This is a genomic window from Cryptosporangium sp. NPDC051539 (assembly GCF_044454545.1).
GTDB lineage: Bacteria > Actinomycetota > Actinomycetes > Mycobacteriales > Cryptosporangiaceae > Cryptosporangium.
In genome coordinates, this window is record NZ_JBITDV010000002.1 from 34,458 (window position 1) to 92,128 (window position 57,671).

A 57,671-nucleotide genomic window follows, 5' to 3' on the forward strand; every position below is an offset into this window, starting at 1 on the left:
CGTAGGCCGCCCATGACCCGCCCCTGGATCGGCCCCGGTGGACCGCCGCTGTCCGCTGCCGATCCGCGACCGTTGGTGGCCCGCCGTAGGCCGCCCATGACCCGCCCCTGGATCGGCCCCGGTGGACCGCCGCTGTCCGCTGCCGATCCGCGACCGTTGGTGGCCCGCCGTAGGCCGCCCGCGACCCGGCCCTGGATCGGCGCTCGTGGACCGTGGGTTGCCCGCCGCCCGATGGGTGACCGTGGACCGCCTCCGTAGGTCGCCCGGCGGTCAGCGATCGGCGGGGATCTCGCGCCGAAGGTCGGCCACCGAGCGGCGGAGTTCAGCCGCCCAACCGCCCGGCCGCCCGGCCGCCCGGCGGCCCGGCGGCCCGGCCGCCCGGCCGCCCGGCGGCCCGGCCGCCCGGCGGCCCAGCCGCCCGGCCGCCCGGCGGCCCAGCCGCCCGGCCGCCCGGCCGCCCGGCCGCCCGGTCGGTCAGGTGAAGGCCCGGCGCGCCGCGGCGGAGCCCTTTGCGGAGAGGGCGCGGTAGCCGTAGGTGCCCGCGTCGCGGAGCTCGGTCGCGGCGTCGACGAGTGCGCCGAGCGCCGCGAACGCGAAGCTGCCGCCGACCGAGATCCGGGCGACGCCGAGTTCGGCGAGCTCCGCGACCGGCGGTGTGCCCTGCAGGGCCAGGACGTTGACCGGACGGTCGACCGAGGTCACGACCGCGCGGATGTCGGCCGCGCTGGTGAGGCCGGGGGCGAAGAGCACGTCGGCGCCGGCCTCCTGGAAGGCCTGCAGGCGCGCGATCGTGTCGGCGAGATCAGCCCGGTCGTACAGATAGTTCTCCGCCCGCGCGGTGAGAACGAGACGCCCCTGGGCGGCTTCGGCGGCGGCCGCGATCCGTTCGGTCGCCGGACCGAGTTCGTACAGGGGATCGTCGTCGCGCCCGGTGGCGTCCTCGATGGAACAACCGGAGAGACCGCCGTCGATCGCGGCCCTGACCAGGCTCGCCACTGAGCCGGGGGCGTCGGCGAAGCCGTTTTCGAAGTCGGCGGAGACCGGGACGTCGGTCGCGGCGGCGACGGCGGACGCGTGGGCGAGGGCCTCCTCGCGGCTGACCTGGCCGTCGAGCCGGCCCAGCGTCGCGGCGAAACCGCTGCTCGTGGTGGCGAGCGCGGCGAAGCCGAGCGAGGCGAGAAGGACGGCCGAACCGGCGTCCCACGGGTTCGGCATCAGGAGCGGCCGATCGCCGGAGTGGAGTGCGAGGAATCGTTGTGCCTTGGCAGCAGAAGAGTCACTCATGGCTCGACCTTAACTATGGCACGGCTCATTCCAACGAGTGTAGTGTGTCGTTCGGTTCCGGTCGTTCGGCAGAGGAGATCCGTGGCCCGTACCGAGTACTTGAACGACCCCGCCGCACCCGCCCCCAACTCGATCCGGGTGGCGGCCACCGCGTTCGTCGTGCGCGATGGCCAGGTGCTGATGATCCAGCGGGCCGACACGCGGCGCTGGGCGCTTCCCGGCGGTGAGCTCGACCTCGGCGAACGCGTGGCCGAGACGGCGGTTCGCGAGACCAGGGAAGAGACCGGCGTCGAAGTGTTCGTCACCGGCCTGGTCGGCGTCTACAGCAACCCGCGGCACCTCCTGAGGTACTCCGACGGGGAGGTCAGGCAGCAGTTCTCGGTGTGCGTCCGGGCCCACCCGCTGCGGGGGGAACCGACCACCGGGCCGGAGTCGCTCGCCGTGCAGTGGGTCGACCGGAAGGAGTTGCTCGACCTGGAGATCCATCCCGAGATGTTGCTGCGTATCGGGCACGGCTTCGCCGACCGGCCGCTGCCCTACCTCGGGTGAGCAGGGCCTACGCTTTCCTGCGGAACACGGACGTCGAAGAGGGGTAGGCACGGGTGGCGGAGCAGATCCGGGCAGCGCGGCCGGGTGGCGAAGACTGGATCGACTCCGCCGAGCACCGGGCGTGGCTCGACACCGAGCGGGAGCGCTTGTTCGAGTTCGCGTCGCGCTCGGCGCATCCGGCCGGGTTCGGCTGGCTCAACGACGACGGGACTCTGGACGCCTCACGTCCGTTCGAACTGTGGATCACGTGCCGGATGACGCACGTGTTCGCGCTGGCGGCGCTGCTCGGCCGTCCGGGAGCGGCGGAGTTGGTCGACCACGGGCTGGCGGCGCTGGCCGGCGGCTTCCGCGACCGGGAGAACGACGGGTGGTTCTCGTCGATCTCGGCCGACGGCTCGGTGGCCGACGACGGGAAGGCCGCGTACCCGCACTCGTTCGTGGTCCTGGCGGCGTCGTCGGCGGTGGCGGCCGGGCGTCCGGGTGCGGAGGCGCTGCTCACCGATGCGCTGGCCGTGAACGAGCAGTGGTTCTGGCGCGAGGCCGACGGCATGGTCGTCGACGGGTGGGACCGGCAGTGGTCGGCGCTCGACCCGTACCGGGGCGTCAACGCGAACATGCACACGGTCGAGGCGTACCTGGCCGCGGCCGACGCGACCGGTGACCTGGTGTGGCAGGCGCGCGCCGAACGGATCACCCGGCGGGTGCTGGAGTGGGCGGGCGGGAACTCCTGGCGGATTCCCGAGCACTTCTCGCCGGCCTGGGAACCGCTGCTGGAGTACCACCGCGACCAGCCCCGGCACCAGTTCCAGCCGTACGGGGCGACGATCGGGCACGGGCTCGAGTGGGCGAGGCTGGTGCTGCACGTGGCGGCCTCGTCAGTGGCCGCCTCGTCCGGTGCGGCCGATCTGCAGGACGGCGCGGTGGCACTGTTCGACCGGGCGGTGGCCGACGGGTGGGCCGCGGACGGCGCGGACGGATTCGTCTACACGACGGACTGGTCGGGGCAGCCGGTGGTGCGCGATCGCCTGCACTGGGTCGTGAACGAGGCGACCAACGCGGCGGCCGCACTGTGGATCGCGACCGGGGATTCGCGGTACCAGGCGCCGTACCGGCAGTGGTGGGACTACGCCGACCGGTATCTGATCGACCGGGTCGACGGGTCCTGGCGGCACGAGCTCGACCCGGAGAACCGGCCGTCGGCGTCGGTGTGGAGCGGTAAGCCGGACGCGTACCACGCCGTGCAGGCGACGCTGATTCCGCAGTTGCCGCTGGCCCCGTCGCTGGCGGCCGCGTTGGCGAGGGGCTGAGGCGAGGCGTCAGGCCGGAGCAGACCAGGCCGCCCGGGTGAGGGCCTGGGCCGCGGCCTGCTCGTAGACCGCGGCGGCCAGCCAGGCGAGGACGAAGCGCTCGCCGTCGTCGTCGACCAGCCGGCCGAACGCGTTGCGTTCACCGGGGCGGGCGGCGGCGGTCAGGCTCGCCAGCAGGGCGGTGCCGGTGTCGGGCAGGTCGCCTCGGCGGCGGTCGGCGGCGAAGGCCTGGATCGCGCGTCCACCGTCGACGGTGCGGTCCAGGTGGCGACGGAGGAGACCGAGGGCCGGATCGGGCCGGGGCAGTTCGTAGGCGGTGGGTCCGGCCTGCGGCGCGGTGATCATGCTCCGGTGGAGCCGGTCGTAGCCGAGGTCGGCGTGTCCGGCCCAGGCCGGAGGAAGCCGAACGCCTTCGGCGTTCACGGCCAGAGCCTGGATCAGGCGGGGGCGAGCGGGGTCGGGCCGGCCGATCACCCGTATGCGGACGCCTGTGGCGGCGCCGAGCACGCGTAGGTTGTCGCGGTAGGGCAGCTCTTCGTGGTCGATCGCTACCGCCAAGGTGACCAGTCGGCCGTCGTCGGTGACGGCGGAGACGCCGTGGGTGCTCGGGCCGAGGATCTCGGCGTTCAGGAACAGCAGGTCGGAACCCGCGCCCCGGTCGGGGACGGGTACGGCCAGCGCCGCGAACGCGCGGTCGAGCTGGGCGTCGAGCGGTTCGTCCCAGAGCGCGGCGAGCGGCGGCTCGTCCCAGGTGACGCCGGAGGCGCGGACCGCGCGGACGTCCTGCCCGGCGCCGAGCTGACGCGATTCGGACGCGGTGGCACCCGTGACGGTCAGGCCCGCGCGGGCGAGATCGCGGTGGGAGAGCGTGCCGGCACCGATCGGGATGCCGGTGCCGGCGGTGGTGAGCGCGCGGTGGACGTCACCGGGGCGCAGGTCGGCGATGAGCCAGAGCGTGCCGTCGCGGTCGGCGGCGTAGGTGGTGGTGCCCGCGGAGCCCGCCCGGGTGAGCACCGGGATCGTGCACAGGCCGTAGAGGCGCAGGCTGCCGCGGGGCTGGTAGGCGCGGCGGGCGGTGCCGAGGAGGAACGCGGACGGCCGCGTCCGGAGCCGGTGGGCCAGTAGCAGCAGCTCGCGGAGGTCGTCGGTGAGCGTCGCCAGGCGGTAGTGCGGCGCGCTCGTGCGGGCGTCGTGCAGGTGTGCGGCGACCTGCCTCGCCGCGGCGGCCGGGGCGTGCGCACCGTGGGCCCGGGCGTCGTGTGCGGCCCGGAGCAGCGCGGCGCGGGTCGCGGCGCCGCTTCCGGCGACGCCCGCGCAGAGCACGGCGCCGGCCGCGAGCCAGAGGCCCTCGACGGCCCCGCGCTGCGCCGAGGTCAGGCCACCGTCCGGACCCTCGACGCCACCGCCGCGTGCGGTGGGGTCGGCCCCCGGAGCACCGGTCTCCGTGCGGTCGGCCCCCGGGAGGGCCGCCTCCGTGGGGCCGGACTCCGTGGGGCCGGCCTGGGGGGAAGACGACGCGGGAGCTGCCCCGGCGGTGGGGGCCGCGGCCAGGGCCGCGGTGCGGTGCAGGCAGTGCGGCGCCAGCAGGCAGGTGCAGCGCGCCGCCTCCGCCGACCGGACCGCACCGTCGGCGGCCGTCAGCGTGACCAGCGTGTCGTCGTCGACCCGGAGGGTCCACACCGCACCGTCCACGGTGACGGCCCAGGCCGCGACCTTCTCGACCGCGGCGTCCAGGCGTTTGCGCAGACGACCGGGGAGCGCGTCGACGGCGTCCGCGAGCACGATCGCCTCGACCGGAGGAAGCGAACTCATCGCACGTGCTCCCCGACCCATCGCGCCAACTCCATCGGACTCAACGCCGCCACCGGCATCCCCGCCGCCACCACCTGCTGGGCGATCGGCACCGAATACCGGGGAGCCCCCGCGTCGTCGAGGCTCGCGCAGCCCAGCAGCGTGCACCCCGACTGCGCCAGCGTCCGCACCTCGGACAGCAATCCGCCCACCCCGAACCCCTCCTCGAAGTCGCTGACCACGACGACCAGCGTCCGGCTCGGCACCGTCATCAGCGAACGGGCGTGCCGCAACCCGGCGGCGATGTGCGTACCGCCGCCGACCCGCACCTCGAGCAGCAGCCCGAGTGGATCCCCGACCCGCTCCGACAGGTCGATGATCTCGGTCGAGAACGCGACGAAGTGCGTGGTCAGCGCCGGGACGCCGGCCAGCACCGACGCGGTCAGCGCCGACCAGATCACCGACGCCTCCATCGACCCGGACACGTCGACGACCAGGATCAGCCGCCAGTCGACGCTGCGCCGCGCCCGGGTACGGAACACCGGCCGCTCGGGGACGACGACCACGTGGCCGTCGTCGGCGCGATGGCTGGTGGCGAGGTTGGCGCGCAGCGTCCGGGCCAGGTCGAGCGGGCCGCCGGGACGGTACGTCGGCCGCGGCGACGTCAGCCCGGTGAGCGCCGGGCGCAGGCGGGTCGCGAGCTGTGCGGTCAGCTCGGCCACCAGACGGGCCACCAGCGGGCGCAGCCGCGCCAGCGTGGCCTCGGACACCGCGCCGGCCAGCGAGAGCACGGTCTGGAGCAGCTCGACCGACGGGCGGACCGAGGCCGCGTCGAGCTCGAGCGCGGCGTCGGCCCGCCCGGCCTCGGCCGCTCGTCCGAGCACTTCCTCCCGGAGGCCGGGCCCGAACAGCGCGGCGAGTTCCTCCGACCACTCGCGCGCGGTCGGGAAGGACGCCCCGCGTCCGGCCCGGGCGTCGGCGTCTTCGCGGGCGCCTTCGCCGCGGCCGCCGCCGTACAGCTCGTCGAGGGCCGTCGCGAACCGCCGGGCTCCGGCGCCTTCGACGCCGGGCCGCCCGAGCACGAGCCGCCAGCGGTCCAGCGGCGTGATCTCCCCGCGCGCAGCCGAGGCCCGGGCCCGGGGAGCGGAACCGCCCTCGACCGGAGCCGTGGGCAGGGGCAGTCCGAAGCCCGCCACGGCTTCGCGCCCGGCCTTGTCGGCCACCAGACGGTGCAGCAGCCCGGCGGGGTCGGCCACCTCGCCGACGTCGTCGCCCAGGCGTTCGGAGACCGTGGTCAGGAGTCGGTCACGGCCGGCCGGGCTGACCGCGGAGAAGCCGCCGCGCAGGGCGGGCAGCCGGACCAGGAACGCCTCGTCGGTGAGCGTCTCGACCCGATCGAACAGGCCGTCGAGCACCGGGCCGCCGGCCTCCAGCAGAGGTCCGGACGCGGCCAGCAGCCCGGTCAGCCGCCCCTGCAGGGCCCGGCGACGATCGGCGTCGGTCGCGCCGTCCACCCAGGACGCCACCCGCTCGCCGAGCCAGGCCGGTTCGCGGACCCCGAGCACGACCGCGGTCGCGCTCGCGGCGCCCGAGATCAGCGGGCTACCGTCTTCGATCAGCCGGTTCAACGCGTCGGTGAGCCGCAGGCCGACGAGGCTCCGCCGGGCCAGCGCGGCCAGCGCCCGGGCATCGGCGACGTCGGCGGAACCGGCCAGCCCGTCGAGCTGACGCACGGCGGCAGCCTCGATCCCGGCCGCGACCCGGGGCACGTCGCCCAGCTCGGCCGTGACCGGGACTCCGGGGACGTGCCCCAGCCGGACGCGGTCGAGCGTCGCCAGCGCGTCGAGCAGTTCCGGCAGCGTGCCGGTCGCTGGAGCCACGACGGCCAGCGACGCCAGCCGCTCGGCCGCCGTCCGCACCAGCCCGCACTCGGCGGCGGCCGTGAACCCGGCGACGACGTCGCTCGCGGTCGGGCCACCGCTCTCGGTCTGGCGGCGCAGCCGCAGGCGCAGCGCACCCTCGGCCGCCTGTGCCAGCGTGACGCCCTGGATCCCGGCGACGTCGAGCGCGGCCTCGGTCGACGGGGTCCAGGCGAGGCGCCAGCGGGTGGTCAGCCCGTCGTGGCCGCCGACGCCGACCACGTCGGTCTCGGACGCGTACTGGACCCGGCACACGCCGAGCCGCCGGAGCGTCACCTCGCGGCGACGGTCGAGATCGGACCTCAGCGGGTCGAGGCGGAACTCCTTCGACGCGTCGCCGGGGCCGGGCAGGCGCAGCGTGGTGAGGTCGTGCCCGACCGCGGTGCGGAGGCCGGAGCGCGGGGCCGCACGCGCGACCCGGCCGCGGCGCTCGCCGACCAGGACGTGTTCCATCGCGGTCGCGACGACCCGGCCCCGGCCGAGGACCTCGCCCTGGGCCAGCACGGTCTGGACGGCCTCGACGAGTTCGCCACGGCTCGGGGCGGGCAGGCCGCGCAGGGCGGCCAGCCCGGTCGCGAGGCGAACCGCTTCCCGGGCCTCGCCCGGACCCGACGGGTGACCGGCGGCGCGTACCTGGGCGGAGATGCCGACCAGCGCGGCGACGGCCGCGTCCCGTACGGCGTCGGCGTCGCCGCCCGCGGTGAGGACCTGCTGCTGCCACTGCGGGTCACGGATGCCGGCCGGGTATCCCGAGCGTTCGTCGAGCAGCGCGAACGTGTACGGCACGAGCGAGGTGACGATGCCCGTGGCCTCCGGCCCGCGCACCGCCGCGGTGGTCGCCCGCGAGGCGGTCGGTGCGTGCGAGGCGGCTGGTGCGTGCGAGGCGGCTGGTGCGTGCGAGGCGGCGTCGGCGTGCAGCGCCGGAGCGTGGAAGGCGCCGACGACCGCGGCGATCCGCCGGGCGCCCCCGGCGAGCTCCTCGGCGAGGCAGCGGCGCATCCAGGCTTCGCGGTGCAGGTCGACCGGGTCGATCAGGCCGTCGCGCTCGGCGTCCGCGCGGAACGCCCAGCCCACCGCGAGAGCCGCCCGGCGCACCGCGTCCGGCGAGGACCCCGGAGCCCGCGCCTCCACCGCCCGATCCCAGAGATCGTCCCCGTCCCGCCCACTGTTCCCGTCCCGCAGCGCCTGCGCCCACCCCGGCCCGCCCGACCCGCCGCCTGAAGCTGACGACCCTCGAGCGGCCCACGCCCGATCGGCGAGCGGGAGATCGCACGGCACGACCCGGACGCCGTTCAGCGCGGCCCAGCGCACCGCGGCCAGCTCCGGCGAGAAGTCCGCGAACGGGTAGAACGCCGGCGTCCCGTCCCGCCCGTCCGTGCCCGCGAGCGCCACCGGCGCCACCGTGTCGGGATGCGCCAGCCACGGCAGCCACTCCCCGAACTCGCCCGGCAGCTCCACCAGCACCAGGTCCGGCCGCACCGCGTCGAGCAGCCGGGGCACCACCGCCGCCAGCGCCGGCGAATGGTGCCGCACCCCGATCAGATACGGCACCTCCTGCGACGCCAGCCCGGCGACCGCCTCCGCGGGATCACCCGACGGCATTCCGCTGCTCCCACAGCTGACGCCAGAGCCGCGAACCGTCCTCGGCCCGCCGGCGCACCGCGCCGTCCCAGTACCCGAGCAGCGCCACCGCATCGGCCGGGTCGTCCTTCGCCACCACCCCGCGCAGATGCCCCGGCAGCAGCGACAACACGTCCCGGTCTCCCGGGAAGTACGCCGCTGCCAGCGCCAGCGACGTCGCCACCCCGACCGCCTCGGCCGTGCTCATCACGGTCGACGGACGCTCGACCTGCCACCCCTCCACCGAATCGCCCGTCCGCAGATCACGGAACGCCGTGACCAGCGCCTCCAGCACCGCGTCGTCCACCGCGAACGCGGCCCCGGTGCGGGTCACCGCCGCCGTCGCCTGCCGCTTCACCAGCGCGATCTCGTCGCCGAGCGTCGGGATCGGACCGACGGTCTCCACGTTGAACCGCCGCTTGAGCGCCGCCGACATCTCCGAGACGCCCCGGTCGCGGATGTTGGCGGTGGCGATCACCGTGAAGCCGGGTGCCGCCGCGACCGTGGCGTGCGGCGTCCCGGTCAGTTCCGGCACCGAGATCCGCCGGTCGGACAGGATCGACACCAGCGCGTCCTGCACCTCGGGCAGGCAGCGCGTCAGCTCCTCGATGCGCACGACGGAACCGTCCCGCATCGCGCTCACCACCGGAGACGGCACCAGCGCTTCCGGCGAGGGCCCCGCCGCCAGCAGCAGCGCGTAGTTCCACCCGTACCGGAAATGGTCTTCGGTGGTGCCCGCCGTGCCCTGGACCGTGAGCTCGCTGGTGCCGCTCACCGCGGCCGCGAGCAACTCCGACAGCATCGACTTCGCGGTACCCGGCTCGCCGACGAGCAGCAGCCCCCGCTCACCGGCGAGCGTCACCACGCACCGCTCCACCAGCGCCCGGTCCCCGACGAATTTCGGGCTGATCGTCCGGCGCTCGGAACCGGCTCGCAACGGTTCGCTGCCGAGGATGAACGTCACCACCGCCCGTGGCGTCAGGCGCCACCCGGGCGGCCGGGGCCCGTCGTCGTAGCGGACCAGGAACTCCAGCTCCTCGGCGTGGACGACCTCGGCCGACTCCACCTGCCGACCCGACGACACCACCACGCTCATCGACGCCTTCCCGTCTGCAGTTCGTCGAAGCGCGGCGCGTCCCCGCCCCGCACCCGCTCCCACGCCCGCACGAACAGTGCGGGCACCGGCTCGAGCGGCACCACCGGCTGCCGCTCGTCGCCGCCGTCGCGCAGGCCGTAGAACGGCCCTTTCCAGGCCTCGATCGGCGGGCGCGGCGACTTGAACGCCAGCCAGCCGCCCGGCAGGAACAGGGCCCGTCCGGCCCGGGCCCGTTTCGCTTCGGTGACCAGCGGCGTCGCGGAGAGTTCGGCCCTGGCCTTCTTCAGCCGCGGTGCCCGCCAGCCCGTCCACCGGGCGACGTTCTTGTCGGTCGGGTCGGGCAGAGCCAGCAACTGGAGGTACAGCGTGGCCGCGTCGGCGCCCAGACCCAGCGTCGAGGCGACCTCGGCCACCAGCGACGGCACCGAACGGCTCGGGTCTTGCGGCGCACCGGCGGCCGGATCCGCGGCGGCCGCGGCGTCCAGCAGGCGAGGCAACCAGTCGGACAGCAGCACCCGGATCGCGTCGACCGAATCGGGGTCTTCGCCGACCGCCTCGAACGCGCGCAGCGCGGGGTCGTCCGGTCCGGACAGCAGCGCCGGCCGGACCCGGACCCGTCGCCCGTCGGCCAGATCCGGCGTGGCGAACGGGCCCAGCTCCACCCGGTCGTGCCCGGGAGTGCTGCGGTCGACCGGCCGGGCACCGAGCCCGTCGGCGAGCGCGGCCCACTCGTCCTCGTCGAAGTACTCCAGCGGGATCTCGTAGTCGGGTTCGGCCATCGCGGCCCGGTACTGCCGCAACGCGGCCGGCAACGCGGGCCGGAAGTCGTCGCCGAGCGGCAGGTGGTAGGCCAGGAACGGCAGCGTCCGGGCGACCGCGGTCGCGACGTCGTCGGCCTCCGGGTCGCGGATGTCGAGACGCTGGAGATCGATCTCGCCCGAGGGCGTGCGCGGTAACGGTGACAGCCAGCGGCACTCCTCCGGCGACCGGAGCGCGTTCAGCAGGTCGAGCGCGCGCGGACGCCAGCTCAGCCGCGCCTGGGACACCCGCACGAGTACCTCGTCGGCGACCGGCACGCGCCGGCCCTCGGCGTGGTAGGACTCGGCGACGCGGTCGAACGCCGGGCCGTCGTCGAAGATCCGGCGCGGGTCGGCCGGCAGCAGAGAGCCCACCAGCGCGGCCCGCTTCCCTTGGCTGCCGTACTCCCAGGCGTCGTCGACGATGTCGAGCGCGGCTACCGTCACGCCGGCCTCGGTAGCGGCGTCCCGGACCGGGGCGCCGGGTTTGACCAGGCCGTACAGCAACAGCAAGGCCTCAGCGGCGCCGATTCCGGCCGCCCGCGACAGCTCACCGACCCGCTCCGGACGCCACTCGACCGGCCCGCGTTCGCGCGCCAGGGCGACGTAGGCCCGCACGACGTCCTCGTCGAACCCGGCCAGCAGGGGCACGTCCTGGCCGATGCTGACGCCGGGCAGCGGACCGAACTCGCCGTCGGGCTGGAACTCCAGCAGCACGACGTTCCAGTACGGCCGCCCGTCGGTGGACCGCTCGCTGTCGGACAGCCGCAGGATCCGGCCGCCCCGGCCGTTGGCGACCAGCCGCTCGGCCGACGGTGCGGACTCCGTCGAGCCGTCGATCCGGCGCAGCCGCGAGCCCGGCGCGAGCAGGCCGAGATCGGCGATCAACTCGGCCAGTTCGAGCAGCGCGTCCCGCTCGGCGCGCACGACCGAGAGGTCGAGCGAGCGGTAGAGCGGCGACACCGCCCGGTAGAGCGCGGCCGGGAACACCTGGAGCACCTGGAACCAGTCGTGGTCGCCCTCGAGGTCGCCCTCGCGTGGGGCCACCCCGTCGACCAGCGCACGACCGGTGACGGTCAGCAGCCGGCTCGCGGCGTGGCCGTGGTCGTAGCAGCGCGGGATCAGCTGGACGAGGGAGTCCATGAGCGGCCCGTCGGCCGGCCCGGAAACCTCGGCCGCTCCGGCCGGGTCGTCCGCCGCCCGGACGCTCAGCCCCGCGCTCAGCTCGGCCAGCAACGCCGCTCGTTCCGCGGCCTGGGCCACCACGCCGACGAGACCGCTGATCAGCTCCGGGTGGGTCACGCCCGGCAGCAGCGACGCCACCGCGGCCCGAACCGCCGAGTCGTCGGCCGCTTCCGCGGCCCGGTCGGCCGCACCGGCGGCCAGCAGTTCCGCCGCCTGCGCATCGGTCAGCGCCCGCAGGGCCGCCGAGCCCGCGAGGTCACGCGGCCGCAGGTGGTACCAGCCCACGAGGCGTGGCATCAGCGCCGTGCCCGCGGCGAACGTGCCCCGCCGCTCGCCCACGCCGACCCGGGACACCGCGAACCCGTCCGCGGACACGACCGTCAGCGAGTGCTCCTGCCACTGCCGCCGATCGACCACCCCGAACACGGCGTCGGAGCCCGGGAACCGGATCGCGGCGGACAGGTTCCCGTCTTCGTCGCCGAGCCGCACCCGGATCGTCCGCCCGTCGATGCCGGTGCCGACCGACACGTTGTCCGCCGCCGCGCGCAGGCGCCACCCGACCAGACCTCCGGCCTGCCCCAGCGGGCCCTCGCCGCCGGACGGTGCCGGCCGCAACACCGACCACGACGGGTCGAGCTTCTCGCCGTCGACGGCCCCGGCCTCGAAGAACGCCGGTACGGACGCTCGACCGCGCTCGCCCGTCGCCGGGTCGTACTCGACCAGCGTGTCGTTCTCGTCCGTCACCCAGTACGACACACCGTCGGTGAACACCGTGCCGGAAAGGCCCTGCGACCGGTCGCCGACCTGCACCGGACGCCCGCCACCGGTGCGTCCGCCGCCGGGCAACGGCAGCGACCCGTCCAGCGGATTCCAGGATTCGAGCGGGAGACCGGTGAGCACGTCGTCGGGCGTGCCGCTCCAGTACGCCGAGCGGGTCGGCCCGGTGTCCCACGCCACCAGCAGCTGACCGTCGACGTAACGCAGGGACGTGAGCCAGAGGTAACTGCGCTGGTCGGCCGGAATCCGCAGGTGATGGCGCAGCGCGACGCCCTCGCTACCGATCACCGCCACCTCCAGGCCGTTCCGCACCACCAGGTGCGGCCACTGGACGGACTGGTTGACCCGGTCGTCCTCGTCGTCGGACCGGGGCGTCGGTATCGACGAGGCCACGTACTCCTCGAGCGCGGGCCAGCCGTACTCGTCGATCACACCCGAGCGCAGCGTCCGCCCGAGCACCGGCGCCAGGTCGTGCGCCCGGATCCGCCCGGCCGCGGCCGGGTTGAGCGCGAGCAGCCGCGCGTCCACGACCTTGTCGAGCCGCTGCAATTGGACTTCGAGCGTCGGCAGGCCCTGCCGCACGATCTGGTCGGCCACGTCGTCCAGGAAGTGGGTCAGCGCGACGCAGAGACCGGGGGAGGCGAGCACGACCTCGACCACCGACGGCGAGGGCCGCCGGGGCAGGCCGCTCTCCGCGGCGGTGACCAGCGCCGGCAGGAACCGCGGGTCGGCGGCGAACGCGGCCAGGTCGCGACGGCCGGGAGCGTCGTCGCTGAGCCACTGATCGACGTTGACCTGGAACTCGTCGCTCGGGTCGGCGACCGGGAGGCCGATCGCCAGCGCGGTGTCGTAGAGGTCGAGATCGGACTGCCAGGTGAGCTCCAGCCGTAGCGGGACCCCCTCGGCCCGTATCCGGTCGGCGGCTCGCTCGAGCAGCGAGTACAGCGCGTCGGACCGCCTCGTCGCGCGCCAGTAGTGCGAATCCCGGAGCAGGGCGAACCGGCTGAACCAGCCGGCCACCCCGTCGCTCGGCTCGGCCGCCGGATCGACCGGACGCACCAGCGCCTCGCTGGCCCCGGTGGCGTCGAGCAGCTCGATCCAGGCCGAGGTCGACAGGTGCTCGGGGAAGAACGTGAGCAGCCGCCCGCGGATCGCCGGGTCGGCGGCCGCGAGCCGGATCAGCGCCGGACGATACGCGGTCCAGAACCCCTCCGGCGCCTTCGGCAACGTCGGTGCGGCGATCAGCTCGCGCAGCACCTCGTCGTCGGCGTCCGCCTGATCGAGGCCGGCGGCCTTGGCCAGCCGGCGCAGGTCGGTCACCATCGCGGCGTACGGCGCCAGACCACCGAGCGTGCGCTCGACGCAGAGCCGGCGGAAGCGCGCGTAGGCTTCGGACGGCGCACTGCGCGACGCGAGCACCCGCGCGTGCGCGGTGAGCGCCTTGACCGTGAGCGCGCCGGCCAGCGCGAACTCGAGGAACACCGCGTGCTCGCGCTCTTCGTCCACGGCCAGCGCGTAGGACTGCTCGGCCTCCCGGGCCTTGCCGAACATCATCGCGGCGTACGAGGGGCTCTCGGCCCCGAGGAACGCGCGGCCGGCCTCCTCGTAGTACGTCGGAAGGAAGTGCGGTACGGCCGCGGCCAACCGGCGGCCGAGTTCGTCGAAGCCCTCTTTCGCGGGCCCGACCCGGGACTTCGCCACCCGGGCGAACCGCTCGATCTCCTTGACCAGCGCCAGCGCGTGGTGGCCGTTGGCCGGGTCGTTGACCAGCGCCCAGGCCGGGAAGCCCAGCGCCTGACGCGCGACCGTGCCCACCTCGACCGAACGCTCGGCCGCACCGAAGCCGAGGAACTCCATGGACAGGTCTTCTGCGGCCGACAACGTCTCGGGCACCAGCCGGACGACCGTGCGGCCCTCGAGCACCGGGTGCCGGTAGGACCGGGCCAGCTGTACGTCGACGCTCACGCCGCCTCCTCCTCGTCCTTCGCGACGACGCGACCGGCGTACAGGGACGCCGCCATCCGGTTGCCCTCGGACCACGCGACCGGCCCGACCTCGCCGAGCGGCAGCGCGGTGCCGTCGGGGTCGGTGAAGATCAGGTCGCCGGTCTCGGTCTCGTAGTAGGGGTCCTCCGAGCCGACCCAGGAGCGGGCCTCGATCACCCGGCCGTTCTCGTGCACCCGGCACACCGCGTACCCGCCGCGGACGCGGAAGCCCGCGGTGGCGGCGCGGGCGGTGAGGTGCCGCAACTCCTGGTAGCGGCCGCCGGCGTAGGCCGAGACCCGGGACGCCGACGCGTCGAGATCGGCCGGGCGGGCCCAGGTCTCGCGGAACAGCTGGTCGATCGACTGCCCGAACTCGAGCTCGGCGGCGAACTCGCGCAGGTCGTCGACGTCGTCGAGTAGCACCGGATGGGGGAAGAACAGCTGGTCGGCGTCGAGCCGCACGGTTTCGCCGTCGAGATCGACGAGGCCGATGCCCTTCTCGCTCGCGTCCCGGAGGAAGCCGGACCGGCCGCCGTCCGGGGTGGTCACGACCAGGTTGCGGGCGGCGTCGGCCCAGGCGGCGTCGGCCCAGACCTCGGCCAGCAGCGCGGCGGAGACCGGGATCGAGCGGACCATCCAGCGCTCCACTTCGGCCCGGCACTGGGTCTGGTGCCGGGTGAGCCATTCGGTCAGTTGCCGCAGACCGGCGACGGCCGGATCGTCACGGACCGCCTTGGGCACCGAGCGCAGCGTTTTGCCCGCCGCGTTCCGGCACACGAGGTTCTCGCCCTCCAGCGTCACCTCGTATCCGCCCGCTACTGCTAACCAGCCCATCCAGCCACTCCGTCCACACCGGTCACGCCGCTCACTCCAGGAACGGCTGGAGGCTAGCGATCCGGTCCGACAGTTCCGAAGGTTGGGATGCGCACGTCCCACTACGGTGAGCCCATGTCGGTTCCTGACGCGGATCGGGCCCTCGGCGGCACCGACCAGCCGAACGCGGCCCGGATGTACGACTACTTCCTCGGGGGCTCGCACAACTTCGCCGCCGACCGGTCGGCGGCCGACGGATTGCTGCGAGTGGCCCCGGACGCCCGGGCCAACGCCAGGGAGAACCGTGCCTTCCTCCGCCGCGTCGTCGGCTACCTGCTCGGGGCCGGCGTCCGGCAGTTCCTCGACCTCGGATCCGGCATCCCGACCGCGGGCAACGTGCACGAGATCACCCACGCGACCGATCCGGAGGCCCGGGTCACCTACGTCGACGTCGAGCCGATCGCGGTGGAGACCAGCCGGGTCCTGCTCGCCGGCGTTCCGAACGCCGAGATCGTCCACGCCGACCTGCGCGAACCCTCCACCGTGCTGAAACGGGCGACGCTGCTGGACCGGACGCAGCCGATCGCCGTCCTCGCCGTCTCGGTGCTCCACTTCGTTCCCGAGTCCGACGATCCGACCGGAGTCCTCGGCGCCTATCTGGACGCGCTCGTCGACGGCAGCTACCTCGCGCTCTCGCACGTCGTCGTCGACGAGGCCCCGCCACCGGAGTCGGAGGACGGGCTCGCGGTCTACCGTCGCACCGCCACCCCGGTCACGCTGCGTAACTCCGGTCAGGTGACCGCGTTCTTCCACGGGCACCCTCTCGCCGAGCCCGGCCTGGTGCCGGTCTCGGACTGGCGGGCCGACGGCCCGGCCGAACCGTCCGCGATTCACGGCGCAGTTGCCCGAGTCACACTCTAGTTCCCTATGGGAGCGGTATGATTTGGCGCATGACGTACCTCGGGGGCATCGAGCGCCGCCACGTGGACCTTCTCCGCGTGGCGAGTTCGCTCTGTCCGGCCAACGGGTAGTTCCGAGGTGGGCCGGTTCGTCCGGTCTGCCAGACCCCCTGCTGGCCGCAAGAGGAGCACACATGACTCCGGCAACTGCTCGACCCGCTGGACGCTTCACGACCGACGTCCTCGTCATCGGCGGCGGCGCCGCGGCCACCTGGGCCGCGCTGACCGCGGCGCGCTCCGGACGTTCGGTGATCCTCGTCGACAAGGGTCACGTCGGCACCAGCGGCACCGCCGCGGCCGGCCGCGGCGACGTCTGGGACGCGGCGCGGGCGACCCGCGACCGGCGGGTGGAAGCCGCCGCCCACCGCGCCGAGCTCGGCGCGGGCCTGGCCGACCGGCTCCGCCTGGAGCAGGTTCTGGACGAGACCGCCGACCGGCTCGACGAGTGGGAACGGGTCTCCGGTGAGCGCACGCTGCCGGGCGCGACGCATCTGCGCTGGCAGCGGTCGCGTCTGCAGCGCCTGGCCGTCCGCATTTTCGACCACAGCCCGGTCCTCGAGCTGGTCGTCGACGCCGACGGCGCGGTGGCCGGTGCCCGCGGCCTGCAGCGGGGGACCGCCTACGAGATCCGCGCTGCCGCGACGGTTCTCGCCACCGGGTCCTGCGGATTCGGTGCGCGGGCGATCGGCTGCGACGTGAACTTCGGCGACGGTGCGCTGCTGGCGGCCGAGGTCGGCGCCGACCTGTCCGGAATGGAGTTCACCGAGGTCACCCCGGTTACGCCGGAGCCCAACCCGGTGCTGAGCACCGCGTTCTCGTCCTGGGCCCGGTTCTACCGTGCCGACGGATCGCCGCTGACCGGCGCGAACGGCGTCCGGGGGCGGGCCGTCGTGGCGAAGGCGGCGCTGAGCGAGCCGATCTACTGCCGGCTCGACCGCGCCGACCCGCCGGTGCGCTCGGCGCTGCGGCTCGCGCAGCCCGCGTTCTTCGCCTCGTTCGACGCCGACGGCATCAACCCGTTCGCCGAGAAGTTCCCGGTGTCCGTGCTGTTCGAGGGTGCGGTGCGCAGCAGCGGGGGCGTGCTGATCCGCGGTGACGACGGCGCGACCGGCGTCCCCGGGCTGTACGTGGCGGGTGACGCGGCCGGGCGTGACCACGTTTTCGGGGCGATTCCCGGCACCCCGGCCGAGAACACCGCCTGGGCCATCGCGTCCGGCGCCTGGGCCGGTAGCGGTGCCGCCGGATTCGCGGCCCGCCTCGGCGGGGGCCACTGCAGCCGTCCGGCGCGTCCGGCCGGTCGAGCCGGACTGCGCCCGATCGGTCCGGCCGGCACCGACTACCGCACGGTGCTCCGGACCGCTCAGGCCGAGATCCTGCCCTACGACCGCGGTTCGCTGCGGCACGGCGACCGGCTCAGGTCGTCACTACCGGTGCTGGACGCCATGTGGGCGCGCGTCCGCACGTCGCTGCACGCGGGCCAGGGGGACGCCGTGCGGGCGCGCCAGGCGGCCGCGGTGCTGGCCGTGGCCCGCTGGACCTACGCGGCCGCGCTGGCCCGCACCGAGAGCCGCGGGGTCCACCGCCGGGCCGACCACCGGGCTCCCGACCCGGCCCAGGCGCACCGCGTCCTCGTCGGTGGCCTCGACACCGTGTGGAGCCGTCCGGAGGCGGTCCCGAACGGCCGCGAGCTTCAGCGGGTGTAGTCGTAGAACCCGCGGCCCGACTTCTTGCCCAGCAGGCCGGCGTCGACCATCCGTAGCAGCAGCGGCGGCGGGGAGTACAGCGGCTCCTTGAATTCCTCGTACATCGACTCGGCCACGGCCTTGGTGGTGTCGAGGCCGATCAGGTCGGTCAGCCGGAGCGGCCCCATCGGGTGGTTGGCGCCCAGCACCATGCCGTTGTCGATGTCGTCCGCGGACGCGAAGCCGGACTCGAACATCCGGATCGCCGAGAGCAGATACGGGATCAGCAGCGCGTTCACCACGAAACCGGCCCGGTCCTGCGAGCGGACGACGGTCTTGCCCAGCCGCTCGGTGGCCAGTTCCTCGACCCGGGTGCGGGTCTCGTCCGAAGACAGCAGCGACGGGATGATCTCGACCAGCTTCAGCACCGGCGCCGGGTTGAAGAAGTGGACGCCGATCACCTGGGCCGGGCGGCTGGTGGCCATCGCCAGCTTCATGATCGGGATCGACGACGTGTTCGACGCGAAGATCGCGTCCGCGCGGGTCACGACCTTGTCGAGCCGGGAGAAGATCTCGAGCTTGAGCGGCTCGATCTCGGCCACCGCCTCGACGACCATGTCCCGGTCGGAGAAGTCGTCGATCGACGTCGTGTAGGTGATGCGCCCGGCGGTGGCGTCCCGGTCTTCCTGGGTGAGCTTGCCCGCCTTGACGCCCCGGCTCAGGGAGTGCGCGATGCGCTGCTGCCCGGCCTCGAGTGCTCCGGCGTCCACCTCGGAAACCAGGACGTCGAGCCCGGACCGTGCGCAGACCTCGGCGATCCCGGACCCCATCAGACCGGCACCGACTACGCCGACCCGCTCGATCGTGCTCATTCGCGACTCCTTCCGTCGAACTAGACCTATCACGGCTCCGGTCGAGCTCAGTTAGCGGAGTAAGCATTCGAATGCACCGGCCACAGCACCTCGGCCCTTGTACTCTCGTAACAGGTCGCTACTGGCGCCGCAGCGGTGCGGAGTCAACGCCATGGCGAAGAAGGCGTTGCGAAGTTCAGCGTCCAGTGGATGGGGTCGTGAGCGTTCCGGAAGTGTCCGGCGGCCGTTCGCCGGCAGCGATACGCGCTCCCTCGGGCGCTCCCACGCTGCCTGGTTTGGTGTTGCTCGGCGAGCTCGGCCGTGGCAACGACACGGTCGTCTACCGTGCTCGCCGCACGTCCCGGAACGGTACTTCTCCCGGAGGCATCGGCGCCGCCCGCCGTCCCGACTACGCGGTCAAAGTTCTCGGCATCGCGGCGACCGTCGGCGACGACGCCCGCCACCGGTTCCGCCGCGAGGCCGCGGTTCTCGCCTGCGTCGACCACCCCGGCGTCGTCCAGGTGCATGCGGTGGGAGAGCAGGACGGCCGGCCGTACCTGGTGATGGACCTGGTCGAAGGCCAGGCGCTGGCCGACCGGCTCGTCGTCGGCCGTCTCGAGGAACAGGCGGCCGCCGTGCTCGGCGCCGCGCTCGCCGACGCGCTGGCCGCGGCCCACCGGGTGGGCCTGGTCCACCGGGACGTGAAGCCGCGCAACATCATGGTCCGGCCGGACGGGCGGCCGGTGCTGATCGACTTCGGCCTGATCGACGTGCGGGTCGCGGAGCTGGGCCTGCCCGCGCGCGGCGGGGCCGACGCCGGTGACACCGATCCGCTGGACGGGTTCGGCCTCGGGCTGCGCTCACCCGGCGCGGTGGCCGGGACGCTCGCGTACTGCTCGCCGGAGCAGTCCGGGCTGCTGCACCGGCCGGTCGACGGCCGGTCCGACCTGTACTCGCTCGGCGCCGTGCTCTACGAGTGCGTCACCGGACGGGCCCCGTTCACCAGCACCGACGCCGGCGAGCTGCTGCACCTGCACGCGACCGCGCGGCCGCCCGACCCGCAGGCGCTCCGGCCCGACCTGTCGGACCGGTTCGCGGCGGTACTGGCCCGCCTGCTCGCGAAAGACCCGGACGACCGCTATCCGAACGCGGGTGCGCTCGCCGACGACCTCCGCCGGATGCTGCCCAACGGCGTGCCGAGCGGTGGCGATCCGGCGCTGGTCGGCATCGACATGCGGGCGCCGCTGGCGCTGGTCGGCCGCCGCACCGAGCTGGCCCGGCTGCTCGGGGCCTGGCGGCGCGCGGTGACCGGCACCGCGACGATCGTGGTGATCGACGGTCCGGCCGGCAGCGGCAAGTCCCGGCTGGCCGAGGAGCTCTCGGTGACGGTCGGGCCGCGCGACGACAAGCGGCCGGGCCCGGTGGTGCTCACCGCCCGCGCGGTCGACGGCGCGGCGCCGCTGGCTCCGTTACGCACGGCGGTCGAGAACCACGTCCGCGTCGTCGAACGCATGACCGAGCCGACCCGGACGGTCGCGATCCAGTGGCTCGAGGAAGCGGCCGCGCCGGTCGCGTCGTACCTGCGTCCGCTCTCACCGGCGCTCGCCGCGCTGGTCCACCTGCCCGACCCGGTTGATGACCCCGGGCGGCACCACTTCCCGGCCGCGGTGGCGACGTTCCTGCTCGAGCTGTCGCGCCGGGCCGGTGGGCTGCTGGTGCGCGTGGAAGACGCGCACGCGCTGGACGACGGCAGCGTGCGGGTGCTGGCCCAGCTGGTCGCCGAGCGCTCCCGCACACCGGTGCTGGTGCTCGCGACGTCCCGCGGCGGGCAGACGCTCTCCGACCTCATCTCCTCCAGCGACATGCAGGGGCTGATCGACGAGCGGATCAACCTCGCTCCGCTGGGCGCGGACGAGGTCGCGGAGCTGGTCGAGCGGCTGTCCGGCCGGATGGACCTCGGGCCCGAGTTCGCCGACCGGATCGCCAGGGCCAGCGCCGGGAACCCGCTGGCGGTCCTGCAGTACTTCCGGGCCGCGCTGGAGGCCGGGCTGATCCGGCCGGCCTGGGGCCGCTGGATGGTCGACCTGGAAGGCCTGACCCGGGTTCGCCTCCCCACCGACGTCGTCGCGTTGCTGAACCGGCGGATCGAGCAGGTCAGCGCACCGATGCGGGCGATTCTGGTGGCGGCGGCCGCGCTCGGTGTCCGGTTCGATCCGGGCACGCTCACCGCGGTCAGCGGCGCACCGCGCGAAGACGTCCGGGCGACGCTGGACGAAGCCGGGCGCCTGCACGTCGTCGAGCGCCGGGGCGGTGGCGACTACGGGTTCGTGCACGCCGGGATCCGGCGGGCGCTGCTGGACGACGCCGACCCGCAGATGCTGCGCGGGGTGCACCAGCGCGCCGCCGAACTCATGGAGCGGCCCCGCGCGATCGGCCGGCCCGACCCGACCGGCCCCGACGACGCGCCCGCACCGCCCGACCCGGCCCAGGTCTACCGGCTCGCCTGGCACCGGATGGCCGGTGAGGTCGAGCGCAACCCGGGCGCGGCTGCCCGCGCCTGCGTGGACGCCGCCCGGCAGGCGCTGGCCGACTCGTCGCCGCCCGACGCGGTCACGTACTGCGACCGCGCCGAGCGGATCAGCCGCGGCTACCGCATCCCGCTGCCCACACACTTCGCCGAGACGTTCGGCACCGCCCTGCACCAGAGCGGACGCTACGGCGAGGCGCTCGACCGGCTCGCGCAGGCGGTCGAACAGGCGACCGACCCGCTCGACCAGGGTCGGCTGCTCGTCTACATCGGCCAGGTCCACCTGAGCCGCTGGGAAGCCGACGCCGCGGACGTCGCGTTCGAGCGCGCGCTCGACGTCCTCGGGATGCCGTTGCCGCAGGGGGAGGCCCGGCTGGCGGTGTCCACGACCAAGGACGCGGTCGTGGCCGCCACCCGGCTGCGCACCGGGGTGGGCAACGGCACCGCCACCGGCCTGGAGCGCGAACGGCTGCGGCTGGTCGCCCGCGCCCTCGTCGGCCTGGCCAACAGCAGCGTGTACGGCCTGCGTCCGGAGCAGATGCAGGCGTACGCGTTCCGCGCTCTGCCACCGGCGACCCGGGTGGGTGCGAGCGCGGAGTACGTCGCGGTCTGCGGGCTGATCGGTGCCGTGGCGGCCCGGTCGGGACGGCACAGCCTGGCCCAGCGGTCGTTCGCCAGGGCCCGGGCCGCCGCCGACGAGCTCGGCGACCCGCACCTGGACGTGCAGACGTCGCTGATCGAGGCCCAGGCCTGGGACACCGTCCGCGACGAGACCGACACCGACCGGGCGGCCGCGCTGCTGGGGCAGCGCGGCCACTGGCTGGACGTGTTCCATTTCCTCAACGGCATCGGGACGTTCTGCTGGCAGCGCCTGGTACGCGGCGACGTGGTGACCGCGCTCGCGGCCTACCGCAACGGTGCCGCGCGGTTGCCACTCGGCGACGACGACGCGTCGTTCCTCATGGTCGGTGCGGCGGCGACCGCGGCCTGCGGGCGGCTCACCGACGCCTACGAGCAGCTCGCCGACGTGCGGAAGACGTTCGAGGCCCGCACCGACGCCGCTCCCGGCCTGGTGGTCAGCCTGGCGTTGACCGAGGCGCAGATCTCGGTCGAGGCCGGCGACCTCGGCGAGCGGTTCGACGCCGCGCTGGCCCGGTTCACCGCCCTCGGTGCCGCGCCGGACGCACTGCTGCCCTCGCAGCGCGCGATCTACGTCTACCAGGCGTACGGGCGGCTGGAGCAGTGCCGCCGGGCCCGGCAGCGGCACGGAGCGGCCGGCCAGGCTCTGGAGGCGGCCCGGCACGCGGTGGCCGAACTCGACCGAGCCGCGAACAGCGCGCGGCTGCGGGTCCACGCGCTGATCGTCCGGGCCGAGCTGATCCGGCTGGAGGGTGACCCGGTCGGTGGCCTGAACGCCGCCCTCGGCGCCGCGGTGGCGGTCCGGGCGGCGTCCTCGCTGCTGGCCGAGTACGAGTCGGCGCGGGTACGGGCCCGGGCGCTGATCGACCTCGCCGACCGGGGTGCGGGCCGCCGGGCGGCTCACGAGGCGCTGGACCTCGCGAACGAGCACGGCTGGCCGCACCGGGCCGACTGGGTCCGGGCCGAGTTCGAGCTGGCCGGCGAGTCCCCGATCGGCACGCACGACCCGAACTGGGACATCTCCCGCTCGACCGTCGACCGGCAGCGGCTGGCCGCGCTCGAGCAGGTCAGCTCGGCCGCGGCCCGGGTGCTCGACCCCAAGCAGCTGGCCCGCGTCGGCCTCGACGAGTCGGTGCGCATCCTGCGGGCCGAGCGCGGCCTGTTCTTCCTGCCCGACGAGCACACCGGCCGGATGGTGCTCTGGCTGGGCCGCACCGCGCACGAGGAAGACCTGACCGGTCCGGCCGCGTACGCGGCCTCGCTGGTCGACCGGGTTCAGCAGTCCCGTCGCGAGCTGGTGGTCACCGGCACCGAAGACGGCGCGGCGCTGGGTTCGGAGAGCATGCTCACTCACGGCATCCGCAGCGTCGTCGTCGCGCCGCTGGAGCTCGACAGCCGCCTGCTCGGCGTCGTCTACCTCGACAGCCGGCTCGCCAGCGGGGTGTTCCGGCCGGGAGACGCCGGCATTCTGACGGCGATCTGCCGTCACGTGGCGGCGGCGCTGGAGACCGCGCGGGCGGCGCAGCTGGCGACCGAGGTGGCCGCCGTGCAGCAGGAGCGGGACGTGGCGAACCTGCTGCAGGCGGCGATGATCGCGGTCTCGAACACGCTGGATCCGGCCGAGGTGCTCAGCCGTCTGCACACCGCGGTGACCCAGTTGCTGCCCGGTGAGGTCTCCTGGCTGGTCGAGCGCGAGGAAGACGGCACGCTGCTGGTCTCCGGAGCGGCCGGGTTCGAGAAGGTGAGCCCGGCGACGCTGGAACGGCTCCTCGCCGTCGACATGCCGACGATCGTGCCGATCGGGGGTCCGGCCAGCCTGCTGGTGATCCCGCTGACGTTCGGCGAACCCGACGGCTCGGTCCGCCGGGTCGGAGTCCTGCTGATCGCCGCCGGTGATCCGGACGCGTTCCGCGAGAGCCATCGCGGGCTGGCGGCCGCGATGACCGCGGCCGGGATGGTCCAGTACCAGAACGCGCTGCTGTTCCGCCGGGTCGCGGAGCTGGCGACCATCGACGGGCTGACCGGGGCGGCGAACCGGCGGTACTTCTACGAGACCGGCGCGGAGATGCTCGAGGCCGGTGGCCCGATCGCCGCGATCATGGTCGACATCGACCACTTCAAGCAGGTCAACGACCGGTACGGGCACGGCGCCGGCGACACGGTGATCGCCGAGGTCGCGGCCAGGCTCAAGAGCGTCCTGGGGCCGGACGACCTGCTCGGCCGGTACGGCGGCGAGGAGTTCGCGGTGCTGCTGGACGGCGCCGACGAGGAGCGGGCCGAACGGGTCGCCCGCCGGCTGCACGCGGCGGTCGGCGACGCTCCGGTGGAGACCGACAGCGGGCCGCTACCGGTCACCGTGAGTGTCGGTGTCCGGTGCGGCCCGGCGGACGATCTCGGGGTTCTGCTCGGTGCGGCCGACGAAGCGCTCTACTCCGCGAAGCGGGCCGGGCGCGACCGGGTGGTGGTCGGGAGGCCCGCACTCACCGAAGAGCGGCGGTGAGCGCAGGCCCTCAGAGCACCGGCCTGCCGACGCCGTGGGGGTCGGATTCGGCGCTGCCCGCGGCACCGGCCCGCAGGTCGGCGTGCGAGTCATCGGCCTCGGCGGCGTCCTCGACGAGCGGGGCCGGGCGGCCGAACTCCTCGGCGAGTTTGTCGCCGACCTCGTGTTCGGTCACGGCCGGGAGCATCGTCTCGACCCTCGCCTCGGCCGACAACTCGTCGTAGGTTTCGCGGACGGTGGTCTCGATCGTGTCCCGGTCGACGGACCCTTCGTAACGCTCGTCGAACTTGTCGGTGATGCGGTCGAGGACCTCGTCGGTGTCTTCGAACGGGTTCTGGGTGGTCACGGCGGTCTCCTTTCGAGCTTCTCCTCCCGCCGGTACCCCCGGGCCGCGCCGCGCCAACCGGTTACGAAGTGAACATCAGGGGCCGAACGTGACCCCGGTGGCGTAACCGGTGGTGACGTACGTCAACTGGCTCGGACGCGTGACGAGCGTCGTCCCGCCGTTGAATCGGAGGCCGTGGAAGTGGACGCCGGTGAGTAGCCCGGCGGGGTTGCCGGTGACGACGAACGGGAGCGTCCGGGGCGCTCCGGCGTACGTGACGTCGGTCGCGGTGACGTCGGAGAGTGACCCCGGCCCGGTGACCTCGAACCCGAGGTAGCGCTCCTGGCACTCCTCGATCCGGATGTCGGTGTAGTTGACGTCGCTGACGTCACCGCCGTCCCGGACGAAGATCGAGATCGCGTCGCGCGCGTACGGGTCGCTGCGGGCGAGCTTGTGGATGATGTCGATGTCCTGGTAGGCGACGTCGGTGATCGGCGCGCCGGTCTCCCGGCCGATCTCCAGGCCGTTGCCCGCGCGGCCGTTGAAGACCACCGAGTCGTGGACGAAGATCCGCGCGCTCGGGCCGGTCCAGGTGTCGTCGGACATGCTGCTCTTGACCGCGATCCCGTCGTCGTAGCTCCGGACGAAGACGTGGTCGACCTCGACGTCGCTCGACGCGACCAGGTCGATGCCGTCGGGCGTTCCGGTGCCGTCGCTGTCGAGCCAGTTGATCACCTTGATGTTGCGCAGAGTGACCATGCGCGACTTCCGGCTGGCGACGCCCCAGTGTTTCTGCCCGAGGAAGATCGGCCCGTCGATCGTCACGCCGGTGGAGTTGTTGATCCGCAGTGGACGGCCGTGGTCGACGACCGCGGTGGAGTCGACGATGCCCCGGCCGGTGACCGCGGTGCCGTCCGCGCCGGCACCACCCTCGGTGTCGGAACCGATCCGGATCTTGCCGCGCAGGATCGCGCCGCCGGCGAGGTAGAGCCGGGTGCCCGCCGCCACCGAGTACGTCCCGCCGGTGCCCGCGGCGCCCGGGACGATCTGACCGGTCGGATCGACGGTCCAGACTCCGGGACCGACGTACCTGGTCGTAGCGCTGTTGCCGGTCGGTGGGTTGACCTCGAGCGGGTTCGCGAACAGGAACAGCGGTGGGTTCGCGTCGGTGTCGGGGCCGAGTTCGAAGCTGTACTGGCCGGCGACCGGGATCGTGAAGCGGAACGTCCGGGGTGCCGTCCGGGTCACGCGGATCGCCGCGTCCCGGGGGCGGAGCACCGGTGACGTCGAGTCGACGCTGGTCGTGACCGTGACGACCACCGGGCCGCCGCCGAACGAGAAGTTCGTGAACGCGCCGAGCCCGCTGGTGTTGACGAACGAGGAGCGTCCGTCGACCGAGACGCCGTAGCGGCCGGTGGTGGGGGCACCGGCCGGGGCCGGGTAGGTGACGACCGTAGCGGCCCGCGCGGGCGCGGGGATCGCGGTGAAAGCGGCCGCCATCAGAAGGGCGGCCAGCAGGTGACGTAAGAGCCTCATGCCTCCGGTCAACGAGGGGCTCGCGTCCACAGTGATGCGTCGTGGCCGTTCGGTCACCGAGGTCGGGCCGGGACGTCGGTCACCGCCGTGAGTATCCGTCGTCGTGGGTCCGGGCGCTCACGAGGGGGAGGTGATCCACCGAAGGGTGTACCTACCCGTCGCCTGTCCAGTTTGAGTCGGGATACGTCCACTGCGCGCTACGGCGGCCAGGTGCCAAGAATGTCGTAGCGGGGGTGAACCATCCTCCGCGTATTTCCGTGGTGACGATGCGCTATGTGTCACGCGGCGCGTTTACGTGCTTACAGATGAGGGGCGTTCCGGGGTGAAAGCGTTGGCTGCACTGGTCGCCGTCGTGGTGTTCTCCGCGCTCGGCGGGGTGGCCGCGGCCGAGCCGCCTCCGTCCGGGGGCGCGACGTGCCCGCCGGGCGAAGACTGCGAGGTCAGGGCCGAGCGTCCGGGGACGCAACCACGCCCGGCGCCCGAGCCGGGCAACCCGGCACCCGGCCCCACCGAGCCACCTCTGCGTCAATGCAACATCGCCGCGCTCTGCCCGGTCGACGAGGCGCCTCCCCCGCAGGCGGAGACCGCGCAGCAGGTGGCGATCCGGGAGTTCACGAAGATCCCGATCAAGGGTCCGCAGATCGGCATCGTGCCCGGTCCCGAAGCCGGTAAGGCCGGGCTGGTCGGGTTGCCGGTCTGGCTCTGGACCGCGGTCACGCCGCAGACCTGGGGGCCGTTCACCGCGACCGCCACCGTGCCCGGGCTCACCGTCACGGCGACCGCCACCGCGGCCAGGATCACCTGGAACATGGGCGACGGCCACCAGGTGGTCTGCACCAACCCCGGCACGCCCTATCAGGCGTCGTACGGCAACGCGGCCTCGCCGAACTGCGGTTACCGCTACACGAGATCCAGCCACTCCCGGCCCGGCGGCCGGTACACGGTCACCGGCACGACCAACTGGGTCGTCAACTGGGCCGGTGGCGGCCAGACCGGAACGATCCCGCAGACCCGGCAGACCACGACCACGATCCAGATCGACGAACTCCAGGTGGTGACGCAGTGAGCCACACCGCGACGACTACGCCGGTGACTACCTCCGGGCCGGTATCGGCGCCGCGGGTCGTCGGCCAGCGCCGGATCCGCGGCGGCCACCTCGGGCTCGCGGTCGCGCTGGTCGCGATCGGTGGGCTGCTCGCCGCCTTCGCGTTCTACGCCGCGACCCGGACGGGCGACTTCCTGGCCGTCGCCCGTCCGGTCGCGGCGGGGGCGACGATCACCGCGGCCGACCTGGCCACCGTGCAGGTCAACAGCACGGCCGGGCTGTCTCCGCTGGCCGCCTCGGAACGCGGGTCGGTCATCGGGAAACGCGCGAAGGTCTCACTGGTGCCCGGCACGCTGCTCACCGAAGACCAGCTCACCGACGAAGAACTCGTCGGCCCCGGTCAGCAGCAGGTCGGCATCGGGCTGAAGCCTGAGCGGATGCCGGCCAAGCGGCTGAGCCCCGGAGACAAGGTGCAGCTGGTCGCGACCGCGGCGCCGAACTCCACGTCGGAAGGCACCTCGTCGACCGAGACGTTCGCCGCGACGGTCGTCGACAGCTCGCCGCGCACCGACCAGGACGCCACGACCGTGCTCTACGTCGCGGTGTCGCAGAACGACGCGCCTCGGGTGGTGGAGCTCGCCGCGGCGGAGCGGATCGGCGTCGTCCTCACCGGGACGCGCTGATGGCGCTCGTCGCGCTGGCGTCGGCCAAGGGATCACCCGGCGTCACCACGGCCGGGCTGGCGTTCACGTTCTCGTGGGCGACCAGGATGGTGCTGTCCGAATGCGATCCGTCGGGCGGGTCGATCCTGGCCGGCTACCTGCAGGGCCAGATCGACGCCGGTCGTGGCCTGATGCCGCTCGCCGTCGCCGACCTGCGGCACTCGGGTGCGAACGACCGGCTGGAGAGTGAGTTCTGGGCCCAGCTCGTCGATCTGGCCCCGCCCGCGCGGCAGCGTCTGCTGCTGCCCGGGCTGACCGATCCGGCCCAGTCCGGCACGTTGGCTCCGTTGTGGAACCGGTTCGCCGGCTTCTTCTCGCAGCTGGAGTTCGGCGACCCGTCGTTCGACGTGATCGCCGACTGCGGGCGGCTCGCCGCCCCGGCTACGCCGTGGCCCTTGCTCTGGGCCGCGGACGCCGTGCTGCTGGTCGTCCGCCCGACGCTGCCGTCGATCGCCTCGGCCGTGCCGACGCTGGGCGCGATCCGGGCGCAGCTGTCCGAGCGCGTCGCGAGCCTGTCCTCGCTGGGGCTGGTGCTGGTCGGGTCGGGCCCATACTCGGCGTCGGAGGTGTCGGGGCAGCTCGGCGCGCCGGTCGTCGCGACGCTGCCGGACGACCCGAAGACCGCCGGGGTGCTGTCGACCGGGGGAGACGTGCGGCTCTCGCGGCCACTCCTGCGGGCGGCGGCGGGCGCCGAGGCGGGCGTGCGGGTGTTGATCGACGAGCACCGGCAGCAGGTGCCCCGGCGTGCGGTTCGGCGGGAGGTGGCGGTCGGGAATGGGCACACGTTCTGAGGGAGCGCCTCCGGAGGGTCTCGGTGCCCTCGATCCGCTGACCGAGTTCGACACGCCGCCGGCGGCGACCGGGTATCCGGTGCCGGAGGCGCACCGGGCACACCTGGCCGACCTGCCGGTCTCCGGTGCGGGCATGCGCGTGTCGCCGGGCACGACGGTGTTTCCGCCGGACTACCCGGCGTTCGGCGAGCGCACGCCGCCTCCGCTGGAGTGGCCGGCACCGGCGGAGTTCCCGTCCGGGGCGGGTTCGGCCGGAGCGCGTCCGTCCGGCGCCCGTCCGTCCGAGGTGGGCCCGTCGGCGGTGGGCCCGTCCACGGTAGGCCTGTCGGCGGCGGGCCCCTCGGCGGCGGGGATGCCGTCTGCGGCTCTGCACTCGGCGTTGCCGCCCTCGACGTTGCCGGCCCGGCCGACGTTGCCGCCTCCGCCGCGCCGGCCGGAAGACCGGCACGGGCACTCGGCCCTGCCGCCCGCGCCCCGGCGTCCGGAAGAGCGCTCCGCGCCGCACTGGCGTCCGGAAGAGCGTTCCGAGGTTCCGCCCCGGCGTCCGGAAGAGCGCTCCGAGGTTCCGCCCCGGCGTCCGGAAGAGCGTTCCGAGGTTCCGCACTGGCGTCCGGAAGAGCGTTCCGAGGCCCCGCACTGGCTCCCGGAGGGGCCGGGCCGCCTGGAAGGCTTCGGCCGGCCCGACGGCCTGGGCCTCCCGGAGGCCCGCGGTGTCTCCGAGGGCCCGGCTCAGCCGGAGCGGCCGGTTCACCCGGAGGGGGCGGGCCGCTCCGGTGGAGGCGGGCCGGACCCGGTCATGTTCCTGCCGCCGTCGGTTCTCGATCCGTCCCCGCGACCGGCCGGTTCCGGTTCTCCGGGGCCGGGTGCTCCGGGTGCTCCGGGTGCTCCGCGGTTGGGGGGCGCCCCTCCGCCGCGGCCGGTGCCGGGGCGGCACGCCGCTCCGATCAAGCAGGTCGACTACGGCGCGGTCCGTGCCCTGGGCCGTCAGATCAGCGAGCGGCTCTCGCTGTGGCTGCGCAACCATGCCGACGCGTCGGAGGACGACCGCAGGCGGGAACGTGACCGTGCCGCGGGCCAGCTCGTGGCCGAGTGGGTCGACGCCCAGCGCCGGGCCGGTGTGCCGCTGGCCTCCGGTGACGAGCGGGCGCTGCTGGAAGCGGTGATCGCCGATCTCGTCGGTCTGGGGCGTCTGCAGGCGTTGCTGGCCGATCCGTCGATCGAGGAGGTCCACATCCTCGGCTGCGACCGGGTGCGGATCACCCGCCGTTCGGGTGCGGTCGAGGTCGGTTCGCCGATCGCGGATTCCGACGACGAGATGGTCGAGATCCTGCAGACGGCGGCCCGTCGTGCCGGTTCCACCGAGCGGTCGCTCTCGACGTCGCGTCCGGTTCTGGACCTGCAACTGCCCGACGGGTCCCGCCTGGCGGCGGTCTACCAGGTCTCGCACCGCCCGTACGCGGTGATCCGCCGTCACTCCACGCTGGACGTCACGCTGCCGGATCTGGCCGGTGGGCGTCCGGATCTGGCGGAGATGATCGACCCGCTGATCGGGGAGTTCCTGTCCGCGGCGATGCGGGCCGGGCTGAACATCATGGTCGCCGGTCTGGCCGGCGCCGGGAAGACCACGTTGCTGCGGGCGCTGGCCGCGGAGATTCCGAGGCAGGAAGCGTTCGTGCTGCTCGAGGAGTCCCGCGAGCTGGGTCTGCACTCCTCGCCGCGGCATCCGTGGGCGATGAGTTTCGAGGCCCGCGAAGGCCACGGCGAACGCGATTTCTCCGGGCGTCCGGCCGGTGAGGTGACGATCGCGGACCTGATCCCGCTGTCGCTGCGGATGGGTGTGCTGCGGGTGATCGTTGGTGAGGTCCGGTCGAGGGAGATCGTGCCGATGCTGCAGGCGATGACGACGTCGCGGGGTTCGATGTGCACGATCCACGCCCGTACGCCGCAGGCGGTCACCGAGCGGATCATCGAGCTGTCGTTGTCGCACGGCAAGGACATGACCGTCGAGCTGGCCCGGCGGATGGCCGGTAACGCGCTGGATCTGGTCGTCTACGTCACCGTGCAGGACGAGACGCCGATCGGCGGGCGCAAGCACCGCTTCGTGTCGCACATCGAGGAGGTCGACGGAGTCACCGGCGACCGGATCGCGACCACGACGGTGTTCGGCCCGGGCGCGGACGGACGGGGTGTGCCCAAGCACCTGCCGGGCCGGGTCCGGGACGCACTCCTGCGGGTCGGCTACGACGCCCGGGCGCTGGCCGGCTGGATCGAGGCCGGGCACGGTGCCTGGCGGTCTCCGCTGCAGAGCCTGCTGAACCGCACGCCGACCACGACGGCGGGGGTGATGGTGTGAACCTGCGGTTGATCGCCGGGATCGGTGGCGCGTTCGTCGTCGCCGGGGTGGTGCTCGGGGTGTTCGCGCTGATGGGCACCGCGTCGACGGCGCGCCCGGCGTCGTCCACGTCGTTGTGGTGGCGGAGGCTGTGGAACGGCGAGGGGCTCAGCGCGCCGGAGCGCCGCACCCGGCGGGCGTTGCTGATCGGGGCGCTGGCGGCGGGCGTCTTCGCCTGGCTGTTCACCCGGATGCCGATCGCCGGGCTGCTGGCCGCACTCGCGGTGCCGGGCGTCCCGTGGCTGTTCACGGTCGGCAACCGGGAGAAGCGCGCGATCCAGCGGATCGAGTCGGTGGGGGAGTGGGCCCGCCGGCTGAAGGACATCACCGCGACCGGCGTCGGCCTGCAGCAGGCGATCGTCTCGTCGACGGCGACCGCGCCGGTCGCGATCTCGGTCGAGATCAAGACGCTGGCGGCCCGGCTCCAGGCCGGGTGGAACGGCCGGATCGCGCTGCTGCGGTTCGCCGACGACATCGCCGACCCGGTGTGCGACCAGGTCGTCGCCGCGCTGATCCTGCACCTGTCCGACCGCGGTGAGCACCTCGGCGACGTGCTGAACTCGATCGCGTCCGCGGCGGCGGCCGAGGTCGCGACCCGCCGCGAGGTCGAAGCGAAACGGACGCAGCCCCGGTTCGCGGTCCGCTTCCTCACCGGTCTGACGCTGCTGGTGCTGGTCTACGGGGCGAGCCGCCCCGACTACATGGCGCCGTACGGCACGGCGACCGGGCAGTTGGTGATGGCCGGTCTCGGCGGCGTGTTCATCGCGCTGCTGATCTGGGTGCGGGCGATGAGCCTGCCGCCGCGGGCGCCGCGGTTCCTGTCGGTGCCGGGTGGTGAGGCCGAGTGATCGCCTCGTGGCAGTTGCCGGCCGCCGTGCTGGGCGGCGCCGCGGTCGGGTGCGGTGGCTTTCTGCTGATCCGCGAGGCGCTGCCGGCCGTACCGGCGCTCGGCCCGGCGCTCCGGCGGCTGCACGAACCGGTTGCCGTCGCGACGCCGGTCGGCGGGCCGCTGTCGGGTCTGGCCCGGCGGATCCGCGTCCCCCAGCGCGACCTGACGCTGCTCGGCCGGACACGGGAGCAGTACCTGCTGTCGTTGCTGCTCTCCGCCCTGATCGGGCTGGCCACTCCGCCGGTGGCCGGGTTCATCTTCGCGGCGGCGGGCATCACGCTGCCGGTGGCGATTCCGGTCGCGGCGTCGCTGGTCTGCGCGGTGCTGTTCATGTTCGTCGCGCACCGCGACGTCCTCGACAAGGCCGCCGCCGCGCGGGCCGAGTTCGTCCGGGCCGTCTGTACCTATCTGGACCTGGTCGCGCTCCAGCTGGCGGCGGCGCACGGCCCGGTACAGGCGCTCGAGCAAGCGGCCACGGTGTGTGACGGCTGGGTGTTCCAGCGCATCCGCGAGGCGCTGCTCCGCGCCCAGCTCCAGATGCGGTTCCCCTGGGCCGAGCTGCGGCTGATGAGTGAGGAGATCGGTGTCGCCGAGCTGGGTGACGTCGGCGCGATCATGCAGTCCTCCGGCGCGGAGGGCGCGCAGGTGCAGCAGACCCTGCGCGAGCAGGCCGACTCGCTGCGCGACCAGATCCGCACCAACGACCTGGCGAAGGCCGAGTCGATCACGTCCCGGCTGGACATCCCGGGCGCTGCCCTGGTGTTCGTGCTCGTCCTGTTCGTGCTCTACCCGTTCATGACTCGGATTTGAGGGAGTCGCATGACCAAGCTGTATCTGGCGGTGTGGTTACGCATGCAAGACCTGACCCGCGAGCGCGACCGCGGCGACGGCCCGGTGCCCACCTCGATCATCATCGCGGGGCTCGCGGTGCTGGCAGCGGCGGTGGTGGCCTGGGCCACGACGAAGGCCAACAACGCGATGAACTCGGCCCCGTAGATGAACTGGCCGCGGCTGCGGGGTGAGCGGGGGTCGTCGCCGGTCGAGCTGGCGATCCTCGCTCCCGCCGTGCTGCTCGCGCTGTTCGCGTCGATCCAGGTCGCGGCCGTGTTCATGGCCCGGTCGACGGCGCTCTCGGCAGCGCAGGAAGCAACGACGGCGGAGCGGGCGTTCGACGCCCCCGCGGGCGCGGGTGAAGACCGTGGGCGTGCCTTCCTGGCGCGCGCAGGCGACTGGCTGTCCGGCGGCCGGGTGACGGTCGTCCGCAACGGCGACCAGGTCACGACGACCGTCACCGGCTCGGCGATCTCGCTGATCCCGGGCTTCACGTTCACGGTCTCCGAGACCGCGCACGGCGAGGTCGAACGCTTCACCACCGACAACGAGGACGCCGGGCCATGAGGGATCGTGACGACGGATCCATCGCGGTCGAGTTCGCGATCCTGCTGCCCGCGTTCGTGCTGCTGATCGCGGTGGCGGCGGTGATCGGGCGGCAGACCGTCGCCCAGACCGCGATCGAAGGCGCCGCTCACGACGCGGCCAGGGCGGCGTCGATCTCCCGGACGGCCGCGACCGCCCAGGCCCGCGGCACCGCCGCCGCGAACGACGTCCTCGACGCGCAGGGCCTGCACTGCGACCCGGTCACGGTCACCGTCGACACCCGGCAGTTCGCCCGCCCGGTCGGGCAGCCGGCGTCGGTCACCGCGGTCGTCTCGTGCTCGGTCGCGTTCTCCGACATCGCGGTGCCGGGCCTGCCGGGCAACCGCACGTTGTCGGCCACGTTCACGAGCCCGCTCGACCTCTACCGGGGCCGATCGTGACGGCCTCCGACGACCGCGGCCGGGTCAGCGTGTTCCTGGCGATCGCGCTGGCCGGCGTCCTGATCCTGATCGGCATGGTCGCGGACGGCGGCGCTCGGCTGCGCGCGATGCAGCGCGCGGACAACATCGCCGCCGAGGCCGCGCGGGCGGCCGGGCAGGGAATCGACGGCGCGACCGCGATCCCCGGCGGCAAGAAGCAGCTCGACCCGGACCTCGCCGTCCGGGCCGCCCAGGACTACCTCGCGTCGGCCGACGTCACCGGCACCGCGACCGTCAACGACGACCTCGACGAGGTCGTCGTGGAAGTACGGATCACCCGGCCGACCGCGATGCTCGGCCTGATCGGGATCAACACGATCCAGGTCACCGGCCACGCCACGGCCGTGCTTCGCACCGAATGAGCTCGGCCGGAGGAGGCGCTCGATGAGCTCCATGTCTACGACGACGCGGGGACGGCAGGTCCTGCGCGGCCTCGTTGCGCTCTTCGTTCTCCTGGGGACGCTCGGCGGCGTGCCGATTCTGCTGGTCGTACTCGGCGGGAACCCGCTACCCGACCACGTGCCGGCGCTGGCCGAGGCGGGGCACGCGCTGATGTCGCCGGACGACGGCACGTTGTTCCTGCGCGTGCTCACCGTGGCCGGGTGGATCGGGTGGGCGACGTTCGCGTTGTCGGTGCTCGTCGAGGTGCCGTCGTCGTTGCTGCGGCGCCCGACGCCCCGGTTGCCGGGGTTGCGCACCCAGCAGCGCGCCGCCGCGGCGCTGATCGCCGCGATAGCGCTGCTGGTCGGAACGTCGACGGCGGCGAGCGCCGCGGTGGCGCACGCGCCGGCGACGGTTGCCGCCGATGTCGCGACGACGGGCGCGCAGACCGCGGCCCCGGCCATGCAGCACGGCACAGCACCGTGGTCGTCGGCTGTTGGCCGGGACGAGTTGCCCGCGCCGGCGTCCGGTGCCGCGCCGTGGTCGGCGGCCGTGGCGCGAGACCAACTGCCGCCACCCGCGTCCGGGTCGGCGCCGATGGGGCAGCCGGCGGCGGGGCGGGACGTGGGTGCGGGGCGGGATGGGGGGCCGGGGCCGGCCGGTGGGGCGGTGAAGCCGGTCGGTCGGCCTCCGCTGCCGGTGCGGGCGGTTTCGGCGCCCCCGGCGGCCGGAGGCGGGGCGCCGGGCTACACGGTCCGGCCGATGGCTTCGAGCGGCGGGACGTACGTGGTCGCGCCGGGGGATCGGCTGGCCGACATCTCGGCGCGTTTCCTCGGAGACCCGGACCGCTACCCGGAACTGGCCGCCGCGAGCGGAGTGTCCGATCCGGACGAAATCCGGGCCGGACAGCGGATCGTGCTCCCGCCGGGGGCCCGCGACCGGGGCGCGTCGCCGTACGCGGCCGGCCCCGTGCAGGGTTCTTCGACGAGCACCTATGTGATCGCCTCGGGCGACCGGCTCTCCGACGTCTCGGAACGCTTCCTCGGTGACCCCGACCGCTACCCGGAACTCGCGACCGGAAGCGGCCTCCAGGACCCCGACGAGATCCGGCCCGGCCAGCACATCGTCCTCCCGCCCGACGCCCGCGACCGAGGCGCCGACGACCACGCGGCCGGCCAGGTGCAGACGCCGGAATCCGCCCCCGAAGCCCCGCCCCCGAGCAGCCCTAGTCCGGGGCCGAGTAGTCCGGAGCCGAGTAGTCCGGAGCCGAGTAGTCCGGGGCCGAGCGCGCCGGAGTCGAGTGGATCGGCGCCGGGCACGCTGACGCCGGGAACCCCGGCCCCGAGTGCGCCTGCTCCCAGCGCCGCCCCCGGATCGGCCGCGCCCGGCATCCCCGCGCCCGCGCCGAGTCCGGGAGCGCCCGGTTCGGCCGCGCCGAGTTCGGCCGCGCCGAGTTCGGGGGCGCCGAGTTCGGGGGCGCCGAGCGCGCCTGCGGGCTCGCAGACCCCTCGGCACAGCGACCGCGTGCCTCAACCCGCGCCGGGGGGCGTCCCCCAGCAGAAGGAGTCACCCGACCGCACGCCGGAAGCCGCACCGACCGGTGCCAGCGGAGGCGCCCAACCGGCACCGGACACCACCGAAACGCGTCCGGCCTCGCACGAGACCTCACTGATCCTGCCGATCGGCGTCCCCCTCGCGGGCGCCGGCCTGCTCGCGGCACTCCTCCTCGCCCGCGGTCGTCGCCAGGAAGCGTTCGTCGGACGTCACCGGCGCCACCGTGGCCACGGCAAGGCCAACGACCCCAAGCCGCCCCGCGACGGCTTCGTCGCCGCACCTCCACGCCAGCGCTCCGAGCCTCCGCCCCTCCCCAAACGACGCTCCACCCTGGCGGGTCCCGCGATGACCTCCGGCTTCCCGACCGATCCCGCCTTCCGCACCGATCCCGGTCCCGACGGCGGCACCCGCCCGGCCCAAGGCTCCACCGCAACCCCTGGCTCCACCGCGGGCCCCGGCTCCGACCGCCGCCCCCTCGTCGCCCTCGACGTCGACGCCCCGGCCAGCCCCACCCCGACCGCGGACGTCGGCCGCCGGCCGGACGGTGCCGGGCTCGCCGGAAGCCCTCACCCGACCTCGGACAGCGGCTCCGCCTCGGGCGGGCCCGCGGTTTCCGCTCCGGCCGGCAACGTCCGGCTGGACGCGGCGCTCCGCGCGCTGGCGGTCTCACTGGCCGACCGAGCCGCGGACGAGATGCCGGACGTCCTCGGTGCCTGGCTCGAGCCCGACGGCATCAAACTCATCCTCAGCCGCCCGTGCCCGAACCCGCCGTCCCCCTGGAGCGGCACCGAACTCAACTGGATCCTCGCCGCCGACGCCGAACTCCCGGAACCCGCGCCGATGCCCGCGCCACTGCCGATGCTCGTCACGGTCGGCACCCGCGACTCCGCGCCGCTCCTGCTCGACCTCGAACGCCTCGGAGTCCTCACCCTCACCGGCGACGAGTTCCGCGCCGAGGACCTCCTGCGCTACCTCGGCGCCGAACTGGCCGGCAGCCCGTGGAGCGACGACGTCGAGATCCTCGTCGCGGGCTTCGACTCCGAACAGACCAACCACTTCGCGATGATCGGCGACGGCCGCATCGAGCCGGTCCCGACCGTCGCCGACGGCATCGTGCGCATGCGCCGCCGCGTCTCCCAAGCGCTGGGCGTCGAAAAGGCCTCCGCCGGACGCCACGCCGCCACCGAAGACGACGAGGAAGAAGAGGACGAGTGGGCGCCGACCATCCTGCTGGCGGCCGACCCCGATCTCGAGGAGACCATCGCGCTCGGTGAGCTCGACGAGGAGCTCGCCAACACCGGCCGGTGCGGCGTCGGCATCGTGACCGCGATCCGTGGCGACCTCGGCCGCTGGCCACTCGCGGTCACCGCCGAGGGCGCGATGTCCGCCGGATTCCTCGGCATCCGCGCGCCGAGCCTCGTGGCCGCGCGGTTGTCCCGCCCTCGCCTCGGTAGCCTCGCCGAAGAATTCGTGGACTCCGCCATTCGCGGCCCCAGCAACAACCCACTGGCCTGACCGTCACGTCGGCCTGCCCCGGCGCCTCTCACCAGGCCCGCTGCCCGGGCGCGCCCGAACTGTCCCGGCCGCTCTGACCGATCGACCGCGTCGAGAGCCGGTCCCCGGCGCGAGGTGGTCGCCGGATCCGGCACCAACGGCGCCGGCCCAGCGGACAGCCCGGCCGTGGCGCAGGCTTCCCCGGTGGTGCGGGCGCTTCTGCGTGGTGCGGGCGCTTCTGCGGTGCGGGCGGTTCTGCGTGGTGCGGGCGCTTCTGCGGTGCGGGCGGTTCTGCGTGGTGCGGGCGCTTCTGCGGTGCGGGCGGTTCTGCGTGGTGCGGGCTTCGTCGGGGTGCGGTGCCGCCTGGGATGGGGGCCGCCTGGGGCGCGGGCCGGGGCGGAGGGCGTCCGGAGGCGTGGATCGCCTCGGTGGCGCACCGGGCCTTGACCTGAAGTGAGCTTGAGCATGCACGCTGTCTTCATGCCGAACTCGAACGTCTTCACCGAAGCCGAACGCACCTACCTCACGAGCCAGCGGCTCGGCCGGCTCGCGACCGTCGATGCGCACGGTGTCCCGCAGAACAACCCGGTGGGCTTCGCGATCGACCCGGACACCGGCGCGATCGACATCGGCGGCTTCAACATGGGCGCCAGCCGCAAGTTCCGCAACGTCCGGCACACGAACACCGCCGCCTTCGTCGTCGACGACATCGCGTCGGTCAATCCGTGGAAGGTGCGCGGCATCGAGGTCCGCGGTGACGCCGAGGCCATCGACGGCCTGCCGCCCCGCGGACACATGAGCGGCGAGATCATCCGCATCCACCCGCGCTGGATCCTGAGCTGGGGCGTAGACCCCGACCTCCCAGGCGGCTCCCGCCGCGTCTGATCCTCCGGCTCGCATCGCCCCGGCTTGTACCGCCCCAGCCGCTGCGCCTCGCCGATCCGCGCCACATCTCCCCACACTGCCCCAGCGGCCGCCCCGGGCCGCGCCGCCCCGGGCCGCGCCGGTCCGGGCCATCCCGCGCCGGGCGGCGCCGGTTCGCGCCGGTTCGCGCCGCTCCAGGCCGCGCCGCTCCAGGCCGCGCCGCTCCAGGCCGCGCTGCTCCGGACCGCGCCGCGCCACGTCAAGCGGTGCCATCCCGCGCCGGGCCACGCCATCCCGCTCCGGGTCGCGCCGGTTCGTGCCGCGCCAGTTCGCGTCGCTTCGGGCCGCGCCGCTCCGGACCGCGCTAGGCGGCGCCAGTCTGCGCTGGGCCGCGCGATTCCGTGCTGGGCCGCGCCATTCCGCGCCGAGCCGCGCCATTCGGGGCCGCGCCGCGCCGCGCCGCGCCGTGCTGGGCCGCGCTGCGCCGTGCTGATTCGCGCTGTGCCGCGCTGGGGCGGGCCGGGCCGGGCCGAGCCGGGCTGAACCGCTCCGGGCCGCGCCTTCCAGCGCCGGGGCGCGCCGCGCGGGCTCGGGGCCCGGCCGGACCGGAGCGCCGCGCCGATCGGGGCCCGGGGCGACCCGCCCGGGGCGCAACTCGCGTTTCGATCAGGGCATTGGGCATGCTGGGGGTGTTCGGGCGGACGTACAGGCAGGGGACAACGGCATGGGGCTCGTCGTAGGCGTCGACGTCGGCGGAGCGCGCATCGCGGCCGGCCTGGTTGACGCCGACGGGCGGGTGCTGATCCGGCAGACCGTCCCGACCCCGCCCCGCCCGGCTGACCTCGTTCCGTGCGTCCATGCGCTGGTCAGCGCGTTCCGCGGCGGCTACACGATCTCCGCGGTCGGGCTCGGCATCGCCGGCTTCGTCGACCGCGACCGGTCGACGGTTCTGTTCTCCTCGCTCGCCGGCTGGGCGGACGAACCGCTCGGCGTCGAACTCGAGCGGCTGTTGAGCATCCCGGTCACGGTGGAGAACTCCGGCAGCGCCGCGGCCTGGGCCGAGTCGAAGTACGGCGCCGGGCTGGGCGAGCCGAACCTCGTGAGCTGCGTCGTCGGTACCGGGCTCGGCGGCGGGTTCGTGGTCGACGGGCATCCGTACCGGGGACGGTTCGGCATCGCAGCCGAGTACGGGCACATCCCGGTGGTGCCGGGGGGTCTGCTCTGCGGGTGCGGAAATCGCGGATGCTGGCAGATGTACGCGTCCGGGGCGGCGCTCGCGCGGGAGGCGCAGGAACTCGTGGCGTCCGGCGCCGCGGAGGCGAAACCGCTGCTCGCGAAGGCGAACGGCGAGGTCGGTGAGATCGGGTACCGGGTGGTGGCGGCGGTGGCCAGGGACGGCGATCCGGCCGCGCTCGCGATGGTCGAAAGACTCGGGCGTTGGCTCGGGGCCGGTATCGCGACCGTGGCGTCGGTGCTGGACCCCGGCTGCGTCGTGATCGGTGGCGGACTGCTGAACGCGCTGCTCGGAGTCGCGGCGACACCGGACGGCGACGGTGCGGACCTGTTGCTCGAACCGGCCCGCGACGAGTTCCGCCGCAGCCTGCCCGGCCGCGGCTACCGCCGCGAGGCCGACATCGCCCCCTCGGCTCTCGGCGCGGACGCCGGCCTGATCGGCGCCGCCGACCTCGCCCGCCACCGCCAGTAACGGCTACCGCCCCGGCCCCGCCACGGCGGTAGCCGCGCCGGAGGCGGTGCGCAAAACCGGCAACGATTTCGTTTCAGGAACGCGTCCGGTAAGCCCGACCGAATCACTCGCCCCAACGGGTACGCCCGAACGGGGGCAACCCATCCACCGTGTGGCCCGTAGCCCGGGGGCACTTCGGCGTAGACCGCCCCTCTGAGCTGTTTCGGGGCGGTAAGCATGCCCCCCTTTCTGCCATCGTGGATCCGTGTTCGGGTGCCCTCGCGGATCACGGTCCGTTCTCGACGGTCGCGCCACCCAATGCTGCCCACCCGCCCACGCCCCCAGAAACCCGTCCCGGATCTTGCCCAGGATCCCGCCCGAGATCCCGTCCAGGATGCCCTCCGACATCCCGGACGACATCCCGCCCAGGATCCCGTCCAGGATCCCGGACGAGATCCCCGACGGGATCCCGCCCAGGATCCAGGACGAGATCCCGCCCGCAGTTCCACCCTCCAACCACCCCGGGAACCCGTGACGTTCGCGCCCGGCTCCGGCGACAGACGTGCGGTCGATCACGGCGGCGCGACGCCCACCGCTGCCGACCCCATCGACCTCCGAGCCGATGACGTACGCCCCACCGGCACCCACCCCGGCGTCCGGGCCGACGACTTCGGAGAACGCGCCGAAAACCAGCGCCGAACCGCGGCGTTCGTCGCGCACCGCCGCTCGGTCTGCCGCGACGAGCTCTGCCGGCTCTCGGCCGCCTGCGGCATCGGCTGGATCATCGTCTACCAGCTGCTCGCCTGGGCCGCCGGTGGTACCTGGGCCGCACCGCTGGTCACGGACGCGATCTACCTGCTGCCGATCGCCACGGCCGCGCTCTTCGGCGTCTGGGCCGCCCGCAGCACGACCGGGCGGATCGCGATCGTCTGGCGCTGGCTCGCGGCGTCCACGATCTGCTGGCTCGTCGGCGAGGTGATCTGGAGCGTCTGGGGCGTCTGGCTGGCCCACGACCGGATACGGGCGGCGGCCGAGACCGACGCGCACCTCCCGGCCGCCGAAGTCGCGTTCACCATGTCGTACGCGCTGCTCGTACCCGCGGCCTGGTTCGGGTTCGTCCACACGCGCACGCTCTGGCGGGCCCGCGCGCTCGTCGACGCGGCGCTCGTCGGGCTGGCCGTCGGCGCGATCGGCTGGCGGCTCCTCGGCACGTCCGACCCGGTCGAGGCCGACATCATCGCCGACCTCGCCTACCCGGCGATCGGGCTGGCGTTCCTCGTCGCTCTGGTGGGCGCCGGGATGGCCCGGCACCGGGGCATCCCGTGCTCGGTCCTGCTCGCGATCGTCGGTTACGGATTCGGCGTCGTGGCCGATGCCGGTTACGCATTCGCGGACGCGAACAACTCGTTCTCCGACACCAGCCTGATCAACGCCGGTTGGCAGGCCCAGGCCGTGTTCCTCACGCTCGGCGGACTGGCGGCCGTGCGCCACCCGGACGTCGAACCGCCGATCGAACGCTTCGAGCATGACCGGGCGTTCGCCGCGGTGCTGGTCTCCGGGCTCTCGGTCGCGGTCCTCGTCGTGATCGACCAGGTCCGCAACCACAAAGTGGACTCCGTCTGGCTCGTGGTGACCGGCCTGGTGGTCGTCGGGCTGTTGGTCCGCCAGGCGCTGACCACCCGCGAGCAGACCCGGATGGCCCGCCGCCTCGACGAGGCGCTCCACGAGCAGCGCCGCACCGCGGTCACCGACGGCCTGACCGGCCTCTACAACCGGCCGTTCTTCCAGGCCCTCTTAGGAGTCGAGGCGCGGCGATCGGCCCACGACAGCGCCCGCGCCGGGCTGATCCTCGTCGATCTCGACTCGTTCGGGCGGATCAACGAGCACCACGGCCGTTCGGCCGGTGATTCCGTACTGGTGCAGGTCGCCGACCGGCTGCGGATCGCGGCGCGCCCCGGCGACGTCCTCGCCCGCTACGGCGGCGAGGAGTTCGCCTGCCTGCTTCCGCAGACCGACGAGGAGGCCGCGATGGAGGTCGCCGAACGCTTCCGTCAAGCCCTCCGGCGGACGTCGATCGTCGTCGGAACCGGCGCGTCGGTCGACGTCACCGGCTCGTTCGGCGTCGCGACGACCGGCGGCCCGCCGTCCGGTCCCGCGGAGCACAACGGCGGCGAGCCGGTCCTCGACATGGAACGCCTGGTCCGGGACGCCGACCGGGCGCTTACCGACGCGAAGGGACGCGGTGGCGACCGGGTCGTGGTGGCCGGGCGCGCCGACCGCCGGACCGTCGCCGACGACGTCGACGTGCCGGCCGAGCTGGCCTGGCTGGCGGACCGGGTCGATCGGGTGCTCAGCGACCACGAGCACAGCACCGCGGTGGCGCGGTGGGCGCTGCTGGTCGGGAGCTATCTGGCGCTCGAGCACGTCGAGTTGCGGCAGGTCGTGGCGGCGGGGCGATTGCACGACATCGGGAAGTTCGGCGTCGGGGCGGCGATCCTGCGGAAGACGGATCCGCTGACCGAGGCCGAGTGGAGCGCGCTGCGGTGCCATCCGGAGGAGGGCGCCCGGCTGCTGCGGGGCGTCGGCGGGCACGCGGCGCTCGCGCCGTTGGTGGCGGCTCACCACGAGCGGTGGGACGGGCTCGGGTATCCGGAGGGGCTGAAGGGTGAGGCGATCCCGCTCGGCGCCCGGATCATCGCGGTCTGCGACAGCTGGGCCGCCATGCGCGTCGACCGTCCCTACGCCCCGGCCCTGGACGCCCGCGCCGCCCGCGAAGAGATCGAACGCGCCCGAGGCGCCCAGTTCGACCCCATCGTCGTGGACGCTTTCCTGGCCCTTCTCGACCAGGAGCTGATAGACGACCCCGCTCCTCTTTGAGAGCGGGGGGCGCAGGAGCCGAAGGCGGCGAACACCAGGAGGTTGCCGCCGATCTGCTCGACCGTCACGGCCGGGCCGCCCAGAGACAGCAGCCCGACCACGGGGACGGCCTCCGCCGAGTGGCCCGAACCCCGCGGGGTCACGATCATCCAAAGCCACGGCGCCGTCCCCACCACGCCGGGGATCGTTCCACAGCACGGAAACGGGAATGGTTGACACGTCATCTACATTGTGAAGAGCAGTCGAACTCAGGGAGGCTCCCCATGCCCGCCGTCACCGTCGAGAATCCGCTGGCCCTGCCGCGGCTCGCACCGATCGACCCGACCGTCGACCGTCCGCGCGTCGTGACGAGCCTCACCACCGCGCCCCAGGGCTACGAGGGTGAGGGCTTCCCGGTTCGCCGCGCGTTCGCCGGCGTCGACCTGCGCGCGCTCGACCCGTTCATTCACATGGACCAGATGGGCGAGGTCGAGTACGGCGCCGGTGAGCCCAAGGGGACGCCGTGGCACCCGCACCGCGGGTTCGAGACCGTCACGTACATGATCGACGGCGAGATGGCTCACCAGGACTCCAACGGCGGCGGTGGCCTGATCACGAACGGCGACACGCAGTGGATGACCGCCGGTGGCGGGATCCTGCACATCGAGACGCCGCCGGAGCACCTCGTCGCGAGCGGTGGGCTGTTCCACGGCCTGCAGCTCTGGGTGAACCTGCCGAAGACGCTCAAGTTCGCGCAACCGCGTTACCAGGACATCCGGGGGAGCAAGGTCGCGCTCCTCAGCAGCCCGGACGGCGGCGCGCTGCTGCGGGTGATCGCCGGTGCGCTCGACGGGCACGAAGGCCCCGGGAGCACGCACACGCCGATCACGATCGTGCACGCGACGCTCAGCCCCGGGGCCGAGGTCACGCTGCCCTGGCGGAGCGACTTCAACGCGCTCGCCTACGTCCTCGGCGGTGCCGGCACGGTCGGCACGAAGCAGCGCCCGATCCGGACCGGGCAGCTCGCGGTGCTGGAGGACGGCGACTCGATCACGGTCACCGCGAACCCGAAGCAGGAGCCGCGGACGCCGAACCTCGACGTGGTCCTGCTCGGCGGCCGGCCGATCCGCGAGCCGGTCGCGATGTCCGGACCGTTCGTGATGAACACCCGCGCCGAGGTCGTCCAGGCCTTTGACGACTTCCGCGCCGGCCGCCTCGGCAGCATCCCCGCTGCCCATGCCCACGTATCTGGCGAAACCCCCCAGAACTAGCCCTACCCCAGGCCCCGGATCGCCCCGAAGCGATCCGGGGCCTGCTCGTCACTCCGCCCGCGACGGCCGCCGCGGGGCCGATCAGCGGGCGGCGCTGTGCGCTTCTTCGCCGGCGCGGGCCTCCGCGTCCGGTTGGGCGTCGTGTTCCGGGGAGTCCGCGACCACGTCCGGTGCCGGCCCCGTCGGGACCGGCAGGAGACGGCTGGGGACGTACCGCGAGAGCCACTCCGTCCGGACCACCGCCAGCGGGCCGATGATCGCCAGCACCAGCACGTAGCCGGCCGCGAACGCCGCCACCCGCGGGTCCAGGCCCGCGCCGAGCGCCAGCGTCCCGAGCACGATCGAGAACTCGCCGCGGGTCAGCACGGTCACGGCCACGTTCGTCCCGGCCCGCCGGTCGTACCCGTACAGCCGCGCCGCCCCGAGCCCGGCGACGAGGTTCAGGATGATCGTCAGCACGACCGCGACGACGATCGGCATCGCGACCGACACCACGTCACCCGGGTCGATCGTCAGCCCGAAGGTGAAGAAGAACAGCGCCGCGAACGCGTCCCGCAGCGGGTGCACCAGCTTGGTGACCCGACCGGCGTGCGGGGTCGACCCGATCACCAGACCGATCATGAACGCACCGATCGCGTCCGAGACCCCGAGCTCCTCGGCGGCACCCGCGGCCACCACCGCGAGCCCCACGAACATCACGACCAGCAGTTCATCGGCCCGCACGTCCAGGAGCCGCGACACCAGCCGCGAGCCCCACCGGGCCAGCCCGAACAGCACCACGAGGAACAGGAACGCGATCCCGAACTGCCCGGCAGCGGCCGCGAAGGACGACGCGCCCCCCAGCACCGGCTGGAGCGCCGCCAGGTAGAACGCCAGGAACACGTCCTCGACGACGATGATGCCGAGGATCAACCGGGACTCCGGGTTCCGGAGCCGCCCGAGCTCGATCAGCAGCTTGCTGACGATCGCCGACGACGAGATCCCGACGATGCCGGCCATCACCAGCGCCTCCCGGGTACCCCACCCGAGTGCGAACCCGAACGCCAGCCCACCACCGATGTTGAGCACCAGATATCCGACGCCCGCGATCACGAGTTTCCGCCCGCCGCGCACCAGATCGTCGAGGTGGAATTCGAGTCCCAGGTAGAACAGCAGGAAGACCAGGCCCAGCGTGGACAGCAGTGTGAACTCGGACGGGTCCGAGACCAGGGCGAGCCCCGGCGTATGGGGCCCGAGCAGCACTCCGGCCAGGATGAACAGGGGAATCGTCGGCAGCCCGATCTTCGCGCCGAGCCGCGCCAGTATCCCGGCGGCCAGGAACGCACCGCCGAGCGCCAACAGGATTTCCGCCGTATGCATCAAACCACCGCCCCACTACCGGCCCGGACGGGCCGTTTTTTGGAAGAAGAAGACGAACCGTTCCCGCGCACCCGGCCGGGCCAGCGACGCTCCAGCACCACGGCCAGCGGCGTCGCGGTCAGCGCCGACGACGCCGTACCGACGACCACACCGGCCAGCAACGCGATCGCGAAGTCGGTCAGCGAGTCACCACCCAGCACCGCCAGCGCGGTCAGGATGAACAGCGCACCGAGTCCGGTGTTGACCGTGCGCGGCACGGTTTGCAGCACCGCTTCGTTCGCGACGTCCGCGAACGGTGTCCGCCGGGCCGCGCCGCGCCAGCGCTCACGCACCCGGTCGAAGATCACGACGGAGTCGTTCACCGAGTAGCCGATCACGGTCAGCAGCGCCGCCAGGAAGACTCCGTCGAGCGACTTCCCGAGCCAGGCGAACAACCCGACCACGATCACGACGTCGTGCAGCATTGCGACGACCGACGAGACCGCGAACGTCCACCGGAACCGCAACGCCAGGTAGGCGACCTGCGCCAGCAGCGCGACGCCGAGCCCGATCAGCGCCTTGGTCCGCAACTCGGACCCCAGCGACGGGCCGACCTGCTCGTCGCGGATCCGCTCCACGTCGCCACCGCTCACCGACGCGAGCGCGGCCCGGATCCGCTGCTCGGAAGCGTCGCTGATCTGCGCGGTCCGCACCGACAGGTCCGAGTCCCCGGACTCCACCACGACGGCCCGCGGGAACCCGGCGTCGGCCACCGCCTGCCGGGCGTCGGACACCGAGACCGGCGACGCCGTTGTGTACTCCATCAACCGGCCGCCGGTGAACTCGACGCCGAGGCTCAGCCCGCGGATCCCGATCCCGGCGATCGCCAGCACGATCAGCACCGCCGACACGCTCAGGAACGTCCGGCGGTGCCGCATCAGGTTGACGTTCCGCCGGGTGATCCACCGCTGCACCCGGCCCGGACCGGCCAGCCCCGTCCACGCCGGGTGCCTGCGTACCCAGGGCACCGAGACCAGCAGCTCCATCAGGACCCGGGTGAACAGCAGCGCGCTGACCATCGACGCGAGCACCCCGATCGAGAGCGTCACGCCGAAGCCGCGCACGGGCCCGGAGGCCAGCCAGAACAGCAGGCCGGCGGCGAGCAGCGTGGTCACGTTCGAGTCGGCGATCGCCGACAGCGCGTTCTTGAACCCGCTGGTCACGGCCGCCTTCAAGCCCCGGGCCCGGCCCGCGGTCGCGGCCCCGGCCGAGAGATCCTCCCGGGACCGTTCGAAGATCAACACGCAACCGTCGATCGCCATCCCGATCGCGAGCACGAACCCGGCCAGGCCGGGCAGCGTCAGCGTCGCACCGAGCGCGGTCAGCGCCCCGTACGACAGCACCCCGTAGCCGGCCAGTGCGATCGCCGCGACGAACCCCGACAGCCGGTACACCAGGAGCAGGAACCCGACGGTCAGCGCGACGCCGATCGCGGCCGCCTGGGCGCTCGCGCGGATCGCGTCCGCGCCGAGCGTCGGGCCGACGGTCCGCTGCTCGACCGTCTCCACCGGCACCGGCAACGCACCGGCCTTCACCAGCAGCGCGAGGTCGTTGGCCTCGGCCTTGGAGAACGACCCGGTGATCTGCGTCGATCCGCCGGTGATCCCGACGTCGCAGCGCACGTCCTCGCCGACCTGCGGCGCGGACACGATCTCGGAGTCGAGCACGATCGCGACCCGTCGCTGCGGGTCTCCGGACGGGAAACACGCCGCGTCGCCGGTGACCGTCTCCCAGGCCCGTTCGCCCGCGCCGCGGAAGTCGACGGTCACGAACCAGCCCAGTCCGCTGGTCGCGTCGAACGACGCCGCCGCGTCCGCGATTCCCTCCCCGGTCAGCGCGGCCGGCCCGAGGCGCAGCGGCGCTCCCGAATCGTCGGTCAGCGTGATACCGGTCGCCGGGTCGGCGGGCTTCCCCTCCGCGGCGGGTGCGCCGTCAGAGGAGGAAGCCGAGGGGGCCGGGGTCGTGGTACCGGTGGCCGGCGGTGCCGGCGAAGGGGAGGCCGACGAGGGCGGGTCGGTGCCGCCGGGCGTCGGGGTGGCCCCGGACGGGGCCGCGTCGGCGGGATCGCCGTAGCCCAGGACGGGACGGACGGTGAGCTGGGCGGTGCGGCCGATGACTGCGGCGGCCTCAGCCGGGTCCTGGACGCCGGGCAGCTCGACGATGATCCGGTTGGTCCCGGAGCGGGTGATCGTCGGCTCGGTGACGCCGAGCGCGTCGATCCGGCGGCGCAGCACCTCGACCGTGCGGTCGGTGGCCTCCGCGTCGGCCTTGGTCGTGGACCCAGTCGTGGAATCCAGCACGGTCCGGGTTTCCAGCACGATCTGGGTCCCGCCGCGAAGGTCGAGGCCCAGCCGGGGGCTGGCCGTGATCGTCAGATAGATCGAGATGCCGAGGATGACGCACGCGAGTACCGCGCGCGCCAGGTTGGCGCGAGACATGGAGATTCCTCCGGACGAAGGCGGGACCCCGCGCACCCAGCAGGGCGTGCGAGAGACGGCTCAGAAACGTCCGGACGAGGGAGGAGCGCGGGTCTCGGGAAGGCCGGCCGGTGCCGGCGGCGCGCGGGTCGGTGCGCCGGTCAGCGCCCGACCGAGCGGGATGAGCAGCGGTGCCAGCGCGAGCAGCGTCGCCGCGGTACCGGCGGGCAGCCCGTCGGTGTGGACGCGCAGCGCGGTGACCGACGCCGGTGCGGAGTTCTCGCCGGATCGCACCGGAGCGGACGGCGACGCCGTCGACTCGGCTGCGGACGCCGGGCGGGTGGTGGCCGGACGGGCCCGGCTCGGTGCACCCGCCGCGCCGGCGGAGTGCGGCGCCAGGGCGATCGCCGGCGCGGTGCCCGCGAACCCGGTCGACGCGCTCACCGGCGACGCCGAAGCTCCCAGGCCCGCGGCCGCCATGACGGCCGCACACAACGCGAAGACCGCCCGCAACAACGTCCGGCGCACGCCTCGCGACGACCTCAGCGGTCGTGCTCGGAATGCGTGCGTCATCGGAGGAGTAGATCCTCTCGTCGGGTGCGGTAGCCCTACCCTACGTGATCCCCGGCTCGATCACCGTCGCAGCGACGCAGTGCGAGAACACACACATCGTCTTCGAGCGGTCCGTCGGCGATCATTCCGACCGTCACCCGCTCGACGACGCTCCGCGCGCTCACCGGTTCCGTGGTCACATCCGCGAGCAGCGCGGACAGCTTCGCGAACCCCACATCGAGGTCGGACGCCCGCCGCTCGATCAGCCCGTCGGTGTAGCAGAGCAGCGTGCCGCCGTCCGGGATCGCGCCCGAGTTCGTCGAGTACGCCCGTTCGCTCATCGCACCCAGGATCGGATCGTTGCTGTGCATCACCGTCACCCCCTCCGACGAGAGCATCGGGTACGGGTGCCCCGCGTTCGCCCAGTTCAGGCCACCGGTGGTGGGGTCGTAGAGACAGACCACCGAGCTGACCAGCGTCCCGCTCGGGTACCCGAGGAGCAACAGCCGGTTGAGCCGGGTCAGCACGGTCCCGGGGTCGGGGGTCTCCAGCACGTATGCGCGGGTGACCGCCCGCACCTGCCCCATGATCGCCGCGGCCCGCTGGTCGTGGCCGACCACGTCGCCGATCGAGAGCGCGATCCGCCCGTCCGCCAGCCCGAACGCGTCGTACCAGTCGCCGCCGATGTCGATCCGGTCGGCGACGGCCACGTAGTCGGCGCTCAGCGCGCCGCCCGGAACGTCCGGGAGGTCGGCCGGCAGCAGCGCGCGCTGGAACAGCTCCAGCACCTCGCGTTCGGCCTGGGTCTCGGCCCGGGCCTCCACGACGTCCTGCTGGGCGGTGGCCAGCTCGCCCCGCGTGCTCGTCAGCTGGCCCCGGGCCGTGTCCAGCTGGCCTTCGGTGGTGTGCAACCGGCCCTGGGCCTCGACCAGTTCGCCCTCGGCGGCCTTCGCGTCGGTGACGTCCTGGATGACACCCCACAAGCCGACGACCTCGGCGTCCGCGTCGTCGGGGTCGTCGCCGTCGCGGACCGCCTCGCCGTGCACCAGCATGTCCCGCACCTCGCCGTCGACGCGGACCATCCGGGTCTCGACCGTGAACGGTGCCCCGGTGAGGATCGCCCGGGACTGGACGGCCAGCAGCCGGTCCACCTCGTCGGGGTGGATGTGCGCAAGCCGGTCCTCGGTCGTCACCGGGGGAGTCGTCCGCTGCATCAGCGCGCAGAGCTCCTGCGACCAGACCGTCCGCTGACCGGCGATGCTGACCTCCCAGCCCGCGAGCTGGGCGATCCGTTGCGACTCCAGCAGCCGGTGGCTGAGCCGCGCGGTCGCCGACAGCTGCTCGGTCTCGCGTTCGAGCTGCTCGACTCGGTAGCGCTCGGTGACGTCGGTCACGAGCGCGCCGACGCCGGTGATGGCGCCGCTCGGACCGCCCGAGAGCCGCATCGGGAACGCGTCGACCAGCAGGTGCCGGGTGGGCCCGGACGGGACGTCGAGCTGCAGCTCCTGGTGGCGCAACACGTCTCCGGTGCCCAGGACCGTGCCGAGCTGGGCGACCAGCGAGTCCGGGATGCCGGGGACCATCTCCGGCAGCGTCCGGCCGAGGTGCGCGCCGGCCGGACGCGCGCTCAGCCGGGAGAGCGCCGCGTTGACCCGGATGAACCGGAGGTCACGGTCGAACAGCGCGATGCCGATCGGTGCCGCCTCGACGAGCGGGTCCAGTACCGCGGTGGCGCGCCGGGCGGCCTCCCGCAGGAGGTTGTCGACCCAGACCACCGCCAGGGCGGTCAGGCCCAGGAAGATCGCGGCCCACATCCAGCCCTGGGCCTGGTCCGGCGGGAGCGGCTCCCGCGGCCAGGCGACCGCGGCGAGCAGCCCGCCGGTCGACACGAACGCCGCCACCATCCCGGGGCCACGGCCCGCGACCACGGTCGAGGCGACCACCGCGATCAGGAACAGGAACCCGGGGATGACCTGGACGGTCGGCGTGGTCGTGGTGACCAGCGCCGGGCCCAGCGGCAGCAGGACACCAACGACCCAGCGGCCGGGTCCGGCTATCCAGACCCGCCGCCGTCCCAGGACCGTCTGCCGCAGCAGCGTCCGCCTCGCCAGCTTCACCGCTGATCGCTCCGTCGGTGGGAGCCGGGCCGTTCAGCCCAGCTGACGCAAACAGACCGTTTCCGGCATCGCCTGCAATGCGGCGAGCACGTCGTCGGAGAGTACGCCGGGAACGTCGGTCACGACGTATCCGAGTTCCCCGCGGGTGTTCAGTAGCTGGCCCTCGATGTTGACGCCGTGCTCGGCCAGGATCCGGTTCACGGTCGCGAGTACGCCCGGTGTGTTCCGGTGCAGGTGCGCGAGCCGGTGGGTACCGGGCGCCTGCTCGAGGTTGAGCGGCGGCAAGTTGACCGAGAGCGTCGTGCTGCCGGTCTCGAGGAAGCCACGCAGCTTGCCGGCGACGAACCGGCCGATGTCTTCCTGCGCCTCCTCGGTGGAGCCACCGATGTGCGGGGTCAGGATGACGTTCGGCAGCCCGCGCAGGTCGGAGACGAACTCGTCACCCCGTTTGTTCGGCTCGTGCGGGAACACGTCGACGGCGGCACCCACCAGGTGCCCGCTGACGATGTGATCGCGCAGAGCCTCGTGGTCGACGACGAACCCGCGGCAGAGGTTGAGGAAGATCGAGCCCGGGCGCATCCGGGCGAACTGGGCCTCACCGAACAGCCCGGCGTTGCCCGGCCGGCCGTCGACGTGGAGGCTCACGACGTCGGCCCAGTCGAGCAGGTCTTCGAGGCTGGTGTAGCGGCGGGCGTTGCCGAGCGCGAGCTTGTCGGCGGTGTCGAAGAAGCCGACCGACATGCCCATCGCCTCGGCGAGCACCGAGAGCTGGCTCCCGATGTTGCCGTAGCCGACGATGCCCAGCCGGCGTCCGCGCACCTCGTGGCTGCCGTCGGCCGATTTGTCCCAGACACCCTCGTGCAGGGACTTGTTCTTCTCGGTCAGGCGACGGGTGAGCGCGACGATCTCGGCCAGCGCGAGCTCGACCACACTGCGGGTGTTGGAGAACGGGGCGTTGAAGACCGCGATGCCCCGACCGGCCGACGAGACCAGGTCGATCTGGTTCGTACCGATGCAGAACGCACCGATCGCCAGCAGGTCGGACGCCTTCTCCAGCACGGTCTCGGTGACCTGGGTCTTCGAGCGGATGCCGAGCAGGTGGACCCCGGACAGCGCGTCGATCAGGTCCGACTCGTCGAGCGCGCCCGGCCGTGCGTCCACCTCGATGCCGGCCGAGCCGAGGATCGATACGGCATGGGGGTGGACGTTCTCCAGCAGCAGTGCCTTGAGCATGACCCCATTGTCGCTCGTGACGGCCCCGAGCTGAAATCGTCGCGGAGCGGCGTCCGTCTCAGTTCGCGGGTGTGGTGGGCTCCTCCAGCGCGAACAGCAGGTCGAGGCCGACCGTCACCATCGCCTTGCGGACCATCGGCGGAACCCGCTGCAGCGTGGTCAACCGGCTTTGCTCCGCGGTCAGGTGATGCAGGCGGACGAGGAAGCTGAGCGCCTGCGAGCCGATGAACGTGACGCCGCCGAGGTCGACGACGACGTCGGAGGGCTGGGCCTCCGCGGCCGTGCCGAGCGCGCCCTCGAGCAGATCGGCGACGAGAAGGTCGATTTCGCCGCTGAGCGTGATCGTCACCAGCCCGCCGGTCACAGCGGTGTTGACGCGGCTCTGGGGGTTGAGCCAGCCTGAGCGATTTTCCATGGGGTCGCGGTCCTCCTGCGGCCGATCAGCGGCGAAGACCGGCCTGAGGACACCAGAAACCGGCCCGCGTCGCATCGCGTTAGGCCGTCTGCTCGACCCGAGTCGCCCCGGAACAGGGGTGGCTCGCGGCAATCTTAGTGGCGGACGGTGAGCGCGGATCAACCCGGGCCCTTTTGGGGAACACCGGCCCGGGTAGGACAGGACACGGAACCGACGAGGGAGATCGAATGACGGTCGACGGTGGCGCCGGAGCACGCAGCGGTGCATTGGGTAGCGGTGGCGGGCTCGGGGTCGCGCCCGAACGCCTGACGGACGAGGACCTGCTGCGCGAACTGCGGCGGTTGCACGACACCCGGCACGAGACGCTGCGCCACGGCTCGGACGACGCGCTCGACGCGCACACGGTGCGGCTCGCCGACCTGGAGTCGGAGTACCTCCGGCGCCGGCCGCAACGCGAGATCGACCCGGGCCGCCTCCGGGAAGGCGCCCGCGATCGCGAGTGAGAGGGTTGGTCACATGCGCTACCTCTCGCTCGGGAATTCCGGACTGCAGGTGTCGGCGGTCGGCCTCGGCTGCAACAACTTCGGCGGACGCCTGGACGTCGACGCGACCAGGGCGGTTGTCGACGCCGCGCTCGACGTCGGCATCACGCTGCTCGACACCGCGGAGAGTTACGGCGGCCGGGGCGCGTCCGAGCTCGTCCTCGGCGAAGTGCTGGCCGGGCGGCGCGACGAGGTCGTGCTCGCGACGAAGTTCGGCTCGCAGGGCTCCGACCTGGGGTACGGTCCGGCGGCCGGGGCGAAAGGTGGCCGCGCGTACGTCCGGCGTGCGGTCGAGGAGTCGCTGCGCCGCCTGCGGACCGACCACATCGACCTGCTCCAGCTGCACACGCCGGACCCGGTGACGCCGATCGCCGAGACGCTGGTCGCGCTGGACGAGCTGGTGAAGGCCGGAAAGGTGCGCTACCTCGGGCACTCGAACTTCCGCGGCTGGCAGCTGGCCGAGGCCGCGCACGTCGCGCGCGAGCTGGGGACCGTGCCGTTCATCTCGGCGCAGAACCACTGGTCGCTGCTCGAGCGGGACGTGGAGCGCGAGCTGGTACCGGCCGCCCTGCACTACGGAATCGGCGTGCTGCCGTACTTCCCGCTGGCGAACGGCCTGCTCACCGGCAAGATCCGGCGCGGACAGCCGGTACCCGAGAACACCCGGCTGGCCGGTCGCGACTCCTACGTCACCGAAGCGAAGCTCGACCGGGTCGAGGCGCTGGCGCAGTGGGGCGCGGAGGCCGGGCGGTCGCTGCTGGAGATCGCGATCGGCGGGCTCGCCGCGCGGCCGGGCTGCGGCTCGGTGATCGCGGGCGCGACGTCGGCGGAGCAGGCCCGGGCGAACGCGGCGGCGGGGGAGTGGCTTCCCGGCGCGGACGAACTGGCGGCGATCGACGAGATCGTTCCGGCCCGGGTCTGATCGGCACGGGCCTGAATTGTCGTAGGGGCGGGCCAGAATTCGTGGCGTGCTGATCGCGCTCGTTCCGGGGTGGGGCGGCGGCGGGTGGCTGGCGGAGGTCGATGCCGCCGGCGCCGTCGCCGGCCCCGTGCGGTGGTACGCCGAGAGTGCGGTGCTGGCCAGGGCGGTCGCCGAGCGCGAACGGGCCGACCGGCCGCGCTGGCTCTGGCCCACCGCGGCCGCCGTGTACCCGGCGCTGCTGCGGGCCGGGGTACGGGTCGAGCGCTGCCACGACCTCGAGCTGGTCGAGGCGCTGCTCAACGGCTACGACGGGCAGTGGGGCGCGCCGAAGTCACTGGCGTCGGCGCTGGCCCGCGTCCGCGGCCTGCCGGTTCCGGAGGATCCGCCGCCCCGCGCCCGCGACGTCCAGGCCTCGCTCTTCGCGATGGACGCCGGCCCCACGGCCGAGGGCGACCCGGTGGCCGACGTCGCCGAGGTCTACCGGGCGCAGTTGCGGCGGGTGGCGGCGCTCGAGCGTCCCGACAGGTTCCGGCTACTGATCGCCGCCGAATCGGCGGGTGCGCTGGCCGCGGCCGAGATGGGGCACGACGGGCTGCCGTGGTCGGCCGAGCGGCACGACGCACTGCTCTCGACGATGCTCGGCCCGCGTCCGCTGCCGGGTGACCTGCCGGTCCGGCTGCACGAACTGGCCGCCGAGGTGCGCGACGCGTTCGGCGGCGTGAAGGTCAACCCCGATGCCCCGGCCGACGTCGTCCGCGCGTTCGGGCGGGCGGGCATCCAGATCCCGTCGACGCGGTCCTGGGTGCTCAAGCGGGTCGAGCATCCGGCGGTGGCGCCGATCCTCGCGTACAAGGAGCTGTCCCGGCTGTTCGCGGCCAATGGCTGGGCCTGGCAAGACACCTGGGTCGCGGGCGGGCGGATGCGTCCCGAGTTCGTGCCCGGCGGGGTCGTGTCGGGGCGCTGGGCCACCCGGGGCGGGGCCGCGCTGCAGCTCCCGAAGATCGTCCGGCAGGCCGTGGTCGCCGATCCGGGGCACGTCCTGGTGGTGGCCGACGCGGCGGCGCTGGAGCCGCGGGTGCTGGCCGCGATGTCCGGCGATCGGAAGCTGGCCGAGTTCGCGGCCGCGGGCGATCTCTACACCGCGCTGGCCACGGACGCGTTCGACCACGATCGCGCCCGGGCGAAGCTGGGCATGCTCGGCGCGCTCTACGGCCAGACCAGCGGCGAGGGGGGCCGGCTGGCGCACGTGCTGCGCCGCCGTTTCCCCGAGGCGCTGGCCACGGTCGACGCGGCGGCGAGGGCCGGCGAAGAGGGCCGGCTGGTCCGGTCTTTCCTCGGCCGCACGTGCCCGCCGGCCGGTGCCTCGTTCGAAGTGACCGCGGTCACCGGCGAGGGCTCACCGACCGGTGCCTCCGAGGGGTCCGGCGGCGACGGCCCTGGCGGCGACGGTCCCGGTGATCCGGAGGCGCGCGACCGGGCGCGCCGGGCCGCACGAGGCCGGTTCACCCGCAACTTCGTGGTGCAGGCCACCGCGGCCGAGTGGGCGCTGATCCTGGTCGCCGGGCTCCGGCGCCGCCTGTACCCGACCGAGGCGCGCCTGGTCTTCTTCCAGCACGACGAGGTCGTCGTGCATTGCCGCCAGGAGGTCGCGGACGACGTGCGCGACGCCGTGGTCGCCTCCGCCGAAGAGGCGCGGACCCTGCTGTTCGGCCCGACGCCGGTCCGGTTCCCGCTCGACCTCGCGGTCGTGACGTCCTACGCCGACGCGTGAGCCGCGCTCGCCGCCTCGTACTGCTCGACGACCTGCCGGTGCACTCGCCGCTCGACGACGAACGAGAGGAACGGGATCGTGCCGGCCAGCATCACGCCGAGGATCTTGAGCACCGGCCAGCGCAGCCGTACCGCCAGGTCGAGCGTCACGACCAGATACACCATGTAGAGAAAGCCGTGCAGCGGGCCGATCGTCTCGGTCAGCGTCGGGTTGTCGCCGAAGTACTTCAGCGGCATCGCGACCAGCACCAGCACCAGCAGGCCGACGCCGACCACGTACGCGGCGATCCGGTAACGGGTCAGCGCTGACTTCACGGAGGGGTTCACGGTGCGGTCCTTCCGGACTCGGTCGGTTTGTTCAGCGACGTGAGGTACGCGTTGTACGCGAGGAGGGCCTCGTCGTCGGTCGGCTCGGGCGACGGCGCGGCGGGCCGGTACCGGCGCCGCACCTGCACCGTGCGCCGCTGCGGATCGTGCGCGGCGTCCGCCCCGGGCTTCTGGTCTTCGCCCGGCGGCCCGCCCACTTCGAGGCGCAGCATGCGGTACCAGGCGTAGCCGACGAAGGCGGCGAACGCCGGCCACTGCAGCGCGTAGCCGAGGTTCTGCGCGGTGCCGGTGAGCGAGTGGGCGCGCCCCCACTGCCACCAGGCGAGGCCGAGGCAGGCCGCGATGAGCACGATCGCGACCGCGTGGCGCACGAGCCACCGCGGGGAGAGCAGAACCGACCGCACGTCCCGAGATTACCGCTTGACTACGTCAGGTCGAAGAGTGCGTCGACCCCGGTGATTTCGAGCACCCGGCCGGCCGCCGAGGACGGACGGGCCACCTGGAACTTGCCACCCACGTTCCGCGCCTCGTGCCAGAGCGTCACGAGGACGCCGAGGCCGGTCGAGTCGAGGAACGAGACGTCGGCCAGGTCGACGGTGAGCGTCGGCGCCGGGCCGGACCCATGCAGCGCGGACGTGCCGGACGACCGGAGCTGACCTGCGGTGTCGAGGTCGAGCGCACCGGCGACCCGGAGCACGACCTCGCTCCCGACCTGCTCGGTCGTGAGCGACCAGGGCACGTTCTCCATCTGCTCCCCTCCGGGCCGGGCCGGCGCACCGACCCGGACGACACCCCGGACCGGGGCGGCCTTCGGAACCCGATCGTAGAGGGAACGCGGGCGGTCAGGACCCGGCATCGGGCGCGGCCTCGTCCTTCTTCGGAGCGTAGTTCGGCACGTACTCCTGCCCGGAAAGCGCGCCGATCGCCGACACGATCTGGTCGGTCACCGCACGGCGCGCCCGCGCCTTGCCCGCCTGCCCCTTGAACTCCTCGAACGTCAGCGGCTCGCCGATCCGGATACCGACCTTCACCGGCCGCGGCATCCGGCGGCCCGGCGGCAGCGCCCGCTCGGTGTTCATCATCGCGACCGGCACGACCGGGACGTTCGAGGTCAGCGCCAGCCACGCGACCCCGGTGCGGCCGCGGTAGAGCCGGCCGTCGGGGGAGCGGGTGCCCTCCGGGTAGATACCGAACAGCTCGCCGCTCTGGAGGATCTTCAGGCTGGCGTCGAGCGCCTCCTGGGCGGCCCGGTTGTTGCCGCGGTTGATCGGCACCTGGCCCTGGCCACGCATGATCCGCGCGGTGAGCCGGTCGATCGGCCGGGTGCCGGTGAAGTACTCCTGCTTGGCGACGAACACGACGGGGCGGTCGACGACCAGCGGCAGGAACACCGAATCGAGAATCGAGAGGTGGTTGGACGCGAGAATCGCCCCACCCGTCTCGGGAATGTGCTCCTTGCCCTGCACCCACGGGCGGAACGCCAGGTGGAGGAAGGGGCCCGCGACCAGTTTGCTCAGGCCGTAAGCCATGAGAACTCCTCCCCACGGACACTGCGGTGCGACGGGATCACCCTAGAACGCCCGGCGTCCGGGTGGGACGGCCGGGCGGCGCCCAGGCGAGGGCAAGAGTGACTCACAGCACTTAGGTCAGTACGGACCGTTCCCGGTGGATGGCGTCGTGCAACGTGGACAACCGGGCTCCGGTGCCACCCCAGCGGCCCGCGACGATCTCCGCGGCGATGCTCACCGCGGTCTCCTCCGGCGTGCGGGCGCCCAGGTCGAGGCCGATCGGGGACGCCAGCCGGGCGGTCTCCACCGCGGACAGCCCGGCCTCGCGGAGCCGGTCGAGGCGGTCTTCGTGCGTGCGGCGCGAGCCCATCGCCCCGACGTAGGCCGCCGGGATACGCAGCGCGACCTCCAGCACCGGGACGTCGAACTTCGGGTCGTGGGTGAGGATGCAGAGCACCGCCCGCTCGTCCACCCGGCCGGCGTCCGCCTCGGCCTGGAGGTACCGGTGCGGCCACTCGACGATCACCTC

44 protein-coding genes and 1 pseudogene (1 of these 45 only partly in view) are annotated in these 57,671 nt (G+C 73.6%); 25 read left to right on the plus strand and 20 right to left on the minus strand.

What is annotated here, in order from left to right:
* Window positions 1–474: 474 nt before the first annotated feature.
* Window positions 475–1,284, minus strand: coding sequence for an isocitrate lyase/phosphoenolpyruvate mutase family protein (locus tag ACIBZJ_RS06130; protein WP_395926130.1), 810 nt, complete (start codon window positions 1,282–1,284; stop codon window positions 475–477).
* An 81-nt stretch (window positions 1,285–1,365) separates the two neighbouring features.
* Between ACIBZJ_RS06130 and ACIBZJ_RS06135 the strand changes: the two genes are divergently transcribed.
* A complete protein-coding gene (locus ACIBZJ_RS06135) occupies window positions 1,366–1,833 on the plus strand; it encodes an NUDIX hydrolase (RefSeq protein WP_395926132.1) in 468 nt (155 codons plus the stop codon).
* A gap of 53 nt (window positions 1,834–1,886) precedes the next feature.
* Window positions 1,887–3,140: an AGE family epimerase/isomerase gene (locus ACIBZJ_RS06140; protein WP_395926134.1), complete on the plus strand. Its 1,254-nt coding sequence runs from the start codon at window positions 1,887–1,889 to the stop codon at window positions 3,138–3,140.
* A 9-nt stretch (window positions 3,141–3,149) separates the two neighbouring features.
* Here ACIBZJ_RS06140 and ACIBZJ_RS06145 read toward each other — a convergent pair whose 3' ends face one another.
* Genes ACIBZJ_RS06145 through ACIBZJ_RS06165 form a run of 5 tightly spaced genes read right to left on the minus strand, consistent with a single transcriptional unit; the run spans window position 3,150 to window position 15,144 of the window.
* A complete protein-coding gene (locus ACIBZJ_RS06145) occupies window positions 3,150–4,952 on the minus strand; it encodes a hypothetical protein (protein WP_395926136.1) in 1,803 nt (600 codons plus the stop codon).
* Complete coding sequence (locus ACIBZJ_RS06150) at window positions 4,949–8,452, minus strand: DUF5682 family protein (RefSeq protein WP_395926138.1); 3,504 nt, start codon at window positions 8,450–8,452, stop codon at window positions 4,949–4,951. Before ACIBZJ_RS06150 ends, ACIBZJ_RS06145 begins: the two co-directional genes overlap by 4 nt.
* Window positions 8,439–9,566 carry an AAA family ATPase gene (locus tag ACIBZJ_RS06155; RefSeq protein ID WP_395926140.1) on the minus strand — a complete coding sequence of 376 codons (1,128 nt, stop codon included), beginning with the start codon at window positions 9,564–9,566 and terminating at the stop codon, window positions 8,439–8,441. Before ACIBZJ_RS06155 ends, ACIBZJ_RS06150 begins: the two co-directional genes overlap by 14 nt.
* Window positions 9,563–14,290, minus strand: coding sequence for a hypothetical protein (locus ACIBZJ_RS06160; RefSeq protein ID WP_395926142.1), 4,728 nt, complete (start codon window positions 14,288–14,290; stop codon window positions 9,563–9,565). The genes ACIBZJ_RS06155 and ACIBZJ_RS06160 overlap by 4 nt, the downstream gene beginning before the upstream one ends.
* Window positions 14,287–15,144: a DUF4132 domain-containing protein gene (locus ACIBZJ_RS06165; protein WP_395926144.1), complete on the minus strand. Its 858-nt coding sequence runs from the start codon at window positions 15,142–15,144 to the stop codon at window positions 14,287–14,289. Before ACIBZJ_RS06165 ends, ACIBZJ_RS06160 begins: the two co-directional genes overlap by 4 nt.
* A 114-nt stretch (window positions 15,145–15,258) precedes the next feature.
* Here ACIBZJ_RS06165 and ACIBZJ_RS06170 point away from each other — a divergent pair, with 114 nt between their 5' ends.
* From ACIBZJ_RS06170 to ACIBZJ_RS06180, 3 genes are all read left to right on the plus strand, one after another.
* Window positions 15,259–16,044: an SAM-dependent methyltransferase gene (locus tag ACIBZJ_RS06170; RefSeq protein WP_395926146.1), complete on the plus strand. Its 786-nt coding sequence runs from the start codon at window positions 15,259–15,261 to the stop codon at window positions 16,042–16,044.
* A gap of 29 nt (window positions 16,045–16,073) precedes the next feature.
* Window positions 16,074–16,154, plus strand: coding sequence for a putative leader peptide (locus ACIBZJ_RS06175; protein ID WP_395927710.1), 81 nt, complete (start codon window positions 16,074–16,076; stop codon window positions 16,152–16,154).
* A 62-nt stretch (window positions 16,155–16,216) separates the two neighbouring features.
* On the plus strand, window positions 16,217–17,785 hold the full coding sequence (locus ACIBZJ_RS06180; RefSeq protein WP_395926148.1) for an FAD-binding protein: 1,569 nt from the start codon (window positions 16,217–16,219) through the stop codon (window positions 17,783–17,785).
* Here the strand turns inward: ACIBZJ_RS06180 and ACIBZJ_RS06185 are convergent.
* Window positions 17,773–18,636 (minus strand): 3-hydroxybutyryl-CoA dehydrogenase, encoded by an 864-nt coding sequence (locus ACIBZJ_RS06185; protein ID WP_395926150.1) that lies wholly within the window; start codon window positions 18,634–18,636, stop codon window positions 17,773–17,775. The genes ACIBZJ_RS06180 and ACIBZJ_RS06185 overlap by 13 nt on opposite strands.
* A gap of 278 nt (window positions 18,637–18,914) precedes the next feature.
* On the opposite strand from ACIBZJ_RS06185, the gene ACIBZJ_RS06190 reads away from it, so the two are divergent.
* Window positions 18,915–24,281 (plus strand): diguanylate cyclase, encoded by a 5,367-nt coding sequence (locus tag ACIBZJ_RS06190; RefSeq protein ID WP_395927712.1) that lies wholly within the window; start codon window positions 18,915–18,917, stop codon window positions 24,279–24,281.
* Between the two features lie 10 nt (window positions 24,282–24,291).
* On the opposite strand, the gene ACIBZJ_RS06195 is transcribed toward ACIBZJ_RS06190, so the two are convergent.
* Window positions 24,292–24,627, minus strand: a complete 336-nt coding sequence (locus ACIBZJ_RS06195; RefSeq protein ID WP_395926152.1) for a three-helix bundle dimerization domain-containing protein — start codon at window positions 24,625–24,627, stop codon at window positions 24,292–24,294.
* A gap of 75 nt (window positions 24,628–24,702) precedes the next feature.
* Window positions 24,703–26,142, minus strand: coding sequence for a glycosyl hydrolase family 28 protein (locus ACIBZJ_RS06200; RefSeq protein WP_395926154.1), 1,440 nt, complete (start codon window positions 26,140–26,142; stop codon window positions 24,703–24,705).
* A 331-nt stretch (window positions 26,143–26,473) separates the two neighbouring features.
* Here ACIBZJ_RS06200 and ACIBZJ_RS06205 point away from each other — a divergent pair, with 331 nt between their 5' ends.
* The 16 genes and pseudogenes from ACIBZJ_RS06205 (at window position 26,474) to ACIBZJ_RS06280 (ending at window position 43,941) form a co-directional block, all read left to right on the plus strand.
* On the plus strand, window positions 26,474–27,208 hold the full coding sequence (locus ACIBZJ_RS06205) for an ATP/GTP-binding protein (RefSeq protein ID WP_395926156.1): 735 nt from the start codon (window positions 26,474–26,476) through the stop codon (window positions 27,206–27,208).
* Entirely contained in the window at window positions 27,205–27,870 is a 666-nt protein-coding gene (locus ACIBZJ_RS06210; RefSeq protein ID WP_395926158.1) for an SAF domain-containing protein, read from the plus strand. Before ACIBZJ_RS06205 ends, ACIBZJ_RS06210 begins: the two co-directional genes overlap by 4 nt.
* Window positions 27,870–28,700, plus strand: a complete 831-nt coding sequence (locus tag ACIBZJ_RS06215; RefSeq protein ID WP_395926160.1) for a ParA family protein — start codon at window positions 27,870–27,872, stop codon at window positions 28,698–28,700. The genes ACIBZJ_RS06210 and ACIBZJ_RS06215 overlap by 1 nt, the downstream gene beginning before the upstream one ends.
* A 796-nt stretch (window positions 28,701–29,496) precedes the next feature.
* Window positions 29,497–31,053, plus strand: a complete 1,557-nt coding sequence (locus ACIBZJ_RS06220; protein ID WP_395927714.1) for a CpaF family protein — start codon at window positions 29,497–29,499, stop codon at window positions 31,051–31,053.
* Window positions 30,987–31,940 carry a type II secretion system F family protein gene (locus ACIBZJ_RS06225; RefSeq protein ID WP_395927716.1) on the plus strand — a complete coding sequence of 318 codons (954 nt, stop codon included), beginning with the start codon at window positions 30,987–30,989 and terminating at the stop codon, window positions 31,938–31,940. The genes ACIBZJ_RS06220 and ACIBZJ_RS06225 overlap by 67 nt, the downstream gene beginning before the upstream one ends.
* Window positions 31,940–32,791, plus strand: a complete 852-nt coding sequence (locus ACIBZJ_RS06230) for a type II secretion system F family protein (protein ID WP_395927718.1) — start codon at window positions 31,940–31,942, stop codon at window positions 32,789–32,791. Before ACIBZJ_RS06225 ends, ACIBZJ_RS06230 begins: the two co-directional genes overlap by 1 nt.
* A gap of 9 nt (window positions 32,792–32,800) precedes the next feature.
* A complete protein-coding gene (locus tag ACIBZJ_RS06235; protein WP_395926162.1) occupies window positions 32,801–32,977 on the plus strand; it encodes a hypothetical protein in 177 nt (58 codons plus the stop codon).
* Window positions 32,978–33,379, plus strand: coding sequence for a TadE/TadG family type IV pilus assembly protein (locus ACIBZJ_RS06240; protein WP_395926164.1), 402 nt, complete (start codon window positions 32,978–32,980; stop codon window positions 33,377–33,379).
* Window positions 33,376–33,798 (plus strand): TadE family protein, encoded by a 423-nt coding sequence (locus tag ACIBZJ_RS06245; protein ID WP_395926167.1) that lies wholly within the window; start codon window positions 33,376–33,378, stop codon window positions 33,796–33,798. Before ACIBZJ_RS06240 ends, ACIBZJ_RS06245 begins: the two co-directional genes overlap by 4 nt.
* Window positions 33,792–34,199 (plus strand): hypothetical protein, encoded by a 408-nt coding sequence (locus tag ACIBZJ_RS06250; protein WP_395927720.1) that lies wholly within the window; start codon window positions 33,792–33,794, stop codon window positions 34,197–34,199. The genes ACIBZJ_RS06245 and ACIBZJ_RS06250 overlap by 7 nt, the downstream gene beginning before the upstream one ends.
* A gap of 22 nt (window positions 34,200–34,221) precedes the next feature.
* On the plus strand, window positions 34,222–37,287 hold the full coding sequence (locus tag ACIBZJ_RS06255) for a LysM peptidoglycan-binding domain-containing protein (RefSeq protein ID WP_395926169.1): 3,066 nt from the start codon (window positions 34,222–34,224) through the stop codon (window positions 37,285–37,287).
* A gap of 459 nt (window positions 37,288–37,746) precedes the next feature.
* Window positions 37,747–38,151: a PPOX class F420-dependent oxidoreductase gene (locus ACIBZJ_RS06260; RefSeq protein WP_395926171.1), complete on the plus strand. Its 405-nt coding sequence runs from the start codon at window positions 37,747–37,749 to the stop codon at window positions 38,149–38,151.
* 703 nt (window positions 38,152–38,854) lie between these two features.
* Window positions 38,855–39,835 (plus strand): ROK family protein, encoded by a 981-nt coding sequence (locus ACIBZJ_RS06265; RefSeq protein ID WP_395926173.1) that lies wholly within the window; start codon window positions 38,855–38,857, stop codon window positions 39,833–39,835.
* A 1,674-nt stretch (window positions 39,836–41,509) separates the two neighbouring features.
* Window positions 41,510–42,064, plus strand: a pseudogene (locus ACIBZJ_RS06270) (GGDEF domain-containing protein); the annotation flags it as partial.
* A 126-nt stretch (window positions 42,065–42,190) separates the two neighbouring features.
* Window positions 42,191–42,691: an HD-GYP domain-containing protein gene (locus tag ACIBZJ_RS06275; RefSeq protein WP_395927722.1), complete on the plus strand. Its 501-nt coding sequence runs from the start codon at window positions 42,191–42,193 to the stop codon at window positions 42,689–42,691.
* A gap of 263 nt (window positions 42,692–42,954) precedes the next feature.
* The gene (locus ACIBZJ_RS06280) at window positions 42,955–43,941 is read left to right on the plus strand and encodes a pirin family protein (RefSeq protein ID WP_395926175.1); all 987 of its coding nucleotides are present in this window, start codon (window positions 42,955–42,957) and stop codon (window positions 43,939–43,941) included.
* Between the two features lie 81 nt (window positions 43,942–44,022).
* Here ACIBZJ_RS06280 and ACIBZJ_RS06285 read toward each other — a convergent pair whose 3' ends face one another.
* The 6 genes from ACIBZJ_RS06285 to ACIBZJ_RS06310 form a co-directional block, all read right to left on the minus strand.
* The gene (locus ACIBZJ_RS06285) at window positions 44,023–45,300 is read right to left on the minus strand and encodes a cation:proton antiporter (protein ID WP_395926177.1); all 1,278 of its coding nucleotides are present in this window, start codon (window positions 45,298–45,300) and stop codon (window positions 44,023–44,025) included.
* Window positions 45,300–47,777, minus strand: a complete 2,478-nt coding sequence (secD, locus tag ACIBZJ_RS06290) for a protein translocase subunit SecD (protein ID WP_395926179.1) — start codon at window positions 47,775–47,777, stop codon at window positions 45,300–45,302. Before secD ends, ACIBZJ_RS06285 begins: the two co-directional genes overlap by 1 nt.
* 60 nt (window positions 47,778–47,837) lie before the next feature.
* Complete coding sequence (locus ACIBZJ_RS06295) at window positions 47,838–48,284, minus strand: hypothetical protein (RefSeq protein WP_395926181.1); 447 nt, start codon at window positions 48,282–48,284, stop codon at window positions 47,838–47,840.
* An 80-nt stretch (window positions 48,285–48,364) separates the two neighbouring features.
* Window positions 48,365–50,425 (minus strand): SpoIIE family protein phosphatase, encoded by a 2,061-nt coding sequence (locus ACIBZJ_RS06300; RefSeq protein ID WP_395926183.1) that lies wholly within the window; start codon window positions 50,423–50,425, stop codon window positions 48,365–48,367.
* Window positions 50,426–50,458: 33 nt separating this feature from the next.
* Window positions 50,459–51,658, minus strand: coding sequence for a phosphoglycerate dehydrogenase (gene serA, locus ACIBZJ_RS06305; protein WP_395926185.1), 1,200 nt, complete (start codon window positions 51,656–51,658; stop codon window positions 50,459–50,461).
* A gap of 58 nt (window positions 51,659–51,716) precedes the next feature.
* Window positions 51,717–52,073 (minus strand): STAS domain-containing protein, encoded by a 357-nt coding sequence (locus tag ACIBZJ_RS06310; RefSeq protein ID WP_395926187.1) that lies wholly within the window; start codon window positions 52,071–52,073, stop codon window positions 51,717–51,719.
* A gap of 227 nt (window positions 52,074–52,300) precedes the next feature.
* Here ACIBZJ_RS06310 and ACIBZJ_RS06315 point away from each other — a divergent pair, with 227 nt between their 5' ends.
* From ACIBZJ_RS06315 to ACIBZJ_RS06325, 3 genes are read left to right on the plus strand one after another with little or no spacing between them, the layout of a single operon-like run.
* The gene (locus ACIBZJ_RS06315; protein WP_395926189.1) at window positions 52,301–52,576 is read left to right on the plus strand and encodes a DUF6158 family protein; all 276 of its coding nucleotides are present in this window, start codon (window positions 52,301–52,303) and stop codon (window positions 52,574–52,576) included.
* A 13-nt stretch (window positions 52,577–52,589) separates the two neighbouring features.
* Window positions 52,590–53,537, plus strand: a complete 948-nt coding sequence (locus ACIBZJ_RS06320) for an aldo/keto reductase (RefSeq protein WP_395926191.1) — start codon at window positions 52,590–52,592, stop codon at window positions 53,535–53,537.
* A gap of 46 nt (window positions 53,538–53,583) precedes the next feature.
* Window positions 53,584–55,308, plus strand: coding sequence for a bifunctional 3'-5' exonuclease/DNA polymerase (locus tag ACIBZJ_RS06325; RefSeq protein ID WP_395926193.1), 1,725 nt, complete (start codon window positions 53,584–53,586; stop codon window positions 55,306–55,308).
* Here ACIBZJ_RS06325 and ACIBZJ_RS06330 read toward each other — a convergent pair.
* The 5 genes from ACIBZJ_RS06330 to ACIBZJ_RS06350 all read right to left on the minus strand — a co-directional run.
* The gene (locus ACIBZJ_RS06330; RefSeq protein WP_395926195.1) at window positions 55,293–55,634 is read right to left on the minus strand and encodes a DUF3817 domain-containing protein; all 342 of its coding nucleotides are present in this window, start codon (window positions 55,632–55,634) and stop codon (window positions 55,293–55,295) included. The genes ACIBZJ_RS06325 and ACIBZJ_RS06330 overlap by 16 nt on opposite strands.
* Window positions 55,631–56,038: a hypothetical protein gene (locus tag ACIBZJ_RS06335; protein ID WP_395926197.1), complete on the minus strand. Its 408-nt coding sequence runs from the start codon at window positions 56,036–56,038 to the stop codon at window positions 55,631–55,633. The genes ACIBZJ_RS06330 and ACIBZJ_RS06335 overlap by 4 nt, the downstream gene beginning before the upstream one ends.
* A 20-nt stretch (window positions 56,039–56,058) precedes the next feature.
* A complete protein-coding gene (locus tag ACIBZJ_RS06340) occupies window positions 56,059–56,490 on the minus strand; it encodes an STAS domain-containing protein (RefSeq protein ID WP_395926199.1) in 432 nt (143 codons plus the stop codon).
* Window positions 56,477–57,163: a lysophospholipid acyltransferase family protein gene (locus tag ACIBZJ_RS06345; protein WP_395926201.1), complete on the minus strand. Its 687-nt coding sequence runs from the start codon at window positions 57,161–57,163 to the stop codon at window positions 56,477–56,479. Before ACIBZJ_RS06345 ends, ACIBZJ_RS06340 begins: the two co-directional genes overlap by 14 nt.
* A gap of 112 nt (window positions 57,164–57,275) precedes the next feature.
* Window positions 57,276–57,671 carry the 3' end of an XdhC family protein gene (locus tag ACIBZJ_RS06350; protein ID WP_395926203.1) on the minus strand. The gene runs 747 nt beyond the window's last position, so only the last 396 of its 1,143 coding nucleotides appear in the window; the start codon falls outside the window, past its right edge; it ends in the stop codon at window positions 57,276–57,278.

Bases quoted from the DNA above. Each gene is read 5' to 3' on its own strand.
- ACIBZJ_RS06130 (WP_395926130.1), bottom strand. From the start codon at position 1,284: ATGAGTGACTCTTCTGCTGCCAAGGCACAACGATTCCTCGCACTCCAC.
- ACIBZJ_RS06145 (WP_395926136.1), bottom strand. From the start codon at position 4,952: ATGAGTTCGCTTCCTCCGGTCGAGGCGATCGTGCTCGCGGACGCCGTC.
- ACIBZJ_RS06150 (WP_395926138.1), bottom strand. From the start codon at position 8,452: ATGCCGTCGGGTGATCCCGCGGAGGCGGTCGCCGGGCTGGCGTCGCAG.
- ACIBZJ_RS06155 (WP_395926140.1), bottom strand. From the start codon at position 9,566: ATGAGCGTGGTGGTGTCGTCGGGTCGGCAGGTGGAGTCGGCCGAGGTC.
- ACIBZJ_RS06165 (WP_395926144.1), bottom strand. From the start codon at position 15,144: ATGGGCTGGTTAGCAGTAGCGGGCGGATACGAGGTGACGCTGGAGGGC.
- ACIBZJ_RS06170 (WP_395926146.1), top strand. From the start codon at position 15,259: ATGTCGGTTCCTGACGCGGATCGGGCCCTCGGCGGCACCGACCAGCCG.
- ACIBZJ_RS06175 (WP_395927710.1), top strand. From the start codon at position 16,074: ATGACGTACCTCGGGGGCATCGAGCGCCGCCACGTGGACCTTCTCCGC.
- ACIBZJ_RS06180 (WP_395926148.1), top strand. From the start codon at position 16,217: ATGACTCCGGCAACTGCTCGACCCGCTGGACGCTTCACGACCGACGTC.
- ACIBZJ_RS06185 (WP_395926150.1), bottom strand. From the start codon at position 18,636: ATGAGCACGATCGAGCGGGTCGGCGTAGTCGGTGCCGGTCTGATGGGG.
- ACIBZJ_RS06200 (WP_395926154.1), bottom strand. From the start codon at position 26,142: ATGAGGCTCTTACGTCACCTGCTGGCCGCCCTTCTGATGGCGGCCGCT.
- ACIBZJ_RS06215 (WP_395926160.1), top strand. From the start codon at position 27,870: ATGGCGCTCGTCGCGCTGGCGTCGGCCAAGGGATCACCCGGCGTCACC.
- ACIBZJ_RS06220 (WP_395927714.1), top strand. From the start codon at position 29,497: ATGTTCCTGCCGCCGTCGGTTCTCGATCCGTCCCCGCGACCGGCCGGT.
- ACIBZJ_RS06235 (WP_395926162.1), top strand. From the start codon at position 32,801: ATGACCAAGCTGTATCTGGCGGTGTGGTTACGCATGCAAGACCTGACC.
- ACIBZJ_RS06240 (WP_395926164.1), top strand. From the start codon at position 32,978: ATGAACTGGCCGCGGCTGCGGGGTGAGCGGGGGTCGTCGCCGGTCGAG.
- ACIBZJ_RS06245 (WP_395926167.1), top strand. From the start codon at position 33,376: ATGAGGGATCGTGACGACGGATCCATCGCGGTCGAGTTCGCGATCCTG.
- ACIBZJ_RS06255 (WP_395926169.1), top strand. From the start codon at position 34,222: ATGAGCTCCATGTCTACGACGACGCGGGGACGGCAGGTCCTGCGCGGC.
- ACIBZJ_RS06260 (WP_395926171.1), top strand. From the start codon at position 37,747: ATGCCGAACTCGAACGTCTTCACCGAAGCCGAACGCACCTACCTCACG.
- ACIBZJ_RS06265 (WP_395926173.1), top strand. From the start codon at position 38,855: ATGGGGCTCGTCGTAGGCGTCGACGTCGGCGGAGCGCGCATCGCGGCC.
- ACIBZJ_RS06280 (WP_395926175.1), top strand. From the start codon at position 42,955: ATGCCCGCCGTCACCGTCGAGAATCCGCTGGCCCTGCCGCGGCTCGCA.
- ACIBZJ_RS06285 (WP_395926177.1), bottom strand. From the start codon at position 45,300: ATGCATACGGCGGAAATCCTGTTGGCGCTCGGCGGTGCGTTCCTGGCC.
- secD (WP_395926179.1), bottom strand. From the start codon at position 47,777: ATGTCTCGCGCCAACCTGGCGCGCGCGGTACTCGCGTGCGTCATCCTC.
- serA (WP_395926185.1), bottom strand. From the start codon at position 51,658: ATGCTCAAGGCACTGCTGCTGGAGAACGTCCACCCCCATGCCGTATCG.
- ACIBZJ_RS06310 (WP_395926187.1), bottom strand. From the start codon at position 52,073: ATGGAAAATCGCTCAGGCTGGCTCAACCCCCAGAGCCGCGTCAACACC.
- ACIBZJ_RS06315 (WP_395926189.1), top strand. From the start codon at position 52,301: ATGACGGTCGACGGTGGCGCCGGAGCACGCAGCGGTGCATTGGGTAGC.
- ACIBZJ_RS06320 (WP_395926191.1), top strand. From the start codon at position 52,590: ATGCGCTACCTCTCGCTCGGGAATTCCGGACTGCAGGTGTCGGCGGTC.
- ACIBZJ_RS06340 (WP_395926199.1), bottom strand. From the start codon at position 56,490: ATGCCGGGTCCTGACCGCCCGCGTTCCCTCTACGATCGGGTTCCGAAG.
- ACIBZJ_RS06345 (WP_395926201.1), bottom strand. From the start codon at position 57,163: ATGGCTTACGGCCTGAGCAAACTGGTCGCGGGCCCCTTCCTCCACCTG.